At 31.4% G+C, this 57,671-nt stretch carries 52 protein-coding genes and 1 pseudogene (2 of these 53 running past the window's edge); 11 read left to right on the top strand and 42 right to left on the bottom strand.

Going from position 1 to position 57,671, the window contains the following annotated elements:
• Together CELLY_RS06930 and CELLY_RS06925 are read right to left on the bottom strand one after the other, a co-directional pair.
• Positions 1-277, bottom strand: partial view of a hypothetical protein gene (locus tag CELLY_RS06930; RefSeq protein WP_013620950.1) — the beginning only. The gene continues 356 nt to the left of window position 1, outside the view; 277 of the gene's 633 nt are visible here — the first part of the coding sequence; the start codon lies at positions 275-277; its stop codon lies off the left edge, out of view.
• Between the two features lie 4 nt (positions 278-281).
• Positions 282-620 carry a PadR family transcriptional regulator gene (locus CELLY_RS06925; protein WP_013620949.1) on the bottom strand — a complete coding sequence of 113 codons (339 nt, stop codon included), beginning with the start codon at positions 618-620 and terminating at the stop codon, positions 282-284.
• A 188-nt stretch (positions 621-808) separates the two neighbouring features.
• Here CELLY_RS06925 and CELLY_RS06920 point away from each other — a divergent pair, with 188 nt between their 5' ends.
• Positions 809-1,858, top strand: coding sequence for a ferredoxin--NADP reductase (locus tag CELLY_RS06920; protein WP_013620948.1), 1,050 nt, complete (start codon positions 809-811; stop codon positions 1,856-1,858).
• Between the two features lie 50 nt (positions 1,859-1,908).
• Here CELLY_RS06920 and CELLY_RS06915 read toward each other — a convergent pair whose 3' ends face one another.
• The 6 genes from CELLY_RS06915 to CELLY_RS06890 all read right to left on the bottom strand — a co-directional run bounded on the left by CELLY_RS06915 (position 1,909) and on the right by CELLY_RS06890 (position 10,468).
• Positions 1,909-2,691 (bottom strand): patatin-like phospholipase family protein, encoded by a 783-nt coding sequence (locus CELLY_RS06915; protein ID WP_013620947.1) that lies wholly within the window; start codon positions 2,689-2,691, stop codon positions 1,909-1,911.
• Between the two features lie 231 nt (positions 2,692-2,922).
• A complete protein-coding gene (locus CELLY_RS06910) occupies positions 2,923-3,909 on the bottom strand; it encodes a phosphotransferase (RefSeq protein WP_013620946.1) in 987 nt (328 codons plus the stop codon).
• A 4-nt stretch (positions 3,910-3,913) separates the two neighbouring features.
• The gene (locus CELLY_RS06905) at positions 3,914-4,981 is read right to left on the bottom strand and encodes a nucleoside hydrolase (protein ID WP_148228889.1); all 1,068 of its coding nucleotides are present in this window, start codon (positions 4,979-4,981) and stop codon (positions 3,914-3,916) included.
• A 10-nt stretch (positions 4,982-4,991) separates the two neighbouring features.
• A complete protein-coding gene (locus CELLY_RS06900; protein WP_013620944.1) occupies positions 4,992-6,440 on the bottom strand; it encodes a SusD/RagB family nutrient-binding outer membrane lipoprotein in 1,449 nt (482 codons plus the stop codon).
• A gap of 12 nt (positions 6,441-6,452) precedes the next feature.
• Positions 6,453-9,671, bottom strand: coding sequence for a SusC/RagA family TonB-linked outer membrane protein (locus tag CELLY_RS06895; protein ID WP_013620943.1), 3,219 nt, complete (start codon positions 9,669-9,671; stop codon positions 6,453-6,455).
• 98 nt (positions 9,672-9,769) lie between these two features.
• A complete protein-coding gene (locus CELLY_RS06890; RefSeq protein WP_013620942.1) occupies positions 9,770-10,468 on the bottom strand; it encodes a TIGR04282 family arsenosugar biosynthesis glycosyltransferase in 699 nt (232 codons plus the stop codon).
• A 322-nt stretch (positions 10,469-10,790) separates the two neighbouring features.
• On the opposite strand from CELLY_RS06890, the gene CELLY_RS06885 reads away from it, so the two are divergent.
• Complete coding sequence (locus CELLY_RS06885; RefSeq protein WP_013620941.1) at positions 10,791-11,399, top strand: TetR/AcrR family transcriptional regulator; 609 nt, start codon at positions 10,791-10,793, stop codon at positions 11,397-11,399.
• Between the two features lie 73 nt (positions 11,400-11,472).
• Here the strand turns inward: CELLY_RS06885 and CELLY_RS06880 are convergent, their stop codons facing one another.
• Genes CELLY_RS06880 through CELLY_RS06870 form a run of 3 tightly spaced genes read right to left on the bottom strand, consistent with a single transcriptional unit; the run spans position 11,473 to position 14,074 of the window.
• Complete coding sequence (locus CELLY_RS06880) at positions 11,473-12,468, bottom strand: glycosyltransferase family 9 protein (protein ID WP_013620940.1); 996 nt, start codon at positions 12,466-12,468, stop codon at positions 11,473-11,475.
• 37 nt (positions 12,469-12,505) lie between these two features.
• Complete coding sequence (locus CELLY_RS06875) at positions 12,506-13,105, bottom strand: DUF4254 domain-containing protein (protein WP_013620939.1); 600 nt, start codon at positions 13,103-13,105, stop codon at positions 12,506-12,508.
• A 30-nt stretch (positions 13,106-13,135) separates the two neighbouring features.
• Positions 13,136-14,074, bottom strand: coding sequence for a DUF6427 family protein (locus CELLY_RS06870; RefSeq protein WP_013620938.1), 939 nt, complete (start codon positions 14,072-14,074; stop codon positions 13,136-13,138).
• Positions 14,075-14,115: 41 nt separating this feature from the next.
• Between CELLY_RS06870 and CELLY_RS06865 the strand changes: the two genes are divergently transcribed.
• The gene (locus CELLY_RS06865; protein ID WP_013620937.1) at positions 14,116-14,349 is read left to right on the top strand and encodes a DUF6341 family protein; all 234 of its coding nucleotides are present in this window, start codon (positions 14,116-14,118) and stop codon (positions 14,347-14,349) included.
• Between the two features lie 115 nt (positions 14,350-14,464).
• Here CELLY_RS06865 and purD read toward each other — a convergent pair whose 3' ends face one another.
• From purD to CELLY_RS06770, 19 genes and pseudogenes are all read right to left on the bottom strand, one after another.
• Complete coding sequence (gene purD, locus CELLY_RS06860; RefSeq protein ID WP_013620936.1) at positions 14,465-15,736, bottom strand: phosphoribosylamine--glycine ligase; 1,272 nt, start codon at positions 15,734-15,736, stop codon at positions 14,465-14,467.
• 197 nt (positions 15,737-15,933) lie between these two features.
• On the bottom strand, positions 15,934-16,908 hold the full coding sequence (locus CELLY_RS06855) for a UDP-glucuronic acid decarboxylase family protein (RefSeq protein ID WP_013620935.1): 975 nt from the start codon (positions 16,906-16,908) through the stop codon (positions 15,934-15,936).
• 28 nt (positions 16,909-16,936) lie between these two features.
• A pseudogene (locus CELLY_RS06850) lies at positions 16,937-18,003 on the bottom strand (MraY family glycosyltransferase).
• 113 nt (positions 18,004-18,116) lie between these two features.
• Positions 18,117-18,812 (bottom strand): WecB/TagA/CpsF family glycosyltransferase, encoded by a 696-nt coding sequence (locus CELLY_RS06845; RefSeq protein WP_013620934.1) that lies wholly within the window; start codon positions 18,810-18,812, stop codon positions 18,117-18,119.
• A complete protein-coding gene (locus CELLY_RS06840; protein ID WP_013620933.1) occupies positions 18,805-20,025 on the bottom strand; it encodes an O-antigen ligase family protein in 1,221 nt (406 codons plus the stop codon). The genes CELLY_RS06845 and CELLY_RS06840 overlap by 8 nt, the downstream gene beginning before the upstream one ends.
• A complete protein-coding gene (locus CELLY_RS16980) occupies positions 20,025-21,377 on the bottom strand; it encodes a hypothetical protein (RefSeq protein WP_013620932.1) in 1,353 nt (450 codons plus the stop codon). The genes CELLY_RS06840 and CELLY_RS16980 overlap by 1 nt, the downstream gene beginning before the upstream one ends.
• Before the next feature lie 47 nt (positions 21,378-21,424).
• The gene (locus CELLY_RS06830; protein WP_169309920.1) at positions 21,425-22,477 is read right to left on the bottom strand and encodes a glycosyltransferase family 4 protein; all 1,053 of its coding nucleotides are present in this window, start codon (positions 22,475-22,477) and stop codon (positions 21,425-21,427) included.
• A gap of 65 nt (positions 22,478-22,542) precedes the next feature.
• The gene (locus tag CELLY_RS06825) at positions 22,543-23,775 is read right to left on the bottom strand and encodes an MATE family efflux transporter (protein ID WP_013620930.1); all 1,233 of its coding nucleotides are present in this window, start codon (positions 23,773-23,775) and stop codon (positions 22,543-22,545) included.
• A gap of 54 nt (positions 23,776-23,829) precedes the next feature.
• Positions 23,830-25,041 carry a UDP-N-acetyl-D-mannosamine dehydrogenase gene (gene wecC / locus CELLY_RS06820; protein ID WP_013620929.1) on the bottom strand — a complete coding sequence of 404 codons (1,212 nt, stop codon included), beginning with the start codon at positions 25,039-25,041 and terminating at the stop codon, positions 23,830-23,832.
• Positions 25,042-25,043: 2 nt separating this feature from the next.
• Positions 25,044-26,168, bottom strand: coding sequence for a non-hydrolyzing UDP-N-acetylglucosamine 2-epimerase (gene wecB / locus CELLY_RS06815; RefSeq protein ID WP_013620928.1), 1,125 nt, complete (start codon positions 26,166-26,168; stop codon positions 25,044-25,046).
• 44 nt (positions 26,169-26,212) lie between these two features.
• A complete protein-coding gene (locus tag CELLY_RS06810; RefSeq protein WP_042256755.1) occupies positions 26,213-27,562 on the bottom strand; it encodes a nucleotide sugar dehydrogenase in 1,350 nt (449 codons plus the stop codon).
• Positions 27,563-27,641: 79 nt separating this feature from the next.
• Positions 27,642-28,421 carry a dTDP-4-dehydrorhamnose reductase gene (gene rfbD / locus CELLY_RS06805; RefSeq protein WP_013620926.1) on the bottom strand — a complete coding sequence of 260 codons (780 nt, stop codon included), beginning with the start codon at positions 28,419-28,421 and terminating at the stop codon, positions 27,642-27,644.
• Positions 28,418-28,963 carry a dTDP-4-dehydrorhamnose 3,5-epimerase gene (rfbC, locus tag CELLY_RS06800; protein WP_042256752.1) on the bottom strand — a complete coding sequence of 182 codons (546 nt, stop codon included), beginning with the start codon at positions 28,961-28,963 and terminating at the stop codon, positions 28,418-28,420. Before rfbC ends, rfbD begins: the two co-directional genes overlap by 4 nt.
• 2 nt (positions 28,964-28,965) lie before the next feature.
• Positions 28,966-29,829 (bottom strand): glucose-1-phosphate thymidylyltransferase RfbA, encoded by an 864-nt coding sequence (gene rfbA / locus CELLY_RS06795; RefSeq protein WP_013620924.1) that lies wholly within the window; start codon positions 29,827-29,829, stop codon positions 28,966-28,968.
• Positions 29,830-29,839: 10 nt separating this feature from the next.
• Complete coding sequence (rfbB, locus tag CELLY_RS06790; protein WP_013620923.1) at positions 29,840-30,883, bottom strand: dTDP-glucose 4,6-dehydratase; 1,044 nt, start codon at positions 30,881-30,883, stop codon at positions 29,840-29,842.
• Positions 30,883-31,932, bottom strand: coding sequence for a hypothetical protein (locus CELLY_RS06785; protein ID WP_013620922.1), 1,050 nt, complete (start codon positions 31,930-31,932; stop codon positions 30,883-30,885). Before CELLY_RS06785 ends, rfbB begins: the two co-directional genes overlap by 1 nt.
• Positions 31,933-31,934: 2 nt before the next feature.
• Complete coding sequence (locus CELLY_RS06780) at positions 31,935-33,620, bottom strand: DUF6909 family protein (protein WP_013620921.1); 1,686 nt, start codon at positions 33,618-33,620, stop codon at positions 31,935-31,937.
• A gap of 57 nt (positions 33,621-33,677) precedes the next feature.
• Positions 33,678-35,174: a GH3 family acyl-acid amido synthetase gene (locus CELLY_RS06775; protein WP_013620920.1), complete on the bottom strand. Its 1,497-nt coding sequence runs from the start codon at positions 35,172-35,174 to the stop codon at positions 33,678-33,680.
• 7 nt (positions 35,175-35,181) lie between these two features.
• Positions 35,182-36,051 carry a M23 family metallopeptidase gene (locus CELLY_RS06770; RefSeq protein WP_013620919.1) on the bottom strand — a complete coding sequence of 290 codons (870 nt, stop codon included), beginning with the start codon at positions 36,049-36,051 and terminating at the stop codon, positions 35,182-35,184.
• Between the two features lie 177 nt (positions 36,052-36,228).
• Here CELLY_RS06770 and CELLY_RS06765 point away from each other — a divergent pair, with 177 nt between their 5' ends.
• From CELLY_RS06765 to CELLY_RS17320, 3 genes are all read left to right on the top strand, one after another.
• Complete coding sequence (locus CELLY_RS06765) at positions 36,229-36,420, top strand: twin-arginine translocase TatA/TatE family subunit (RefSeq protein WP_013620918.1); 192 nt, start codon at positions 36,229-36,231, stop codon at positions 36,418-36,420.
• Between the two features lie 389 nt (positions 36,421-36,809).
• Positions 36,810-38,915, top strand: a complete 2,106-nt coding sequence (locus tag CELLY_RS06760; RefSeq protein WP_013620917.1) for an OmpA family protein — start codon at positions 36,810-36,812, stop codon at positions 38,913-38,915.
• A 259-nt stretch (positions 38,916-39,174) separates the two neighbouring features.
• Positions 39,175-39,345 carry a DUF6747 family protein gene (locus CELLY_RS17320; RefSeq protein ID WP_013620916.1) on the top strand — a complete coding sequence of 57 codons (171 nt, stop codon included), beginning with the start codon at positions 39,175-39,177 and terminating at the stop codon, positions 39,343-39,345.
• Between the two features lie 135 nt (positions 39,346-39,480).
• On the opposite strand, the gene CELLY_RS06755 is transcribed toward CELLY_RS17320, so the two are convergent.
• From CELLY_RS06755 to CELLY_RS06745, 3 genes are all read right to left on the bottom strand, one after another.
• On the bottom strand, positions 39,481-40,482 hold the full coding sequence (locus CELLY_RS06755) for a DUF4837 family protein (protein WP_013620915.1): 1,002 nt from the start codon (positions 40,480-40,482) through the stop codon (positions 39,481-39,483).
• A 24-nt stretch (positions 40,483-40,506) separates the two neighbouring features.
• On the bottom strand, positions 40,507-42,123 hold the full coding sequence (locus CELLY_RS06750; protein ID WP_013620914.1) for a lytic transglycosylase domain-containing protein: 1,617 nt from the start codon (positions 42,121-42,123) through the stop codon (positions 40,507-40,509).
• Between the two features lie 115 nt (positions 42,124-42,238).
• Complete coding sequence (locus CELLY_RS06745) at positions 42,239-43,429, bottom strand: phosphoglycerate kinase (protein WP_013620913.1); 1,191 nt, start codon at positions 43,427-43,429, stop codon at positions 42,239-42,241.
• A gap of 274 nt (positions 43,430-43,703) precedes the next feature.
• Here CELLY_RS06745 and CELLY_RS06740 point away from each other — a divergent pair, with 274 nt between their 5' ends.
• From CELLY_RS06740 to CELLY_RS06730, 3 genes are all read left to right on the top strand, one after another.
• Positions 43,704-44,855 (top strand): DNA polymerase III subunit, encoded by a 1,152-nt coding sequence (locus CELLY_RS06740; protein WP_013620912.1) that lies wholly within the window; start codon positions 43,704-43,706, stop codon positions 44,853-44,855.
• A gap of 2 nt (positions 44,856-44,857) precedes the next feature.
• Positions 44,858-45,259, top strand: a complete 402-nt coding sequence (locus CELLY_RS06735; protein ID WP_013620911.1) for a hypothetical protein — start codon at positions 44,858-44,860, stop codon at positions 45,257-45,259.
• A gap of 147 nt (positions 45,260-45,406) precedes the next feature.
• Positions 45,407-46,396 carry a phosphotransferase gene (locus CELLY_RS06730; RefSeq protein ID WP_013620910.1) on the top strand — a complete coding sequence of 330 codons (990 nt, stop codon included), beginning with the start codon at positions 45,407-45,409 and terminating at the stop codon, positions 46,394-46,396.
• On the opposite strand, the gene CELLY_RS06725 is transcribed toward CELLY_RS06730, so the two are convergent.
• Both CELLY_RS06725 and CELLY_RS06720 read right to left on the bottom strand, forming a co-directional pair.
• Positions 46,386-47,630 carry an RNA polymerase sigma factor gene (locus CELLY_RS06725; protein ID WP_013620909.1) on the bottom strand — a complete coding sequence of 415 codons (1,245 nt, stop codon included), beginning with the start codon at positions 47,628-47,630 and terminating at the stop codon, positions 46,386-46,388. The two genes, CELLY_RS06730 and CELLY_RS06725, sit on opposite strands and share 11 nt — an antisense overlap.
• Before the next feature lies 1 nt (position 47,631).
• Positions 47,632-47,982, bottom strand: coding sequence for a YciI family protein (locus CELLY_RS06720; protein WP_013620908.1), 351 nt, complete (start codon positions 47,980-47,982; stop codon positions 47,632-47,634).
• Between the two features lie 324 nt (positions 47,983-48,306).
• On the opposite strand from CELLY_RS06720, the gene CELLY_RS16660 reads away from it, so the two are divergent.
• Both CELLY_RS16660 and CELLY_RS16655 read left to right on the top strand, forming a co-directional pair.
• A complete protein-coding gene (locus CELLY_RS16660) occupies positions 48,307-49,743 on the top strand; it encodes a sensor histidine kinase (protein ID WP_013620907.1) in 1,437 nt (478 codons plus the stop codon).
• Positions 49,744-49,854: 111 nt separating this feature from the next.
• Positions 49,855-51,228 carry a sensor histidine kinase gene (locus CELLY_RS16655; protein WP_013620906.1) on the top strand — a complete coding sequence of 458 codons (1,374 nt, stop codon included), beginning with the start codon at positions 49,855-49,857 and terminating at the stop codon, positions 51,226-51,228.
• A 33-nt stretch (positions 51,229-51,261) separates the two neighbouring features.
• On the opposite strand, the gene CELLY_RS16975 is transcribed toward CELLY_RS16655, so the two are convergent.
• The 7 genes from CELLY_RS16975 to ybeY form a co-directional block, all read right to left on the bottom strand.
• The gene (locus CELLY_RS16975; RefSeq protein ID WP_148228888.1) at positions 51,262-51,570 is read right to left on the bottom strand and encodes a hypothetical protein; all 309 of its coding nucleotides are present in this window, start codon (positions 51,568-51,570) and stop codon (positions 51,262-51,264) included.
• A 30-nt stretch (positions 51,571-51,600) separates the two neighbouring features.
• The gene (locus CELLY_RS06705) at positions 51,601-52,023 is read right to left on the bottom strand and encodes a hypothetical protein (protein WP_013620905.1); all 423 of its coding nucleotides are present in this window, start codon (positions 52,021-52,023) and stop codon (positions 51,601-51,603) included.
• Between the two features lie 281 nt (positions 52,024-52,304).
• The gene (locus CELLY_RS06700; RefSeq protein WP_013620904.1) at positions 52,305-52,811 is read right to left on the bottom strand and encodes an OmpH/Skp family outer membrane protein; all 507 of its coding nucleotides are present in this window, start codon (positions 52,809-52,811) and stop codon (positions 52,305-52,307) included.
• A 358-nt stretch (positions 52,812-53,169) separates the two neighbouring features.
• Positions 53,170-53,997: a class I SAM-dependent methyltransferase gene (locus tag CELLY_RS06695; protein WP_013620903.1), complete on the bottom strand. Its 828-nt coding sequence runs from the start codon at positions 53,995-53,997 to the stop codon at positions 53,170-53,172.
• 313 nt (positions 53,998-54,310) lie between these two features.
• On the bottom strand, positions 54,311-54,532 hold the full coding sequence (locus CELLY_RS06690) for a hypothetical protein (protein ID WP_013620902.1): 222 nt from the start codon (positions 54,530-54,532) through the stop codon (positions 54,311-54,313).
• A 1,060-nt stretch (positions 54,533-55,592) separates the two neighbouring features.
• A complete protein-coding gene (mnmG, locus tag CELLY_RS06685) occupies positions 55,593-57,461 on the bottom strand; it encodes a tRNA uridine-5-carboxymethylaminomethyl(34) synthesis enzyme MnmG (RefSeq protein ID WP_013620901.1) in 1,869 nt (622 codons plus the stop codon).
• 4 nt (positions 57,462-57,465) lie between these two features.
• A protein-coding gene (gene ybeY / locus CELLY_RS06680; RefSeq protein ID WP_013620900.1) for an rRNA maturation RNase YbeY crosses the window boundary here: on the bottom strand, positions 57,466-57,671 show its end. The gene runs 214 nt beyond the window's last position; the window shows 206 of its 420 coding nt (coding positions 215-420); its start codon lies beyond the right edge, outside the window — the gene reads right to left on this strand; it ends in the stop codon at positions 57,466-57,468.

Raw genomic sequence — 57,671 nt, 5'->3', positions numbered from 1 at the left:
CTATATTTAGTGGTGCTATAAACTTTTTAAAAAGCGACTTAAGTACTATTTTATCTGTAGTTTTTTTAAACTGCTTATTGTATTGTTGTAAGTCTTTTTTATGCACAACCATATACGCCTTAAAAGCGTCATAAAACGTAAGGTTCTTGCTATCCATTTCTTCTGATACGGCTGTAGCAACATGGTCTACCATTTCTGTTCTGACATCTGCAAACTTTATATCTTTCTTTTTTAGATAAGTATTTATAGTTAATATGTCTTCTTTGGTTAATTCCATATCGCTACTCTATACTCCATTTAGGGTTTACTAAATTTTGCATACTACGTATAAACTCTTCTAGCTCTGCTAATCTGTTTATTGTTTCTTTTTCTCCGGCTTCTGTTAATTTATAATATTTACGCAAGCGGTTATCTACTTTTGCAACCTCAACATCTAATAGTCCTTCTGCTTCTAGTTTATGTAAAGCAGGGTATAAAGCACCTTCCGTAATTTTAAGTTCTCCTTTGGTTAACTCTTTTACTTTTTGCGTAATCTCATACCCATACATCTTGCCTTTTTCTTCAAGCAACTTTAAAATAATAGTATTTAAACTACCCTTGTATAATTTAGAATTTCCCATTTTTTCTATTCTCTTATTTTGCTCTTAAAACAAACATCACCCATTTATATAGCAATATTTAGCACTAAAATTACTATTACGAATATATACATAATTTTCTTATGCATAAGAATTCTATGTATTAAATTTTAGTGAACTAGGTTTTTTATCAAAAGGGCAATGTGTATTTTTGTAGAAAATATTTTTTTATGAATCATTTTCATCCGTTAACGGTACAACATATAAAGGCTTTAACACCTAGTTCTGTAGCAATTACTTTTGCTATTCCTAAAGACTTAATTCAGACTTTTAAGTTTATATCTGGTCAATACATCACTATTAAAAAAGAAATTAAAGGTAAAGAATTGCGTAGAGCGTATTCTATTAGCTCTTCTCCTAAAAAAGATTGTATTACCATTGGTGTTAAAAAAGTAGATAATGGGGGTTTCTCTGACTTTGCACATTCTAAACTTAAAGAAGGTGATGTTTTAGATGTTATGGCTCCAGAAGGTAGATTTGTTTTTAAACCTACAGATGCCGTTAAAAATGTTGCTGCTTTTGCGGCTGGTAGTGGTATTACACCTATTATTAGCATTGCAAGATCTGTTTTAGACAGCAACCCAGAAAACAAATTTGTTTTAGCATACGGTAACAAATCTTTTGAAGAAACAATGTTTCATACAGATTTAGCCAAGCTTCAGCTAGAATATAACAATAGGTTTTTTGTATACTTTATTTATAGCCAAGAACAAGATGAAAACTCTATTTTTGGAAGGATAGAAAGATCTACAGTAAACTACATTACCAAAAACAAGCACAAAGATATTGCCTTTGACGATTTTTATCTTTGCGGTCCAGAGGCTATGATTAATACGGTTTCTGACACTTTAAAAGAAAATGAAGTAAGCGAAGACAAAATACATTTTGAACTTTTTACAACTACAGAAATTAAAGATGAAATGCCTGTAAAAGAGGGCGGAAAAACAGCTGTTACAGTTACTGTAGATGATGAAGATTTTACGTTTGAGATGGATAAAAGTACTATTGTATTAGATGCTGTTTTAAAAGAAAATATAGATGCACCATACTCTTGCCAAGGTGGTGTTTGCAGTAGTTGTATTGCTCGTGTAACAGAAGGCAAAGCAGAAATGGTTAAAAATCAGATTTTAACTGATGGCGAAATTGAAGACGGATTAATTTTAACGTGCCAAGCGCACGCAACAACACCTACATTAAAAGTAGATTTTGATGATGTTTAAAAACAGCTTCTAAAAAAATACCAAGTCGTTCTTTATAGAACGACTTTTTTTTATTCCTTTAATTGTGCCTCTAAAGCTCTACAGGCTGCATCATAACCAATAGTAAATGCTTTTTCTATGCCTTTACGGTCTAGCAAACCTATTTTATCTACTTCTTTAGACTCTAATAACATATTACAAGCACTAAGTTTTTTCTTTGCAGAGGCATAAATCATTAAACCGGTTACTCTACCTGTAAGTTGCAAGGAATTTTTTAGATCTTTTTTATCTAACCTTGCTACAATAGATACATTGCTCCCAACAATATAATCGCACGTATTTAGCAATGGTTCTAACGGAAAATTATTCATTATACCACCATCTGCATATAAATTACCATTAATTTCTATGGGCGAAAAAACAGGAGGTAAAGCAGCAGAAGCTAACATTGGTCTAATTAACTCTCCATCAGAAAAAAACTCTTCATTACCATCTTGAAGGTTTGTAGCTACAATATGTAATTCTTTTTTTAAGGCCGAAAAAGCATTCTCTGGAAAATACTTTGCAAACAAAGCCACATACTTTTCTGTATCTAAAAAACCAGCCTTAGCAATAGTTAAGTAGTGGTAATTAAAAAGAGGGGTTTCTTTAAAAAACTTAAGCATATCGTCTATAGAATTGCCATTGGCATACAACGCACCAACTAAAGCCCCAACACTACTCCCAGACACCGCTTTGGCCTGTATACCAAACTCGTTCATTGCCTTTATTAACCCAATGTGCGCCATACCACGCACACCTCCTCCAGAAAGCACAAGACCAATAGATTTTGATGTAGTAATTTTAGCGTTCATTTTGCCTATTTTTCTTCAAATTTACTATAAAATGCTATTACAATGTACTTCTTTTTTTAAACTGATTGGTTTGTTCCAGAATACTTACAGTCTTATTTCTTTTACATTAGTTCAATCAACCCAAAAAAAACAACAGTTATAGACATTTTTTCTTGTTTGATGATTTTATAAAAAAAATAAACCAACTAAATAGTTGGTTTATGTAATTTTGAGCAAGAAAATAAAACAGCCTTAATTCACTATTAATTCTCGTGCCTCGTTTAATAAGCTTACTCTTTTTTCTAAACTAATTTCTAATGGCAATTGCGCTAAACCAATAATTCTACGTATCAATTCTATTCCCATAAACTTGTAACACAAACTGGTGTCTAATTCTGCCAAAGATTTGTATCTATCTATAGCTTTTTCAATAATATTAGCAAATTGATTTGCCATTTTTAAATGCGCTAGCATAACACCAATTTCAAACTCAGCCTTACCAAAAAAACAAAACTCAGGATCTATAATTTTTAAGCCACCAACGGTTGCCAGCCAACTACCCGGAAAATAATCGCCATGTAATAGAATATCACCATCCTCTAAATACAAATCTCCTAGTTTTTTTACCTCAGCTATTAGTACATTATCTGCCTTTAAACGGTTCGCTTCCTTTTGTAAACCAGGTAATATATCATCTAAATTAATGCCGTTATCAACCGCATAAGGGTAATTAAAAATATGCTCATGATTAAGCGCTCTCATTTTAGTATTTGAAATTCTACTGTCTTGCGTATCTGTAGTTATGCTAGTATGCAATGTAGCTGCAAAATCTACCACAGAAAAAAGATCTTCCTCTAAAATTTTTTTTCCTAATTGGTATAAATATGTAAAATCGGACCCATTACCTAGGTCGTTCATCACCATTACATTGTTTTCTTTATCTAAACCAACCAAAGTTGGCATCATAGCTTTTAAACTAGGCACAGTTTCAGTAACCTCATAAAACTTAGCTTCTGTGAGCACACGTTCTGCTGGTGCTGCTACTTGCGGGTATTTCTCTACGTACTCACGACTCTGTTTTACAATAAACGATCTGGTTTCTGTTGTAATACGGAGTGTAAAGTTCATATTACCTTCACCTGGCTTTTCTACTGTAACAATAGACTCATTATCACCTAACCAGCCTTTACTTTTTAAATAAGTGGTTAAGTCTTCTATGTTGTTATTTAATTTAATCACGACACTATTTTTTAAATGTTTCCATTAATTTTTGATGATATCCCGGTACTACATCATAACAATAAGTTACTGGTGCTCCGTTCTCTTCTGTACACAATAAATAAGATTTATAAACCTCATTATTGTTATCTTTTACAGTATCGTCTAAATTAATCTCTAAACGCGCTTGTAAAGGCTCTGATATTATGTCTTGCGGAGCAATAATGTAATGACTCGCCATAACATCAAACGGATTAAAACCGTCTGCTCCTTGATTTTTCCACTGTTCTATCCAAGGTTGTGATGCTGTTGCCAACCATTTCATACCTGGAGTAGTATTTTTTAGTGCCTCTAGATCTTCTTGTTTTATCCAAACCTTACTAGATATTTCATACGGACAAAAAACCAAGGATACTTTGTGCTCTAATAATACACGAAAAGCCGTATTATCTAAATCAAAATTTAAATCTTTAGCCAAAACACCTTTGTTCCCTATTTTAAAATAGTCTTTAGAAGTTCTGCGGCCAGCAACTAAAACAACCTCAACAATTTGAGACTGCAACTCTGGGTACTTTAATAACAATAAACCAACATTAGTTGCGGGTCCTATTGCTAAAATGGTAAGTGGTTGCTTTTTTAATGCAGCAGCCATTGCCTCTACAGCATCATTAGTTACCACGCTATCTAAATTAATTGGGGTAGCAGCCCCTTTATAAACCTCAATTTTTTGCGCTGCAAATTCCTTACTTATATAGTTACCAATAGCAAAAGCATTGTCAACACTATTATTACCAAAAACAGTACTAAGTCCGTTAATTTTCACATTATCGGCTTGTAACAATTGTAAAACTGCATAGCCATCATCTACATCAGAATAGCCAGGTTTTCCTATGTTTTTTTTGCCAACAGCTAAGTCTGCATCTATCCAAACTTGTTTTACTCCGTTTACAATTCCGTTTGGCTTTGCTTTTTCAGCAGCTTCTTTTTTTGGTTCTTGTTTTACTTCTGTTATAACATCTTTAACTTGCTCCTTACAAGCCAAAAATACTACAAACACTAATAAAATACCAATTGGTTTAATTTTTTGTTTCATATTCATCATTCTATTTTTCCCACCAGCCCTTGCTGTTTATATTATCTCCTCCAATACGGTCTACAGCTTCTTTATAGTTTGCACTATTAGTTGCCTGTTCTGACTCTGGATACAAATACCGAACGGGATATTTATTGTTATTAAAATTATCTGGACCAGGAACCAAATTAGGTATTCCAGTTCTACGCACATTAAACCAGGCCTCATGACCAACATTAATTAAACTTAACCACTTTTGAGTTAATATTTTTTCTAAATCATTTGCAGAGCCATCTAAAGAAATTGCTGGCCTAGTAAAATAATCATCAGGGATTGGTGTATTGTAATACTCAAAACTAGCTGTAACAGCATTTTGGTAATACGTATTTGCATCTCCTGTAATATACCCTCTGGCAACAGCTTCTGCAAGTGCAAATTGTACTTCTGAATACTGCATATATTGCGCATCTATACCATCTGCTACATCTCTAAATATACTACCAAATAAAGATATGTTGTTTAAGTCTATACCATTAGCATTTATGGTGCTACTAGACTGTCCGTTTTGCAATCCGTTATATTCTGGTGTGGCAGAGTTTTTACTTGCTTCGGTTGGTTTGTAAAGCACTGCAACACGAGGGTCATCCCAAGCAGTTAAAACAGTTTCTACCGTTTTTGTCATTGTATGCTCTTGATACAAACCTAAAGCTGCGTTAAACATAGGAAACTGGTTAGGTGCCGATGCCAAATAAGGTACTACAGCATTGTCTGCATTAGACTGCATTAACTTACCAGAATCTGCCAAACTTTGCAGCGCAGTAAAGTCTGTAGTTCTTTTACTAATACGTAACAAGTAACGCACTTGTAGCGAGTTTGCAAAACGCACCCACTTATTTAAATCTCCCTGAAACATAATATCACCCTGAATTACGTTGTTTGTATTTTCTAGCGTAGTAACTGCTTTGGTAAGCACAGCTAATAGTCCAGTTTCTGGGTCTGTATAAATACTTTCTTGAGTATCATATTTAGGAGCAAAATTACCGTCTAAAGCTGCAACTGCTTCTGTATAAGGCACATCATTCCAAAGATCTGTTAACTGAGAAAACAGGTAACTCTGCATAATATCACCTACTGCTACGTAAGCATCGTTTGCCGCTGGCGAAGCTTTCATCGATTTAATATCTGAAAGCAACCTAAAAATAGCGCTCCAGTACTCACTATTAGAGCCCATTTCATAACGGTCTATACGCTCAAACTCTATACTAGCAGCAAATTGCGCCAAATAATTGGCTTGCCTAAACCCTTGTTGATATGCGCTAAGGTCTGATGACACAGAAACCACATTAGTTAATAAAAACTGTGGATCTACACTTTCTGGCGCATTAGGGTTTGTGTTTTTTTCTTCAAAATCGTTAGTACAAGCAGTAAAAATAATGCTTGCCACGGTTGTTGCTACAAATAGCTGTATGTATTTTTTCATCTTTTTTACTTCTTAAAATTCGGTTTTTAAACTCACTCCAAAGCTTCTGGTAGATGGGTATGAAAAATCTTCTACACCATAAGTTATGCTTTGCTCCTGTAGTGCATTTAGCTCTGGGTCAAAATGCGGATTCTCTGTAAACAACAACAAATTGCTACCTACCAAACCTATTTTTATTTTATTAAAACCTATGGCATCTACAATTTTAGCAGGAAAATTATAGTACACACTTACCTGCCTTAGCTTTACATAAGAAGCACTGTAAAGCGCACTAGCCTCGTTACCACGATCAAAAAATGCATTATTATATGCCTGTGCAGCAACAACTGTTGTATTTGGCGTGTATTGCGGATTATCTGCTGTACCTGTATTTACAACACCAGCACCAATAATACCAGATTCTCTACCCTCTAATGTCTCTTTTAAAACTCCAGATGTACTACCCAAAGCCTTTGTTCTAGAAACAATTGTTCCGCCTTTACGCCAATCGAACAAAAAGGTAAAATCTAATCCTTTGTATGAAAACTTGTTGTTAAAACCCATTGTAAAATCTGGATTGTAATTGCCTAGTAAACGCAGGTTTGGATCTTGAACAGGAAACCCATTAGAGTCGTGCAAAATTTGCCCATCTACCTCAACAAAACCTGTACCGTACATATCACCAACACGACCATCTTTTTTTGCAATGTAAAAAACAGAATTAGATCCACCACCGCCAGAAAATATATTTGCCGTACCAGTTACAAACTGGTCTACACCTTCTGGCAACTCCTTAACCTTACTCCTAAACGTAGAAAAGTTTACCGAACTCTGCCATTGAAAATCAGCATTTTTAATTACTGTACCACTAAGTAAAAACTCTAAACCCGTGGTTTGTACTTTACCACCATTTACGTTAAAACTACCAAAACCACTAGATTCGGATATTGGTCTAGATATAATTTGATCTACACTTGTATTTTGGTACGCTGCAGCATCTAATTGTAACCTACCATTAAAAAACCAGGCTTCTACACCTGCTTCAAACGCATTAAGACGTTCTGGTTTAAGATTTGCATTTTTTAGAACCGTCTCGTTAGTTACTCTAAAATTAGATCCGTAATTCTGATTAAATAAAAAGTTTTGCGTGTTTTGATACGGATTGGTATCATTACCAACACTTGCCGCACTAAATCTAAAATTTAAGTAAGATATTGGCTCTGGTAATTGAAAAAGGCTACTAGCCACAAAACTTAATCCGGCAGAGTAATACCCAAATGAATTGTTATTTGTTGGCAAAGTACTACTCCAGTCGTTACGGTAGGTTAGATCTAAATACAACGCATCTTTATAAGACAAATTACCTGTACCATAAACACTGTTAATTCTTTTTTCAAAAAGTCTACTATCTCCTAAAAGCGGAGTTCTAGAATTTGCTAAAGTATAAATGCCTGGCAAAGCTAGTTGTGAAGCTTCAGCGTAGCTGTACTCTATTTCTTGGTCAAAACGGTTTGCACCTACAGAAACAGTGTATTTTAAATCGTCATTTATAGCATCTTTATAAGACAGCAAGACATCTGTATTTAGTTCTCTATAGCCAATATTATCTTCCCTAAAAGAACCTTGCGGATTTGCATTTGTACTAACCGCTCTTCTAAACTCGCGCTTATCTGCATACGTATCTATACCTGCACGCACCACAACATTTAATTTATCTGTAATATCATAAACAGCAGAAACGTTACCTAAAACTCTATTTTTATTAAAACTGTTGGTGTTTTCATACACTGTTAAATATGGGTTTGTAAGCCATAAGTAATTAATATCATAATGCTGTACACCATCTTGACCAGCTTGCCAGTAATTTTTTAAAGCAGCAACATCTGCCTGTCTGCCTGTCCAGTTAAAACCATACAACGGATTCTCATAACCGTAACCAAGGTTTGGCCTGTTACCACTACGTGTATTTATATAATTTACAAAAGCGTTTACATTTAATTGTTCTGTTAATTTTTGATGTAAACTAAGCGAAATACCATCACGATCTAAATCTGTGTTTGGTACAATACCCTCGTTTCTTAAATTACTGTAAGACAATCTACTGCTACCGTTTTCACCTGATGAGTTAATTGCTATATTGTTTTGCTTAGTAACACCAGTTTCAAAAAAATTACGCACATTATTAGGGTTAGACACCCAAGGAGTAGCAGTTATAGGTGTAAAACTACCATCTGCATTTGTACGCGCAATAACATCGCCAGCACGCACCGGGTTTCCGTTAATATCTACAGAAGGACTATTAAACTGATTTACCAATAAACCTTGATCTAATCTTGGTCCGTAGCTACTTAAGCCACCATCATTAATACCTGCGCCTTTCCCGTTCTGGAAAGAGTATTGACCGTTAGAACCACCACCGTACACATTTTGGTAGTCTGGTAAGGTTAATAAGGTTTCTACCGTAAGCGAATTGCTTGTTGTAACACCAAACCCTTTTTTATTTTTACCACGTTTTGTAGTTATAACCACAACGCCATTTGCAGCTCTTGCCCCATAAAGTGCTGCAGAACCAGCTCCTTTTAATATAGAGATAGATGCAATATCATCTGGAGAAATTTCAGAACCACCGTTACCAAAATCTACTTCTTGCAAAGCACCGTTGTTTACTAAGTCGCTCGTAATTTGCTCATTACTAATTGGCACACCGTCTACCACAAATAATGGCTGATTGCTTCCGCTTAACGAATTTTCTCCACGTATAACAATTCTAGATGAAGAACCTACGCCAGAAGAACCATTTGTAATTTGTACACCGGCAACTTGGCCTGCTAAACTATTAACCACATTGGTTAATGTAACTTCTGTTAGTTTATCTGATGACACTCTGGTTACTGCAGAAACCAAAGATTGTTTTTCTCTTTCTATGCCCAAAGCGGTTACCACAATTTCATTTAATTGTTCGTCAGATGTCATTAAAGTAATACTCGCAGGAAAATTACCATTAGTAATAGTTACTTTTTTTGATGTGTACCCAATAGATGAAATCTCTATTGTAAAATTTACAGTACTTGTTTGTAGTGTAAAGTCGCCATCTATGGTTGTGGTTGTGTAATTTTCTTTGCCTATTTCTTTTACCGTAGCAAAAGGTATAGGTTGGTTATCTTGGTCTACTATTTTAGACGAATATGTATTTGATTGCGCAAATACCGTAAAGGCAAACAGCTGCAGCACAGCTATTATAGCTATTTTCATAATTAAGTGTAATAAGGTTGATAAATTATTTTATAAGCAAGTACCACCAACTGTAGTTTAATTGGTCTGTTACTCATAAAAATGCCGGTTTAAATAATTTATAACCTTGGAGGTCCTCTACGAGAAACCGAAGAAGTATAAAACAACGCAACTAAATTGTTACTTGTTTTTAAAGTGCTTTTAGATTTTATATTTGTATGAAAAAGAATAAAACTACCTAAAACCGAATTGGGATTTTCATATGCATAACAAATTACTGAAGCAGTAGTATCTAAATCTTTAAGTGTTTCTAAAACCGTAAAAGGCACATTTTTGGCAATAGCCAAAGTATGTATTTTTTTAGATAATTTAGAAGTTAACCAAGGTAAGTTTTTAAAAGCATCTTCATTAAAAATACTTTTATGAACCCCAAACAAATATATACCACCATCTTTAGACGGGCCAAAAACTACCTTTTTAGTAGCCATTGCATCTACAGCTTGTTGTATATGATTAGCTGTTAAATTTGGTGTGTCATTACCAATAGAAATTACATTGGTATACCCTTGCGCATAAAGACTTTTATAGGCATTAGCATAACGCTCTGCAAAAGTGTTTCCTTTTTGCTGAGTTTCATCTAACCAAACAACGTCTACATTACTTTTATTTGCAACCTCTAATGTGTTCTTAATTAATAGGTCAAAAAACTGTGTAGAAACCTTTTGCTTTTTAGCACCAAACAAAGGTTTCCTTTCTGCTTCTATTTTAGCGGAAAGGGAAAAAACTAATAAAACAGTTTTGTTCCTCTGTAATCTCATTGTGGTTGCTTGGTCGTTAAAAAACAGAAACCTTAATTTCTTTTATAAAAATAACACAGAATTTTCTAATTAAATATTTTTTGTAAGATAAATACTATAATTACAACACAAAATCATCAAATTTTGAGATTTATTGCCACTTTTACACAATAATAAAACAAACTAGCTAGTTTATATAGTTGTGTAAACTATATTTTATTTAATTGAATTAAGTAGTTTATCGTTTCCCTTGCCATTTACAACCTATAAAATGTGTTTTGCTATAATTAAACACAATCTTGTAACAAACTAACCAGTCTTTTTACTAGAAAAAGAAGCTATAATGGAAAAGAACTTAAAACGCATGGCTACAATGCAAAGAATGCAGTCTGTTGGCCTAGAAATATTTTATAAAAACGGATATTATGACACTAGTGTGGATGATATTTTAAAAGAGTTGTCCTTATCCAAAGGTGCCTTTTATTATCATTTTAAATCTAAAGAGGAATTTTTTATTAGTATTCTACAGAATATTATTTTCCCTAAGGTGTATAGTGAGTTAATTGCTCCTTTTGAGGGACAAGAAAACCCTGCTGTAATACTAGATAAATGTTTTGATAACGCATTAGAAACTGCAGAACATAATGTATTAGACAATGGTTTTGTACTAAGTAAGTTTATGACGGAGTTTAGTGGCAAAAACGAAACCATTGTAAAGCTCCTTAAAGAGATGTTTAAGGTCTGGGAAGTAAATCTTATTACCAATTTACAAAAAGGCAAAACAGATGGCTTTATAGACCGCCACGTAGATAGTGAAGCTGTTGCTAGCTTTTTGATGTCTTCTTATATGGGTGTACGTGTTTTAATGATAAATGGTAATGCAAAATTACTTCGTTACAAATACATTCAGCAATTGCGCAGTTATTTTAAAACTATTGCTGTTAAGCGGTAGAGATTAAATTATCGTTTTTTAAGATGTTTAAGTTTTTAAAATAGAAATTTAGAAACATTTATGCTATTCCGAATTACCCAACAACCTCTAAAACCTTTTTAACAACATCATCTGGCAGTATGGTTTCCATTGCTTTTTCATAACCCGGCGGAAATTTATTACCGTAAACAGATGTTGGTATAAGTGGGTAATTTTCTCTGTTTGCTAACAATGCATTTGTGCTTTGTTGCGCAAATGGGTAAAAACCAGCAAATGGGTGTGTAACTCCCCAAAGTGTTATGGTTGGCACGGCAAACATTGCGCTTAAGTGTGCGTTACCACTATCCATAGCCAACATAACATCTAAGTTTGAGATTAAAGACAGTTCTTCTGTAAAGCTTAGTTTTTTAACCACAGAAACACAATTGCTATAGGTTTGTTCCCATTTACCTAAAACTTCTTTTTCTTTATCTCCTCCTCCAAAAAGGATAACTGTATAAGTATTGGTGGTATTTAAACTACTTATTACTTGTTGCATAAGCTCTAAAGGGTACGTTTTACCCTCAAAAGCTGCAAATGGCGCAATTCCTATCCATTTTTTTGGTTCTTTTGGCAGTAACGCAATGGCAGTATCAGATAATTTTTCTTTTGCCAAAGCACAAGAATCATCAAGCCTAATTGTATATCCTAATTTGCTAAAAACGGAAACGTAACGTTGCTGCGTAGTTTTCAGCTGCTTAAAAACTTTGTTTTTATTTGCTGTTAACGCCTTTTTATCGGCTCTGCCTTTATCAATTTGTATAAAAGGAATACCTGATAATTTAAAAAACTGTTTTAGAATGTTAGATCGTAAAACGTTATGAATATCTGCCACAGCAGTAATATTCATTGCCTTTAACTCTTTAAATAATTTATAAAGTCCGTTTACACCTTTGTGCTTACCTTTTACGTCTGCTTGGTACACTTGTACGTTTGGCAACTGCGCAAACATTGGCGTAAAAAAGGCCCTAGTTAAGACTGTAATTTTTAAAGTAGGATTTTGTTGCAATAGTCCTTTTACAACAGGAACCGTCATTGCAACGTCTCCCATAGCAGATAAACGAATTATTAATATGTGTTCTTGATGCTTATTTTGCACGAAGCACAGGGTTTAGCTCGTCATCATTATACATTTTCATTTGCTTATACACTTTCATATACTTATTACCAGCTTCAATATCTGCAAGCAATTGGTCTATTGCAGTAGACAAATCTTTTTTCTGTTCTAATAAAACAGCAAGTTTATTGCTACATTTTTGTTTATGATCCTCAGATGCATCTGTTCTAGTTACTTCTTCTTGCATATGGTAAACTTTTAGCGCAAGGATAGATAATCTGTCTATAGCCCAAGCTGGACTTTCTGTATTTATAGTTGCATTGTCTTTTACTTGTACCGACTGGTATTTATTTAAAAAATAACTATCTATATACTCAACCAAATCTGTCCTATCTTGATTACTAGCATCTATTTTACGTTTTAAATCTAACGCATCTACAGGGTCTATGTTAGGATCTCTAATTATATCCTCATAATGCCACTGTACGGTATCTATCCAGTTTTTACGGTACAATAAATGTGCAATTTCATCCTTTGGATATGGATTATTAAAAGCTTGGTACACGTTATCTAGAACGTGGTATTTATCTATACTTTCGTTAAATATTTTAAAGGCAAAATCACTAAACATACTGGAAAATTTTAGACAAATATACCAATTTTACTTCAGTAAAACCTTAAATATAAATACCGTTATTGGAACCAAAATAGCAACAAAAAGGTTTAACTCTTTAAAACGAGGTTTACGTAAAATTTCTATATAATTGGTAAGAAACACTGCTGCAGGAAAAAAGGTAATCATTATTGGAAAATATCCTAAATTGGTTTCAAATAAAGTTATAAAAATACCTATGGTAAATGATATAGCTACAAGGCGCATACTTGCCAAACGACCAACGCCACTTTTACCAAGCTTTATACTGCTAATAACACCTACTATAATTACTACTATTAAGTACACTATGGTTGCAGAACTCTTGCTCCACTCTTTAAACATATCTGCATCTAATTTTAGTGTAAAAACATAATGGTCTAATATAAAATTTAGCCTTCCAAAAATTGCTAAAACTGCAGAAGTTATTAGTGCTACAGTAACAAAAGCTGATAAAGGTAAAAACCAGTTTCTTATGTTTTTTGGCTCGTAAATATAAATAGCTATAAATACCCAAATTAGGTACAGCAAAGCCCAGTCATAAAACAAACTGGCAATGATAATCCACATTGAAGCATCAAAAATTTTATATTTAATTTCCTTTAAAGACTTAAGACTTAAAATTTTTCTGGTAGCCAAAACAATAAAAAAACTGCAAAAAATACCATTAGTATCTATTAATGAAGCAGGAAAAAAAAGACACAATAAAACATAAAAAAGTACCGTAAAAGAGTTTGTTTGGGTAATTTTATTACGTTTTACAATAAAATTTACAAGAAATATGGTAAAAAAAAGTAATGCAACTATGCCAATGTTAGTACCTACTAAACCCAGTGTAAACAAGACGTTTTGTCCAAAAAAACGAGCTACACAATAAAACACCAACAATAAAGTAAGTACAATTATGTAATTTATAGGTTTTGTTTTGCTAAAAAAGCTTGAAATCATCTAGAGTTTTTATATTTTTGCACGGTAAATATACATATAAGATGAAAACATTTTTTAAAGCAATAGAGGATTTATTTGTTGATGTACTTTTTGCTCCTTTAGATTTTTTAAGAGCATTAGAATTAGAAAACTGGTGGGCTGCAAATACGCTTAACTGGATTTTTATGATTATTGGTGCAATAGCAATGGTATATTGGATGTTACAACTTAAAGAGCATGCTGCTAACGGCGAGGAAGACAAAAGCACTAACGCACACTCATTTATTAAGATCTAAAAATATCTTATTTTAGCTGTACCGGCTAAATTTAGATTTACTCATATACAAAAAAACCCAACTAGCTACTTATGTAGTTACTAGTTGGGTTTTTATTTGTGTTAGGTTTTAACTCTTATAAATCAAAACCTAGATCTTTTCTGTAGTTTATTTTATCAAAATGAAGCTTTTCTACGTTTTTATACGATTGTGCTAAAGCCTCTTTAAAATTAGCACCAAACGATGTTACTGCCATTACACGACCACCGTTAGTAACCACTTTATTACCATCTAACTTAGTACCTGCATGAAATACAATAGAACCATCTACGGCATCTAAGCCGGTAATTTCTTTTCCTTTTTCATACGCCTCGGGGTAACCACCAGAAACTGTCACCACTGTAGTTGCCGTACGCTCATCAATTTTAATATCAATGGCATCTAATGTTTGGTTACCAACAGCTTCAAAAACCTCAACTAAATCGTTTTGCAAACGCGGTAAAACAACTTCCGTTTCTGGATCTCCCAAACGTACATTGTATTCAATTACCTTTGGCTCATTATCAACTTTAATTAACCCAATAAAAATAAAACCTTTGTATGGTAAATTATCTTTAGCAAGTCCTTCTACCGTTGGTTTTACAATTTGGTTGTGTATTTTGCTCATAAACTCCTCACTAGCAAAAGGAACAGGAGAAATAGCACCCATACCACCTGTATTTAAACCAGTATCTCCTTCGCCAATACGTTTGTAGTCTTTTGCTGTTGGCAATACTTTAAAGTTTTTACCATCTGTAAGTACAAAAACACTTAGCTCTATACCGTCTAAAAACTCTTCTATCACAACAGTTGTACTAGCATCACCAAATTTAGAATCTACCAACATAGAAGCAAGTTCTTTTTTAGCTTCCTCTAAATCTTGTAAAATTAAAACACCTTTACCTGCTGCTAAACCATCTGCTTTTAAAACATAAGGAGCTTTTAAGGTTTCTAAAAACGCTTGTCCTTCTGCCAACGTATCTGCTGTAAAACTTTTATATGCTGCAGTAGGAATGTTATGACGCATCATAAATTCCTTGGCAAAATCTTTACTGCCTTCTAAAGTTGCAGCTGCTTTTTGAGGACCAATTACAGGAATATTTTTTAGATCGATGTCGTTTAAGAAAAAGTCATGTACACCATTAACCAAAGGGTCTTCTGGACCAACTACAACCATATGTATTTGCTCTGTAATAACAACTTCCTTTATAGCTTGAAAATCATTAACACCAATTGGTATATTTTTTGCTATTGCTGCAGTACCAGCATTACCAGGCGCTACAAATAGTTTGCTTAGCTTTTTACTTTGATTTAGTTTCCAGGCAATAGTATGTTCTCTACCACCAGATCCAAGGATAAGAATATTCATAATGTAAAAGTTTGCCCAAAAATACAGTAAGGCAAATTAATATCCTTTAAAAAAAGAAAAAAAGAAGTGAGATTATAGATTGCTACGCTGTTAGAATAAAGAATATAGACAACTGTTACAAGAAATTAGATTCAAGAACCAAAACCAAAATCTCTTTTATCTATTTTCTCTACTCTATTTTCTGTTTTCTTGACTCTCTATTTAGAAAAGTCCCTGTGTTCTTTATCTTGTAATTCTTCAGGGGATAACGACTTAAAGTAGTCAAAAACAATTTTTAGTCCTTCTTCTCTAGAGACCTTAGGCTCCCAGTCTAATAATTCTTTTGCTTTTGTAATATCTGGTTGTCTTTGCATTGGGTCATCTGTTGGTAAAGGCTTGTAAATTACCTTTTGCTCTGTACCGGTAAGTTTAATAATTTCTTCTGCAAATTCTCCTATAGTGGTTTCATGAGGATTACCAATGTTAACAGGATAGCTATAATTGCTCATTAGAAGCCTATAAATGCCTTCTACTTGATCATCTATATAGCAGAAAGACCTTGTTTGCTTTCCATCGCCAAAGACCGTTAAATCTTCTCCTCGTAAAGCCTGACCCATAAATGCTGGCACAACACGACCATCGTTTAGTCGCATTCTTGGTCCGTAAGTATTAAAAATTCTAACAATACGCGTGTCTAGTCCATGAAAACGGTGGTACGCCATTGTAATAGACTCCATAAAACGTTTGGCCTCATCATACACGCCACGTGGTCCAACCGGACTAACATTACCGTAATATTCTTCGTTTTGCGGGTGTACTAACGGATCTCCGTATACCTCAGAAGTAGAAGCAACCAAAATAGTAGCGTTTTTTTCTTTCGCTACTCCAAGCAAATTATGTGTACCTAAAGCACCGACTTTTAATGTCTCAATAGGAATTTTTAAATAATCTATAGGGCTTGCTGGTGATGCAAAATGAAGTATGTAATCTAATTTACCAGGAATATGAATAAACTTAGACACATCATGATGTTGAAACTCAAAATTTTCTAAAGGAAAAAGGTGCTCAATATTTTTTAAGTCGCCCGTAATTAAGTTATCCATTGCAATTACGTAGAAACCCTCTTTAATAAACCTGTCGCATAAATGAGATCCTAAAAACCCCGCTGCTCCAGTAATAAGTACTTTTTTCATTTATTATTCTTTATTCAAATTTTGTGGTCTATTCTTTTTTCTCTTTGGTCTTTTTTTTCTTTTTCTTAATTGAGCCTTCCTGATTTACACCAGTAATTTTATTTACTTTCTTTTTTAACACCATTCTCTGTTTTAGTGCAGAGTAATTATAGTTGTATCTAAAAAAAATATATCCTAAAATTATAACAATTGCTACCATTGCAACAACCATCCATAAGTTTTTGGCAGTGCTTCCTAACACAATAAAAAGAACTACAAATATTAAATTAAAAAAACCTATAAAAAAACTAGCTTGTTTATGAGAGAGTCCCCAAAAATCGATAAGTATATGATGAGTATGATTCCTATCGGGCGAAAAAGGTCCTTTTTTATTTGCTATTCTAATTGTAAAAACTCTAGCTGTATCAAATAAAGGAACAATTAAAATACTAATAGCTATTAATGGTGCATTTTCTAATAAAAAAGGTAATTCAGAATAAGAAGTTGGTTTCAGCGCAAGAAACTTAAGAGTTAAAATACTAATTACAAAGCCAATTATTAAAGACCCAGTGTCCCCCATAAATATTTTCCGGTCAGAAGAAATATTAAAACCAAAAAAAGCCATTAAACAGCCATTAAGAGTTATACCTATTAGAGCAAAAAATATTCTCCTGATAAATAAAATATTGTGGTGTACAATATCATTATTACAATACCAACTATTGATGCTAACCCATCAATTCCATCAATAAGATTGTAAGAGTTTATGATTGTAATCATTATAAAACCACCTATAACTAAATATAAATAGTAGGGAATCTCGCTTATATTTAAAAAACCATTAAGAGAATGTATTGTAAAACTATCATTAAATATAATAAAACAAATAGCCAATGCTTGAGCTATTAATTTAGCTCCAGGCGAAAGAACCACCAAGTCATCCTTTAAACCTACAATGAACAATATGGTTAGTCCCGGAATAATGTATATTGCCTCATTAAAATTAGCTCTATCTTTAATGAAAAATAAAGCGAATACCAATGCGCAATAAAAAGCTATACCCCCAAGTGTAGGCGTCTTACTACTATGAGAACTCCTTTGGTTTGGGTCATCCATTAAACGCTTATGCTCAACAACGCCAATTATTTTTGGTATAGTTAAGTAAGTTAATAGGAAAGACCCTATGAAGACTGATATTGCTGTTTCTAGAAAATACAAATTTTATTTAATTAAATTTTATTAAACATAACTTTAAAAAAAAATGCAACTAATTTAAATTGGCGAAAAAACCGAGATGGTTCTTTCAAAAGCCTATAAAACCACTCCAAACCCAATTTAATAAATATTTTTGGAGCTCTTTTCTTTACTCCGGCATACACGTCAAAACTCCCACCAAGTCCCATATATAATGCTTTATGTTCTTTTAAAAAAACATCCATCAAAAACTCTTGCTTTGGGCTTCCTAGTGCGACAAAAACAATATCAGGTTTTTTCTCTACTATATCTTGTAATATGCAGTCAGTATCTTCTTCTTTAAAATAACCGTCTCTATATCCACATATATTTATATTAGGATAATCTATTCGCAACATAACGATTGTTTTTTCAATTACTTCATTACTCCCTCCAATAAAATAAAATGAATCGTTTGTATAATTTCTTTCAATAATATCTAACCAAAACTCAGCCCCTGCTATCTTTACCGACTTCAATCCTTTTCTTTTCAAGGCAAGGACGGCTCCTATTCCATCAGGATATCCAATATTATTATTAATTAAATTTGTTAAATTAGAATTTTTTAAATTAAGCTTTTCAGCATTGATTGCTATTAACAATTGATTTTTATCCTTAATGAAATCTAACATTTCTTCTTTTGATAAAAACGCATGAATTTTTTTATTTAAAATAAATTTAGATTTAATCATTATTATTCTCTAATGTTTTGATGACTATTAAACTAGTTATTATAGCGAAAAACTCTACGCCCATATATCTTTCAAAGATAGATTCGGTGAAAGATATAATAAATATTGCCCCTAAAACAAACATGTAGACCCATAACTTCAGTTTATAACATCGATAAAAAAAATTGAAAAAAATTGAAAAATAAAGAACACCTCCGATAACACCAAAGGTAGTTAAATATTCAAGTAATTGATTATGAGCATTATAATTTTTATCTGCAGCAAAAAAGTGTTTATTATCTAAATATTTATCTTTTCTAAAATTAGATATATCACCTGTACCAACACCTATTATAGGATTTTCTTCAAATATTTCAAACATAAGCTTCATTCTTTCAAATCTCCAACTCTTAGTATCTTCTTTAAAAATTGAAACAAAAGAATCTATTCTATTTTTAGTATATTCATTTCTATACCCATGGTAAGTTATAAACGTAAATACTAAACTTATTAAAGCTAAATGTTTCCACAATCTTTTCTTGAAAAGAAATAACAAAGCTACGAATATAAAATATAAAATTGCTGCCCGTGATAATAATTGAAATAAAAAAATTATGTGAATACATACAAGACCGATTCTAACATTTCTGCGCTTGTAATTTCTATCATTAACTGGAAATAATAGACCTATACTAAATATTATAATTAAACTTAAATATGAGGGATGAGCTCCAACATATTTTGCCAAACCAATATATGTATATTCATTAGAAAACAAATACGTTATGCTAAAATCATATTTAGCAATAAATGACATTCCAATACAAACCCAAGATATTAAAACTAAAAGTGTGCTCCCAATAATGATGGAAAAATAACAATACTCAATATTCTTTTTATCATTAAAATCATTAGATAAAAATAAAAGCGGAATAAATAAAAAAGAAAGGGATGACTCTATTTCTTTAATACCTTTACCTAAATTTTCTGTATTCAGTAAACCTAAAACCTCAATCAAACATAAACTTACAACTAACATTGTATTAATATTCAATACTCTTTTAGGTTGAAAAAAATTTTTATCCTTAAAATATCTAATTATAAAAAGTAATACAGAAAACCCAAGAACAAAATTATTGAAACGCATAGACAAGGGCAAAGAAATTAATACCAAAAAAATTGATATTAAGTATATATTTTTTAAACGACTTGCCATTGAGTACTTTGTATACATTAGAATTCATTTTTAAAAATAACAAAAAAGCTAAATAAGAGAAAAGGAAATATTTGAAATACATTGTATTGCCCTTCTTGTAAAAAAGATATAAAAAAAGAAGAAATTAAAATTGAACTCACCACAAAAAAACCATTACTATTAAATTTTTTTATGTAAATAATATGTAAACGAGAATACAAAAGAAAACCTATTAAGCCAAAAGCATAAAAATATGTCCCAACTAAACTTTCTGCCCCTCTACTTACAGACTCCATCCAATGCTCTCCCTCTAAACGTCCCATATTACCCGCTTTATGCAATCCATTTCCGAATAAATATCTCAAACCAAAAGACTGCTCAAAAGGTATTTTTAAACCTAATACATGTATTGCCGCACTAGTTTTTAAAATTCCAGATAAATAAATCATTAAACTTAGCGTTCCAATAAAAAATAAATAAGCTGTATTCTGCATTTTCTTTTTAAAAAGAAAATAATAAACTCCAATTAATACTATAAAAATAATAGCACCTTTAGACCAGGTAAGGACTAATAAAACCAATAGTATTGGTAAAAGAAATAATTTAATAGTAATCTTTCTTATTATAAAAAGTATGAACATTATGAAGCATACATACCAATAACCAGCACGTACTGGATCGTTTACTAAAGGAGTATATCTAAGAATAAAATCATAATTACCAAATCCTGTAACGTAAATTTTAGGAAAACCATTTACGAAAAGAATATTTTCATTTGAACCTCTAAAATTAGAAACAGCTGTAGCTTGATATTTTAATAAATAAAAGTTTGTTGAAAGATCAATTAAGGAAATCAATATTGACGCTATTAAAATAAAAAAAATAAGATAGAAAAAATCGAAAGTTAATTGATCATAATAAACTTTCAAGTCTTTTTTTCTATAATTAATTAAACAAGACAGTAGGAGAAAAAACATAAAAAAACCTCCAAAAACATTGAATGAAAATAGTATGGACTTTATAATATTTGAATAATATAGAAGAAAAAAAACAACCACATAACAACCAAATAGTTTAAGGGTATTTATCAATTTAAAGCGGCTAAAAATCGTTATTAACAAAACAATAATTAGGTAAAACAAAATACCCGCTTGATAAATATGTAACTTTCCAAGGCCATAAAGGGAGACGCTTAAATTGGAAATTACAAACTGGTTATTTAAAATTGCAACCAACGCAATAATAGAGACCCTTAAGGCCAACTTTTTATTATAGTTTAGTAATACAAGAATAATTATTAATGGCGAAAAAGGTATAATTATTGTTAATATATACACTGCTATATAAACTAAACTAACAAATAAAAAATGAAAAATGTTTTTATTATGCATTAACAATTATATAAGCTATTCGTGTTCCCTTTGTTTATAATACCTACTTAAAGTTTGCAAAACACCTCTATTTCCCTTGCGACTGTTTTATGAATTGCTATATTCTCCATAGATTTTCTGGCTCTAATAGTAATATTTTTATACTTCTCCATACTTTCAGTATTATCTATTATGTTTTTAGCGATAGCCTCCAAATTGTTACCAATAATGCCATTATCCAAATGCGTAATAAATTCTGGAATAGCCGTATTTAAACTACTAACTGTAAGTAAACCAGTTGCCATAGCTTCACACATTGTAACACCTTGAGCATCCATACGGGTTGGACAAAGAAAAACACCATATTTAGAAAAAAAAGAATTTAAGTCATTTCTATCAATAAAGCTACTATTTATCTTAATCCTGTCTTCTAATTTAAGAGCTTTTATTTGCTCCAAATATTGTTTCTTATAAAATCCTTTTCCATAGATATCTAAAGTATAGTTATTTGGAAGGAAACTCATTATTTTTATAGCAATATCCACTGCATATTTCTTACTAGATAGCGGCCTCAAAGTAAGCATCTTATACCTATTTTCATATGTTTCTTGATATGAAAACAAGTCAACATCTATTCCATTAGGGATAATCTTAAAATAAGGAATAGCAACTCCTAAATTAACTTCCATATCTTCCTTCATCCAAATAGAAGGGTAAATAAATTTTATATTTTCTCTTTTCAAAGCAGTTTTGACAAAAACCTTCATTTTAGGTATAACTAAAAAATCTTTTTTTAACCAAATTAAGAAATCCTTAATTCTGTATCTAAACTCAAAAATTCTAGAACCATATTTTTGCACCTCACTACCGTGCACATAAAAAACAGCAGGTATATGTTTATCTAAAATATGCTTATAAATAATCCACCCATTTTTTTTAGAAAAAGGATATATATTTAGTAAATGCAAATATAATTTATCTTTATTAGTAAGGTGCTTGATAATATCCTTAGAAGGTAGACAATTAACTGTTATACCTTCATAAACATATGTATGAGCTATAGTTGATGGTACATATACAACTATTTCTACTCCTTGTTTTAACATTTCTAAACAGCGCATATGCACAAACATATGGTTGTAGGGGTTATTTTTACTTGGGTATCTAGAGGAAATATAGGTTACCGTCATTTTTTTAAAATTAATTTTATCTTTTTTTCTGCAATAAACGATGTGCCAATTAATACAATTGCATATGATATTGTATTAATAACTAAAGCTCCAATAAGGCCATATTTAGGCAAAAGTAAAAACATTAATAGTATGCTAAATAATGCAGAAACCAACATCACTAAAAATCTTTGTTTCTGTTTATTAACAACGACTAAAAACATTTCATAATTCACAAAAAAAAACCTTATTAAAATAATAGCAAGAATAAACAAATAGGCAATATTAAAACTAGAATTTGAATCTAAATTCAAAAAATTAAATATAAAGGGTTTAAATAAATAAAAAAATGCAGTTAATAAAAACCCAAAAACGATAGTATATTTTTGGGTTTTTCTGAAATTGGATATCAAAATAAGCCCTTTATAGATTTTAAACTGACTCAATACCACTTGAGATAATGCAACTGTAATCATAAAAGCTGGAGCTACAATAACATACAAAGCTCTATAATAACCATAAACAATGTCATCAAGTAAATAAAACAATATCAGCATTCCAGATTGGGTATATATGGCTGTAACTATTTCTTGCAAGCCAAAATATCTCCTCTCATTAAATATTATTATTATTTTTTTCAAAGATGGAGCCCTAACTCCTTCAAAAGTATAAGAATTACTCTTTGCTAGATAGGTAAATCCAATAATTGTAACTATCATATTTATACCTATCAACAAACTTAGTATTAGGCTTATCATTTGTTCTCCTCTCGGAAAAAAAATTAAATAAGCAATAAATAGTAATAATAAGCCTGCAAAAACAAGATAAGCAGTAAGCTCCTTTTTAAAATCTCCTAAACTTTTAAAATAGGAAAATAATAAAAAATTGATGGCTAAAAAAAGACTTAAAAACAAACTAAACCCAATATAATTCCACCCTTTTACATCTTCTACAAAAGAAAAAGTTAAAATGTAAAAAATTAAAAATGTAATAAAGATTAAAACAACAACAAATAGACTATCTAATAATATTTCTATTTTTTTTGATTCATTGTTAGTATCTGAAATTAAAAAAACAGAACTTCCAAAAGGAAAGACTGCTAACATAATATTAGATGCGGAATAAACAAAAGAGAATGTAGCAAAATCGTCCACGCCAAGAACAACAATTAACGTCAAACTAAGAAACCATCTAGTACCAAATTGTAATCCTTGAGAGAGGTTATTGAATAAAAAATTTTTTAGTAACATAATTGGTTTAATTATAAGAGTTAGAGCTCAACTTTATCATTTAAAAAAACCATATTACCCTATATTGCAAAAATCTAATACAATTTTATCTGAAGATATTTTCAATGTTTTAAACTCATCGTGTGCTACTAAAAATGCAATAATATCTGCTTTGTTTACAGCTTCATTGTAATCTGTTAGTTTAAAAATTTTGTGTTCTGTAATATTAGGCTCTACAATATAATATTCCTCATCGTTAGCACCTTGTAGCACCTTTTGTGCAATGTATTTAGCTGGTGACTCTCTTAAATCATCAATATTAGGCTTAAATGCCAATCCCATTAAAGCAATACTTGGCTTACGGCCGTGCTTTATTTGAAATTCTAATTTGGCTGTTTGTACTTTTTCTGCACACCAAAACGATTTATAATTATTTATTTCTCTAGCTGTACCTATTATTTTAGATTCCATTGGATAATCTGAAACAATAAAATAAGGGTCCACAGCTATACAGTGACCTCCAACCCCACAACCAGGTTGTAATATATTAACTCTAGGGTGTTTGTTGGCAAGTTCTATAAGTTCCCAAACATTAATATCTGCTTTGTCGCATATAAGTGATAACTCATTAGCAAATGCTATTTGTACGTCCCTAGAAGAGTTTTCTACTAGTTTACACATTTCAGCTGTACGTGCATTGGTTTTATGCAAGTCACCTTTTATAAATTGCTTGTAAAACGCAATAGCTTTTTCTGTTGATTTTTCATCAACACCCCCAATAACACGATCATTATGTACCAGTTCGTACATTACGTTTCCTGGTAGTACACGCTCTGGACAATAAGCTATATTCAACTTTCCTTTTAATTCTGGTCTTTCAGTATAAATGATTTTCATCATCTTCTCTGTAGTACCAATAGGAGAAGTAGATTCTATAATGTATAAATCATCTTCTTTTAGCAACGACAGTATGGCTCTTGTTGCAGACTCAACGAAAGAAATGTCTGGCTCATTTTTAGCTTTAAATGGGGTAGGAACAACTATTAAATAGGTATTAGCTTCTACAGGTGTTGTCGCAGCTTTTAAATAGCCTTCTTTTACGGCATTAGCAACTGCTATATCTAATTCTGGTTCTACAATATGTATTTTCCCTTGATTGATAGTTTCTACTACATCTGGATTAATATCTACTCCGTGAACGTAAGTTTTATTTTGTGCTATTAAAGCTGCTGTTGGCAAGCCTATATAACCTAAACCAATCATTACAACACTTGGACTTTTACTCATAATTATAACTTTGAAATAAATTCGATTATTTTTTGACAAGAAGTTCCATCTCCATATGGATTATGCAATTTACTCATCACAGAATATGCTTCTTTGTCATGAAGCAGTTTATTCGCTTCTGTAACTATTTTGTCTTTATCAGTTCCTACTAAAAAAACAGTCCCTGCCTCTACAGCTTCAGGTCTTTCTGTAGTATCTCTCATAACAAGAACTGGCTTCCCTAAACTTGGAGCTTCTTCTTGTACACCTCCACTATCAGTTATAATTAAATAAGATTGACTCATTAACCATACAAAAGCAGGATAAGATGAGGGTGCTATTAATTTTATATTATTTACATTATCTAAAAGATCATAAACAGGCTTCTGTACATTAGGGTTTAAATGTACTGGGTAAATAATTTGTACATCTTGGTTTTCTAAAGCAATTTCCTTTAAAGCACTACAAATGTTAATAAAACCTTGTCCGTGATTTTCTCTTCTATGTCCTGTAACTAAAACTAATTTTTTAGAGGTATCTACAATTGTTTTCAATTGCTCTATTTCTTCATCTGAATACGTATCTGAAGTGACTTTATTAGAGCTAAACTGAAGGGCATCTATGACGGTATTCCCTGTTACTAATATATTCTCTTGCTTTACATTTTCATTCAATAAATTTTGTTGAGAAGTTGTTGTTGGAGAAAAATGATAATCAGCAACTGAACCAGCGATACTCCTATTTACTTCTTCAGGAAATGGAGACCTTTTATTAAATGTTCTTAAACCTGCTTCTACGTGGCAAACTTTTGCACCTGAATAGAAACCAGCTATGCTCGAAGCCATTGTAGTAGTAGTATCACCGTGTACATATACAAAATCCGGCTGAAACTCCTCTAAAATAGGCTTTAAACCAGTAATAATATCTGCCGTTAAAGAGTATAAATTCTGATTAGGCTTCATTAAGTCTAGATCATAATCCGGAGTAATCTCAAAAAAGGATAAAACCTGGTCTAACATCTCCCTATGTTGTGCCGTTATACAAACTTTGGTTTCAAAAGTATCAGAATGTTTCAAAAATTCTTTTACCAATGGAGCCATTTTAATAGCTTCTGGTCTAGTTCCAAATATGATTAGATTTCTTTTCATTTATTTTTTATTTATTCTTTTTAGGTATTCTAGTAAGAATTTAACTAAACACCTCCCTCACCAATTCTGTAATACACAAAACCTATTTCTTGAAGTTTATTTTTATTTAACACCCCTCTACCGTCAAAAACAAAGGCTGGTTTGTGCATATTATCATAAATACGTTGCCAATCATACCCATTAAACTCCTCCCATTCTGTTAAAATAGCAATAGCATGCGAGTCTTTACAAGCCTCATATGCATTACTACTAACTTTTAACCTATTATTCACCTCATCGGTTTCAATAGAACCTAATGCATTAATATCTGTATAAATTTGAGATTCTTTTACTTTAGGGTCCCAAACAGATATCTTTGCCTGTTCTGACAGTAATTCTTCTGCTACATATATGGCAGGAGACTCTCTAGTGTCGTTTGTATCTTTTTTAAATGCCCAACCCAAAAATGCAATTTTTTTGTCTGAAACTGTATTATATAGTGTTTTAACAATATTATGTGCAAATCTTCTTTTCTGGTGATCATTAAGAATAATTACCTGCTCCCAATAATCCGCTACTTCATTTAAACCATAGGATTTGGCTATATAAACTAAGTTTAATATATCTTTTTGAAAACATGAGCCACCAAAACCAACTGACGACTTTAAAAATTTTGGACCAATACGACTATCCATTCCTATTGCCTTTGCGACTTCATCTACATCTGCTCCTGTAATTTCACATAGCTCACTCATTGCATTTATAGAAGACACTCTTTGCGCTAAAAAGGCGTTTGCTGTTAGTTTAGATAATTCTGAAGACCATAAGTTGGTTGTTAAAATTTTATCTTTAGGCACCCAGTGAGCATAAACATCTACCAAAGCCTGTACTGCTTGTTTTCCCTTTTCAGTTTCTTGCTGTCCGCCTATTAACACTCTATCTGGATTGGTTAAATCTGAAACAGCCGTACCTTCTGCTAAAAACTCCGGATTAGATAGTATTTCAAAATTAACGTCGTTACCCGTATGGTCTAATATATTTTTAATTGCTTGTGCCGTTCTAACAGGTAAAGTCGACTTTTCAACCACAATTTTATCGGACGTAGCTACGCGTGCTATTTGCCTTGCACAGAGCTCAATATATTTTAAGTCTGCAGCCATGCCTTTGCCCTTACCATAGGTTTTTGTTGGCGTGTTTACAGAAATGAAAATCATATCTGCCTCATCAATAGCTTTATCAATGTCTGTGTCAAAAAATAAATTTCTTCCTCTAGCCTCAGCGACTACATTGGACAAACCAGGCTCATAAATAGGAATATTAGACACATCAGCATCATTCCATTGATCTATTCGTTTCTGATTTAAATCGACAACCGTAATTTCTATTTCAGGACATTTTTGAGCTATAATAGACATTGTTGGTCCACCAACGTATCCTGCCCCAATGCAACAAATTTTCTTTATCACTTTATATATTTTATTGTATCAATCAAAATTAATCACACAAAAGTGTACTATTCTTAGGCCTTTTAGCAAAACTACGATAATTATTAGCCCTTACAAGCTTTGTAGTCTTATCTAGCTCATTTTTTTTTAATATTTCTTTAGTAAAATCAAACCACGTCATAGGTATTCCGTCTGTAAAGTGTTTAATTCCAAAATCCTTATTATCAGAAATAATTATATCTATAATATACTTAGCTAAGTTGTTTGCATCTGTTGGGCAACCAATTTCTGTATCTATTACGGACAGATTTTCTCCCTTTATAGCCTTGTTTAAAATAGTTTTATAAAAATTATGCCCAAATTCTGAATACAACCAGGACGTTCTTATAATAAAATATTCTTCTAGTATTTCTTTAATATACTTTTCCCCCATTAGTTTAGATTTTCCGTACTCATTAATAGGGTTTGTACTATCTGATATTGTATAAGGGGAGCCTTTTTCTCCGTCAAAAACATAATCAGTAGATATATGCACTAGAGTTACACTATGTTTTCTACATTCTTCTGCTATGTTTTTTACTCCCTGACCATTGACCAAATAAGCTTTATTGGGAGTTTTTTCTGCCAGCTCTACATTTGTATATGCCGCACAGTTAATACAATAGTCAAATTTATATTCCTGAAAAAAAAACCTTAACCTTTCTTCATTAGTTATGTCTAACTCATCTGAATTACAAAATGTAAATTCCAAATTAGAATAAGCATTCTTTAACACTTGTATACACTGACCTAATTGACCATTTGCTCCAGTTACTAAAATTTTAATCATACCAAAATCTCTTTCAATGTTGGTAAAATCAAGTCTTTTTCTGAAACCTTAATTTCCTCGGGACTAACTTTCCAATCAATATTTAAAGTTACATCGTTGTATATTATACCACCTTCAGATTCTTTATTATAATAGTTATCACACTTATATAGAACTTCAGCAGTATCACTAAGAACAGAAAACCCATGAGCAAAACCTCTTGGCACAAATAATTGTTTTTTATTTTCTGAAGACAATTCAACTGAAAAATATTCTCCGTAAGTTTTAGAATGAGGTCTTAAATCTACCGCCACATCTAAAATAACGCCATTTAAAACACGTATTAACTTTGCCTGTGCATTATTTCCTTTTTGATAATGTAACGCTCTTATAACCCCCCTTGTAGAGAATGATTGATTATCTTGAACAAAATTAACTTCTTGATCAACAATATCATTAAACCGATTGGTATTGTAGCTTTCAAAAAAATACCCTCTATCATCATTAAATAGTGTAGGTTCTAAAACCAAACAGCCTTGTAACTTAGTTTTTATAACCTTCATCATCATCTATTCAATATTCCTAAAAGATTTTTTCCATAACCACTTTTCATTAATGGTTCTGCCAAAGCTGTAAATTGATCTTTAGTAATGAATTTCATTTCATACGCAGCTGCCTCAATAGCTCCAATGGTTAAACCTTGACGCTCTTCTAAAACCTCTACAAACTGTGATGCCTGCATTAAGGACTGAAAAGTACCTGTATCTAACCAAGCCGTACCACGATCTAATATACTTACACTTAATTTACCTTTTTCTAAATACGCTTTGTTTACGTCTGTAATTTCTAACTCGCCACGCTTACTTGGCTTTATGTTCTTAGCAATTTCCACAACAGTATTGTCATAAAAATAAATACCAGGAACCGCATAATTAGATTTAGGCTCCAACGGTTTTTCTTCTATACTAATGGCCTTACCCTCTTCATTAAACTCAACCACTCCATAGCGTTCTGGATCATATACTCTGTATGCATATATTATTCCGCCATCAGGATCATTATTAGATTGTAATAATTTTGCTAAACCAGATCCGTAAAAAATATTATCACCTAAAACAAGTGCTACCTTATCATCACCTATAAATTCTTCACCAATAATAAAAGCCTCCGCTAATCCATTAGGATTTTCCTGAACAGCATATTGAAAACTGCAGCCATATTTAGCGCCATCACCCAACAAATCTTTAAATAAAGGTAAATCTTTAGGTGTAGATATAATTAAAATCTCTTGTATACCCGCATACATTAATGTTGAAAGCGGATAATAAATCATTGGCTTATCATAAATAGGCATTAACTGCTTGCTTACACTTAATGTAAGTGGATGCAGCCTTGATCCAGAGCCTCCAGCAAGTATAATACCCTTCATAACTCTTTATTTAATTATATTGTTTTTTATAATACTCTTGATAGTTACCAGATGTAACACTTTCTAGCCATTCTTCGTTTTGCAAATACCAATCAATTGTTTTTTCTAAGCCCTCTTTAAAAGTTACAGATGGCTCCCAACCTAATTCTTTATTAATTTTTGACGCGTCTATCGCATACCGTAAATCGTGCCCAGGTCTATCTTTAACATAAGTAATTAGTTTTTCACTATCACCTAAAGGCCTGTTTAGTTTAGCATCCATTAAACTACACAACAACTTTACCAAATCTATATTTTTCCACTCGTTAAATCCGCCTATGTTATACGTCTCTGCGTTTTTACCCTTATGAAAAACCAAATCTATAGCTCTGGCATGATCTATTACATATAGCCAATCTCTAGTGTAATTACCATCTCCATAAACAGGTAATGCCTTTTTATGAATTATGTTATTGATAAATAACGGAATTAACTTTTCAGGAAAATGATTTGGCCCATAATTGTTAGAGCAATTGGTAATTACATAAGGTAACTTATACGTTTCTCCGTATGCTCTTACAAAATGGTCTGAACTTGCTTTAGAAGCTGAGTAGGGCGAATTAGGATCGTACGCCCTAGTTTCTGTAAATAAACCAGATTCTCCCAAAGCTCCGTACACTTCATCAGTACTAATATGATAAAATCGTTTACTTTCCAAGTCATTTTTCCAAAAATCACTGGCTGCATTAAGTAAATTTACTGTTCCAATCACATTTGTTTTCACAAAAGCCATAGGATCGGTAATAGACCTGTCTACATGTGATTCCGCTGCTAAATGAATAACTCCATCAAAATTATATTTTTTGAATATATCTTGAATAAAATTCTCATCTGTAATATCACCCTTTAAAAAGGTATAATTAGAAGAATCTTCTATATCTGATAAATTCTCTAAATTACCAGCATACGTTAAGGCATCTACGTTATAAATATGATATTTTGGATATGACTTAACAAACCTCCTAACTACATGAGATCCAATAAAACCCGCCCCTCCTGTAATTAGTATATGCATTATTTTTTTGAGTAACCTTTTAATATTTTATTAAGCTCTAACAATAATAATAATACAAGCAATACAGATACTAAAAGTATAGGTAGCATAAACTTATACTGATTTGTAATCCCTCCTAATTTTGCCCCTCTGGTAGGGAAATCTGAAATTACATTAAGAATAGTTGCTTTATTGGCCTTTTCTAGATTTAAAGCTACAATTTTTTGCTTCAATTCGTCTCGCTCCTTTAAAAGCTCAATCTCTTTATTTGTTCCATTGCCATTATCAGCCAAACTAATATTAGTACCCCCTACTTCTTTAGAGGCTTCTTTAACCATTACATCTTTATACAGTTCTTGAAGCGAAATAATTTCATTTAATTGCTGATTGTATATTTCCTCTTGAAAATTGATGTTCTTATCATTTGTAGCCTTCTGTTCTTTAAAGTACGTATTGCTAGAAATAGACTTTACAATAGCAGGTTGTGCTTTTTTAGCAACTGTACTGTTTGTACTTATCAGGTTTATTTTATGGAAACGAGCATCAAATGTATTAAAGTTTTCTAGGTAAGCTTCAAAATCCAAATTCTTAACGGTTGTAGAATCTAATTCTCTTATAAACTTATCAAACAATAAAACTTTTTGATTTTCATCTGAATAGGATTCTATCTCTAACTTTTTAATGCTAGCCGCTTCACTTGACGTAATTTTTAACGCATTAGCAAGTGAAATTGAATCTTGTGCTTTAGCAAGTTCATTGTAAAAACTAACATTATTATACAGCTGTTGTACACTATTAAAGTTTGGCTCTACTACCATACTTGAAATATATTTTTGATCGTTTTTAATATCCAAAAATATACCTACACCTATACCAACTACTCCTGCTATTACAAACTTTATAAAGTGCTTTTGAATAAATAATAAAAACATCATTATAACGTGGAAAACACCTTTAAATATGCTTGCTATAAAAGCAACTAGTTTTTTAAAAGCATTTCCTATTAACTGAAATAACTGACCTAAATCTATTTCCTCTGAAGATTGTTGTGGCTGTTGGTTGTTACTCATTTTTACAAATTAAATAATTGTTCTAAAATTTTGTTGGTTATTAAGTATGTTGGTTTTACACCTGTTGTTCCTAAACCACCAGATGCCAATGTACTTCCTGTTTCTAAAGGATTGTCTGAAGCATAATACGCATATCTTACTTTAACATCCTCTTTAATACTTTTTCGTATTTTAGATGCAGCCTGAATTGCTTTTTGGTAATGAACTCCTTCCATTTCTAAACCTATAACTCCCCAAGTAGAATCTTTAAAAAACTGCAGAATATTTTTATTCTGTAAAGACGTTCCCAATACGGTTACCATTGTCCCTTCTAAAACCTTAAGACCGTGACCTTCAAAATCGGCTGCAGAAAGTTCGTTTTTAAAAGGATAGTTATCTGCTGTTCCTTCAAAAATATGAGCGGTAGCAATCATAATATCACCTTTACCACCTTCTAATATTCCGGCTTTACCCATAATAGAAACAGATTCAATGTTTAAAAACTCTTTTGTAGTTCCTTTTTGATACGGTTTTAAAAGCTCATCTATAGTTTCATAAGCTTGCTCTCCAAAGGCATAATCCATTACGAAAATAACAGGTTTTTCATCGTCTTTTAATCCTTCTGGAAGATCAAAACAACACGCTTTATCTCCAAACTTAGCCGAATCAAAAATCTGAACATCAATATTTGTTCCAGAGGTATCATTCAGAGAAATCATTCCGTTTTTCTTGGCATAGGCTGTTACTTTTGCCCTTAGTTTATCATTTTTAGACTTACTTAAATCCTCGTAAATTTCTAAGCTATCTTTTGAGTTTGGATACTCTTTAGCCAATGCTTTTTTAGCAAACAAAGAGTTCATTACACTATGCATATTTGCACTAATTATGTGTATTGGTCTATGCAGTATACCGTTTTGTTCTAAAGTCTCTTTTATGGTTAACGCCCAAAGATCTCCGTGAATATGGTGACCTAAACGCTCACGTAAAACAGGACTAAATGTAATTATCCTTTTATCGCCTAATGTTTCTTCTTCTATAGCAAGTTTTCCCATCCAGTAAATGGTACGTAAAAACTTTTCTGGGTTTTCTTTGGTTGCAAATACCTGGTGCATTGCTTTAACCTCTACAAAAGATCTACCCAAAATATTAGCAGTGTAACTTAGCGCAACCTCTAATTCTGCCTGTGATAACTCATCAGACTCTAACGCAGTTTCTAACTTAGTCCAATCTCTTATTGTTTTTTTTGTATCTTCAATTAATACACGTTTGCATATTTTTTCAGACTCAATAAACAAAAAAGTTAAGTGTGTAAGAATATCGTAAATATCAGATCTACCTCTGGTAATTACAATATTCATTTGGTCTTCATCTATACGGTAACAATCTCTTCTTCTTTTTGCAGGTATTATGGCTTTAAAGTGAGATTCTCCATAACCTTCATCTGAAGTTAAGTTAATGTATCTACATTGTTCAATTCCCTCTGGAAGACGCTCTAGAACGTATGTTAAACCGTTTAATTCTGATTTTTCTTCTCCTACCGACCCGTAAATTTCTGGCCTTAATTGCAACAATGCATTGCGTAGTGTTTCTCCCGAAACACCCATTGGCTTGTAAAAACCTCTATTAAACAGGTGCCTCATAGTTATATACAAACGCTCTATGGCATTTGTAGACTCCTGTGCTCTGGTTGTATTTATTATCTTATTCATATTTCTTCTTCGTTGCAAATCTACATAAATTAACACTATATTGTTAAGGTAGACACGTTAGTTTACAGTAAATTCTTTCAATCCTTCAGCCAGTTTTCTATCATTAGACAAACGTTGTACTTTATTTTGACCTCCAAATTTGCCAATATTTACCATATAATTTTTAAAACCGTTTTTTTCAACTTTAGTAACTTTTAAAGTTTGGAGTACTTTACCATCAATTAAATCAAAGTAATAACTATTTTGTTTTTGTAAAGACTCATCTATTGTTTTAACAAACAATTCCATATCCTTTGGCTCATTTTCAAACTCTATAAACCACTCGTGATAAGGCAACTCATTATTTGTTACCGTTTGTGGCGCTACAGTAAACTCATTTATTCTAGCATCGGTTGCTTTAATAGCCATTTGCATTGCCTCTTCTACTTCTTTAGCAATAACGTGCTCTCCAAAAGCTGATATAAAATGTTTTATTCTTCCTGAAACAATTACCTTATAAGGATTTTTAGAAATAAACTGAATGGTATCTCCTAAATTATAACCCCATAAACCAGCGTTTGTAGAAATTATCATTACATAATTTACTCCTATTTCTATATCTTTTAGAGTGATGCGTTCTGCATCATCTTCATAAAAATTATCAGCATTTATAAATTCATAAAATATACCCGAATTTAAAAGCAATAGCATTCCGTTTTCTTGTTGAGAATTCTGATATGCAAAAAAGCCTTCACTAGCCGGAAAAAGTTCTATACTATCTACCTTACGACCAATTAAATTTTCAAATTTTGCACGGTAGGGTTCATAATTTACGCCACCATAAATAAACAATTGAAAGTTATTAAATAAATCTCCAACTTTCTTTCCTGTGGTTGTTTGCAGTTTTTCAAAATACATTTGCACCCAAGATGGTATACCAGCAATTACGCTCATATTTTCATCTTTAGTCTCTTCAACAATCTTATTTACCTTAGTTTCCCAATCTTCTATACAATTGGTCTCCCAGCTAGGCAATCTGTTACGCTGTAAATACTTTGGCACATAGTGCGCAGAAATACCTGATAAACGACCAAGTTTTACGCCATTCTTCTCTTGCAAAATAGGACTTCCCTGTAAAAATATCATTCTACCAGTTACAAAATCTGCTTCGCCAGTTTCATTAATATAATTTAAAATGGCATCTCTAGAAGCTTGAATTTGGTATTTAATAGACTCTTTGGTTATGGGTATATATTTTGCTCCTGATGTAGTACCAGATGTTTTTGCAAAATAAGCTGGTTTGCCTGGCCAAAGTACATTAGATTTACCTTCTACAACCTCATCTACATAATTTTTTAATGCCTCATAATCTCTTACAGGTACATTTTTAACAAAGTCACTATGTGTTTTTATAGCATTAAAACTATGGTCTTTACCAAACTTAGTATTAGCTGCTTTTTGTATTAATTGTTTAAATACTTTTTCTTGAGTCTCTATGGGTTTAGAGATCCATTTGGCATTTTTAGCCGCTATATTTTTAGCAAAAATTTTTGCTGCAAAAGATTTTAAAGACATAATTTACTTATTTAAAATCTATATAATTTGTAGGGTTTACAGAGGTACCGTTACTCCACAGCTCAAAATGCAAATGTGGACCTGTTGTTATTTCTCCTGTATTACCAATAGTTGCAATAACCTCACCTGCTTTTACAATTTCTCCTTGTGCTTTATGTAAAGCGCTATTGTGTTTGTAAACAGACAAAAGATTGTCTTTATGCTCTACAATTATTACGTATCCTGTTTCTGTGGTCCAATCTGCAAATATTACGGTGCCCTGCGCAACAGATTTTATAGGACTGTCTTTTGGAGCAACAACATCTACTGCAAAGTGTTTTTTATCTTTATCATAGTCCTGTGAAATTGTACCACTAACAGGAGAAAACAAAACTAAAGAAGATTCTGTTTTTGTGTTTCCAAATAAATTGTATTTGTCTTCTAATGCAACTTGAGCTCTTAAATTTAGATCTTCCTTAATTGGACTAAGATCTACAGTATTAGGATCTATTTTAACCTGTTCAAAAAGCGAATCCCTATTCATTTTATTGTTGGCAACGTCTCCGCTTAAAACCATACGTATATTAGATAAATACTTATTGGTATAATTTAAAACATTTACTAAAGAGTCTGTCTTATATGTTAATTCTGTAGCCTGTTTTTTTAATTTGGTAGAAGAGTATCCAGGTATGTATTCTCTTAAAGGCGTAAATGCAATTAAAACCGTGGTTAGAGCAATTAACACAAAAGTAGAAATCCACCCCAAAACAAAAACATTAAGTCTACTAAGCTTAAAGGAAATTTTTTCTTCAAAAGTATCTTCATTAAGAATAACCAAACGATACTTATTTAAAAGCTTGCGTTTAATCTCCTTTCTTTTTTTCCTGTCTTTTGCCATAACAAACAAATATAAACTTTAGAATTTTATTACACTAACAAAAATGGGGTTCAAAGTACCAAAATTAAGTTAAATAGGTATAAAACATTCACTACAAGTACAAAAAGTAATTCTATTTCTAATATTAACATTGTTGTAGTTACTTTTTATTATCTTTGTTTTTCAAAATTAATTATTATGATTTCATCAAATATTATGTTAGCCATACCAGGTGGTGCATCTATAGCACTTATAGTTGTTGCAGTTTTATTACTTTTTGGAGGTAAAAAAATACCTGAATTAATGCGTGGTTTAGGAAGCGGTATTAAAGAGTTTAAAGATGCCTCTAAAGACGATGACTCTAATGACAAGCTAGAAGAGAAAAAGTAAATTACAATATATCTTATTTTACAAACCCTGCACGAAAGTGCGGGGTTTTTTGTTTTTAAAATATAGATTTTACCAAAAAATAAAATTCTCTTACCACATTCTTTAGCATTTTTAAATACATATATACCTCATTTACAACAATTAAAGTTAAAAAAATACAAAGTAACGCTATCTTTGTTTTTAATTAAAAGTTGCTTTGTACAGCTTTAATAATTTCAAAAAACAATCCCTTTTAACCTTAAGTGCTATTAATTATTAACACACTTATACACGAAACTTTAAATAAAGTCGTTAGTTATAAACTGAGACAACTTTAAAAAAAATACTTTTAAAGCTCAACTGTTTCTCAAAAACTTAAACTAAACCCTAGATTTTTTTAACAACTTGTAATGAAAAAACTAATACCTACTTGTTTATTCTTGCTCTCTTTAAGTGTCTTTTCTCAAAAAGAACAAGAAAAGACCACTATTAACAATCCTCAGACTAAAAAAGGATATACTATAGCAAATTTAAAGCCTGCAAATAGCAACTCTTATTTTAGTGATGAAACAACAAACAACAACTCAAATACTAGTAAAAATAAAGTTACAGTTAAGGAAAGTAAGCTAATAAAAAAGGCTTATGAGTATTTTGATATGCTTTGGTATGCTGAAGCAGCAAAATTATTTGAGCAGGCTTTAGAAGAAAATAAAGAAAACTACACAAAAGATATATTGCAAAAGGCTGGAGACTCTCATTATTATAATACAAATATGGAGAGAGCTTATCATTGGTACCAAATATTATATGATACATACAAGGATGATTTAACTCCAGATCAAATTTTTAAATATTCCCACGCTCTTAAAGGAAATGGAAAATACGGGAAAGCAAAACGTTTTATGCGTATGTACAATCGTATGAAAAAAGATGAGCCAACAGGGGTTGAATTAAATACCGAAGATAATGCCCGTAATGAGCAAGTTTTAGATCAAATTCTAAATAAAAAACCTAATTATGAAGTTAAAAACTTAGCTGTAAATACAGAGAATTCAGATTTCTCTCCAATGTTTTATAGTAATGATAAAATAGTTTTTGCTTCTGCAAAAGATTCTTCTTTTTTTAATACCAGAAGATATAAATGGAATAACCAACCGTATTTAGATTTATATGTTGCTAAAATAAATCAGCAATCAGACGATTTAAAAGACGCTATAAAATTCTCTAAAAAAGTAAATACCAAGTATCATGAGGCATCTGTTACTTTTTCTCCAGATAACAAAACAATGTATTTTACCAGAAATAACTATGGCAAAAAATTAAAAAGAGATAAAAACGGCATTAACAACTTAAAGTTATACATGTCTAAAAAAATAAATGGAGAATGGTCAGAGGCTGTAGAACTACCTTTTAATAGTGATGAATACTCAACTGGTCACCCTGCTTTAAGCCCAGACGGCAAACAGCTATATTTTGTGTCTGATATGCCAGGTAGTATTGGTGAAACAGACATTTTTGTAGTAGATGTATTAGAAGATGGCTTATTTTCTACTCCCAAAAACCTAGGTCCAGAAATTAATACAGAACAAAAGGAAATGTTTCCTTTTTTAAACAACAAAAAACTATACTTTTCATCTAACGGACATATAGGTTTAGGTGGTTTAGATGTATATGAAGTTGCCTATGATGAAGAAGGTTTTAAAGATGTTGTTAATGTTGGACAACCAATTAACAGTAATAAGGACGATTTCTCGTATATAATTAATGAGGAAACACAAAAAGGATACTTTGCATCTAATAGAAAAGGTGGTAAAGGTGATGATGATATTTATTCATTTAAAAACTTAATAGTAGAAGAAGTAAATGAAAATGCAATTGCTGGTGTAGTCACAGAAATTGTAACTGGAGATCTAATGCCAAATGCGCTTGTTACTTTATTAGATGAAAACAACATAAAACTAAAAGAAATAGTTACCGAAGAAGATGGCAGCTTTGTTTTTGAAGATTTAGACAGTAACACTAAATACAAATTACAGGCTAATAAAGAAACTTTTTTCGATGAAGAGCTAAACACTGCAACTAAAGAAAACCAAGTAGTAAATGTAGATATTGCAATGAGAAAGTTGCATGATATGATTGCTATTGAAAACGGAATTAAAAAGCTTAAAACAGAAAAAATATTCTTTGATTTTGATAAGTCGTACATAAGACAAGATGCAAGTGTAGAATTAGACAAACTTGTTGATGTTATGACAGAATATCCTAATATGAAAATTAAAATTGAATCCCATACAGATGTAAGAGGTAATAATGCGTATAACAAATACCTATCAGACAAGAGAGCTAAGTCTACAAGAAAATACATTATATCTAAAGGTATAGACGAAAACAGAATAATTAGTGCTATTGGTTATGGAGAAGAACAGTTAATTAACGGTTGTGAAGATGGTGTAAATTGTTCTAGAGAAAAACACCAAGAAAACAGACGATCAGAATTTATAATAGTAGAAATGTAAAAACAGAAAATATACATATTTAAAAAGCTTCTAGGTAAAACTAGAAGCTTTTTTTGTTTACATATGTTACAAGTCTTAGACTATCATAAAGACTTTACTTACAAAAAAAATACAAGCTAACTATCTGATAATGTAGTTCATCGGATAAATATTTTAATTGTTGGAATAGAACCTTTTTACATAACGGTTTAACTAAAATTGTTGCTTTATACCGAGCCCTAATACGATATTTACAACTTAATTAATTAAATGCACGCTCATGAAAGGAATTTTACTTTGTAAAGAAATCTATTTAAATGGATTTAAAAACCTTGGGCACTTTATTTTAAAAAACTATTTCAAGATGTTTTCTTGGTTTTGTTTTACATTAATCGTTATTGCAGCTTATGCTTTAATGTATAGAGTGCTAACCGGGTTCGCTTTTGTTTAAATAGGCAAAAAGGTTTAAACAAAAAGACACAAATTAAAAAACTAACCAATTGCATTTAATAGTGCAATACTATGTGAAAATTAAAGGCTCCAATTTTATTGGAGCCTTTTTAGTTTTATAATGTATAGCTAATACTTAATTAGAAGCCTTCTTAGGCAAAAACTTTAAAGTTTTAATAATAGCTTCCAGCTCAAACATAAAGTCTCTTTTAACAGCTGCAGGGGCAAACGTAAAGCCTTCTACAACTAACTTGCGGTTGTTTTCTTTATCATTTATAATATATGACACATATGGGCCAGCCATAGAATAATTATAAATCTCCCAACGCCCTCTAATTTCAGCCGCTTTTTTACCGCCTATTTCTGCAGGAAAAACAGATGGTGCAAATGCCTTTTCTGTGTCCATATACGTACCCTCGTTAGGTCCTGGAATATACTTTTTACCTATAGAGTCTCTTTTACTAACAATTTCACTAATAAAAGTAGCATTATTACTAAAAGAATCCCACGGTAAAGCATACACAATTAAGTTCATTGTACCGTTTTTAATATCCCTATCTAACCATATAAAATTATCCTCTACTTTACCAATAGAATATACAGATGGTATATCCATTGTTACACCAAACATATCTTCTATACTAGTATCTTGTAACAATGAGCGTTTAAAGTTACCCTGTGTTATTTGCAAATCTGTTTTATTAAATTCTGATATAATATGATCTGCGTTTTTATTGATAGTTTCTATAAGCTCATTTTCTGTAGGAGCAACAATAACTGCTACGTTCTGAGGTCTAGAATAGGTGTTTTTATTAATGTATGATGAGCTTGTTGTATCCTTTTTTTGTACCACTAAAATAGACCTAGATTTACGTACAGCTCCAGTAAATACAGTTTCTGGTAAATGACGCAAGGTAAAAATTGGTTCATTCCAAGCAATTCCTACTACAGATTTGGCAAATTGATCTCTAACATTATCTCCTACCTTGCCTTCCCATAGTTCATTACTCATTACTACTGTAAGCGAGTTTACTTGTCCTATTGATGCTGGTGTAAAATCTTGTTTGGTACTAGCACCATCTTTACATGAAGTTACTGCCAAGCAAGTAACAAAAACTAAGATTAAAATTTTTCTCATCTGATTAAAAAATTGGTTTAACGGTTATATTTTCTTGGTAGAGCAATCGCACAACATAATTTTTGTGCCCAGCTTTAAGTTTTTACCACTAATACCGTTCCAATCTTTTAAATTTTGAACAGAAATTCCAGAATATTTTTGTGCAATGGTCCAAAGTGAGTCTCCAGATTGTACTGTATGCGTTTTTGCACCAGGCGGAATAGGCTTTTGTTTTGGTTCTGGTTTTGCTGCTGCAATGGCTTTAGAATTTCTAGAAAAAATAGTTAAACGCTGCCCTACTCTTAAATTATTGCTTCGCAAACCATTCCATCTTTTAATTTCACTAACTCTAACTCCAAATTTTTCTGCAATTTTACCTAAATAATCACCGCTTCTAACTCTGTATCTAGATTGTGATTCTGCCTTAACCAACTTTGGTAATGGCTTTTCTACCTTTTTTAATTCTTCTTCTGCTAAAACATAAATATCATCTTCATTAGACACAAATTTACCCATAACACTAGTTGGCAAACGTAGAGCGTGGTTTCTATCTTCTTGAAAAGGAATTATATTTAGTTTGTATGATGGGTTTAAAATTTCTAACTCTTCAACACTTACACTTGTAAATCTCGAAATTTGATCAAAAGTTAGCATACTTTTTACATGAACTGTATCCGTTTCAAAATAAGGTCTGTCTACAACTTCACCATATATGCCGTGCTCTTTTGCATATTCAAAAATATACATTGTAGCCAAAAACGCTGGTACATAACCTGCTGTTTCTCTTGGTAAATGATTTCTAATATTCCAGTAATTCGTATATCCGCCAGAACGTCTAATAGCTTTATTTACATTACCAGGACCAGAGTTGTAGGCAGCAAGTGCCAAGTCCCAATCGTTATAAATACTATATAAGCGTGTTAAATATTCACAAGCTGCTTTGGTAGATTTTATTGGATCACTACGTTCATCTACATAGCTATTAACCTCTAGGTTTTGCTCCTTACCTGTACCGTACATAAATTGCCACAAGCCTGTAGCTCCTACTCTAGATTTTGCTCTAGGGTTTAAGGCAGACTCTACAATAGCTAAATATTTCATCTCTAACGGCATATTAAAATTATCTAGCTCCTGCTCAAACATAGGAAAGTAAAACTGACTAATAGTTAGCATACGTTCCATTAAGCCTCTGTTACGAGATAGGTACGATTTTATAACGCGTTCTAAAGACTCATTATACTCTACATTAAAAGGTGTTTTAGCATTTAAGCGAGCTAGCCTAGCTTTTAACGTATCTGTTGGCAAATCAATAAAACTGACTGGTATATTTTCTATACGTTCAGTAGCAATTTTATTGTAAATAGTATCAAATAAAGAAGCACTTTCTTTTATTTGTTTTAGCCAAGCTTTATCATAATTAGCCGCATTTTTATAGTCTGATAATTGATACTTAGTTGCTGAAGAATCTTCAGAAGTAAGCGCAATAATAGGTTGCACTTTTTGTGGTGCATCTGCTTGCTTTTTTACAATGGTATCTATAGTGTCATTCTTTACAACACTTAAAATTTCTGTACTTACAGATGTGGTAACAATGCTATCTTTTTCTTGTGCAAAAATAGCGGTACCAGAAAACAGTAGTACTCCTAAAAAAATACGTTTCATTTAAAATTCTCTTTTGGTTAGTTTAGTTGATTGCTTGGTAAAGTCGTGTTTTTTTATTTAAAAATAAAATTTTTAACGCTTTTTAAAGCAATCAACAATTGTGCCTAACCTTATATTATGCGGTAATTGCAGCAATACCTGGTAAAGATTTACCCTCTAAGCTCTCTAACATAGCACCACCACCAGTAGATACATAGCTTACTTTGTCTTGAAAACCAAATTGCTTAACTGCAGCAACAGAGTCTCCTCCTCCTACTAATGAAAAAGCTCCTTTTTGGGTAGCTTCTGCTATATAATTTCCTATTTCTATAGTTCCTTTGGCATAACTTTCCATTTCAAAAACACCAATAGGGCCGTTCCATAAAATAGTTTTAGATTTTAAAATTACATCTTTAAAAATCTCTAAAGTTTTTGGCCCTGCATCTAAACCTTGCCATCCTTCTTCAATTTTATCTACATCTGTAATTTTTGTGTTTGCTGTATTGCTAAACTCATCTGCAGCAATAACATCTATAGGAATGTGTACCTCAACTCCTTTTTCTTTTGCTTGTTTTAAAATATCTAGAGCAAGTTCCATTTTATCATCTTCGCAGATAGAATCTCCTACTTGTCCGCCTTTTGCTTTAATAAAAGTATACGTCATACCTCCACCAATAATTAAGTGGTCTACTTTATCTAAAATGTTTTCAATAATTGTAATTTTAGAAGATACTTTTGCTCCACCTAAAATTGCTGTAACAGGTTTTTCCCCTGTTTGCATTACCTTGTCTATAGCTTCAATTTCTTTAGCTAATAAAGCGCCAAAACACCTGTTCTCTGGAAAAAACTTAGCAACTACAGTTGTAGATGCGTGTGCTCTGTGGGCAGTACCAAAAGCGTCATTAATATAAACATCTCCCAATTTAGATAACTGCTCTGCAAAGTCATCTCCTCCTTTTTCTTCTTCTGCGTTAAAACGTAAATTCTCTATTAATAACACTTGTCCGTTTTCTAAATTAGCAGCAGCTTTTTCTGCTTCTTCACCAACAGAAGTAGATACAAAATTTACTTGTACACCTAACACATCAGAAACAGTACTGCAAATGTGCTCCAAAGATAAATCTGGTACAACTTGCCCTTTTGGTCTTCCTAAGTGACTCATTAAAACAACACTACCACCATCTTCTAGCACTTTTATAATTGTTGGCTTAGCAGCTTCAATACGGTTGGTATCTGTTACATTAAAATTTTCATCCATAGGAACATTAAAATCTACACGTATTAATGCTCTCTTATTTTCAAAATTAAAATCGTTTATTGTTTTCATAATGTGTGCTTGTTAAATTTAGCTTAGTTAGACTTACAAACTCCAAATGTAAAGATTTAAGTATAGCCTATAAAACCATTAACAGTATTTTTAGCTTTGCCCAGTGTAAAGACTATATCATTATCATAAAAACTAATTTTGGTATATATTTTTATGTATTTTACATTTATTTTCAATGCTATTTTAAAAAGTAAAAAATAAGCAAAGTTATTTGCTAATATTTTTAAGCATTAGCATTATTTTTAATTTGCTTCATTTGCATATCTTTGACGGTATGCAGTTTCAAGATATTTTAGGACTTTCTCACATAAAAAAACACTTATGTTTAAGTGCAGATGCTGGCCGTATACCACACGCACAACTTTTTGTAGGTAATGAGGGTTGCGGTACATTGCCAATGGCTATTGCGTATGCACAGTATTTGTTGTGTAAAAATATAAACGGAGAAAACTCTGGTGGCATTGAGGCTTGTAATTTAAAGTGTGCTAACTTATCTCATCCCGATTTGCATTTTGCTTTTCCGGTAACAAATTCAGACAAAGTAAAAAGTCACGCTGTTAGTAACCATTATATGCAAGATTGGAGACAATTTGTAAACGAACAGCCATATGGTAATTTGTTTGATTGGTATAGACTTATTGGTATTGAAAAAAAACAAGGCCAAATTGGTGTAGATGAAGCACAGGATATTGTTAAAAAACTTACTTTAAAATCTTATGAAGGTGGTTACAAAGTAATGATTATGTGGATGGCTGATAAAATGAACATAGCCGCTGCCAATAAACTGCTAAAACTTATTGAAGAGCCACCTGAAAAAACCATATTTATTTTAATTGCAGAAGACGAAGAGCAAATTATACAAACCATACGTTCTAGGTGTCAAATTTTGCACTTTCCGCCCCTAGCAGAAAATGCAATAACTGAAGCACTAATAAAAAAAGGATTAGACCAGCAAACCGCTTTTAAAATTGCACACGAAGCAAACGGAAATTTTAACAAAGCGCTAGATCTAATGAATAACGACTCTGAAGATTTGGTGTTTGAAAAATGGTTTGTACAATGGGTGCGTACTGCTTTTAGAGCAAAAGGAAACAAAGCTGCAATACAAGATTTAATTTTGTGGAGTAATGAAATTGCCAAAACAGGCAGAGAAACACAAAAGAAATTTTTAACGTACTGTATGGCTATAATGCGCCAAGCTATGTTGGTTAATTACAATACCAATGAGCTCGCTTTTATGGAAATGCATGTAGAAGGATTTAAACTAGAAAAATTTGCTCCTTTTATTCATGAAAACAATATTGTAGATATTATTACAGAGCTAGAGCAAGCAATGTACCATATAGAACGTAATGGTAATGCCAAATTAATTTTAACCGATTTATCAATAAAACTAACTAGATTTTTACACAAAAAAGCAAGCTAAAAATGACTAACGTACACGAAAATATCACTGAAATTTTATTATTAATCTTTCTAATTATTACTTTTTTACAAAGTGGTTTTGACAAGGTTGCCGACTGGAAAGGAAATTTATCATGGCTAACGGGTCATTTTAGTGAAACACCTTTAAAAAATGTAGTTCCGTTGCTATTAGGCATCATTTTAGTTATTGAAGTATTGGCGGGAGCACTTTGCGGTGTTGGTGTTATACAATTTATTTTAGATGGTGAAAGTACTATGGCTATTTACGGTACAATTTTATCATGTATAACACTATTGTTTTTATTGTTTGGCCAACGTGTTGCCAAAGATTATGAAGGTGCTAAAACCATAGTTATTTACTTTATGCCAGCTGTATTTTTATTATATATTTTAGCTAGTAACTAATATACAAAAGCAATTTAAAATTTTAATGCTATTACTTTTAATGGTAATAGCATTTTGTTTTTTATATTATGAAATAACAAAGTACCATTACCTAACTTTAATTTCGGTTACAGTATACATTGTAAACGGAAGATTATTCCTTAGAAGATGACAAGTTTTCCTGTAACTGCCTCTACCCTTTCTGCAACTGCTTTATGCAAGCTGGTTAAAGAAAAATACCAATTAACCGAAGATTTTAAGTGTTTACTATACAGAACAGGTATTAACCACACCTACTTTATAAAAAATAAACATAACACTTATGTACTACGCGTATATTGTTACAATTGGAGAACAAAGCAAGAGATTTTAGAAGAGTTAAAACTTTTAGAGCTGTTAAAGGATAACCAGCATAGTGTTTCTTATGCATTAACAGATAAAAACAAAAATTTTATACAGCAAATACAAGCACCAGAAGGTATACGTTATGCTGTACTTTTTTCTTTTGCTGAAGGAGGAAAAGTTAGGTTTTTAGACCACCAAACAACGTTTGCTATTGGTGCGCTAATGGGAGAAATACACAACACCACTGTAAATAAAACAATAGCGCGTGTTAACTATACCACAGAAACACTAACTACCAAACCCTACAGCTTTACACTTAAATATTTTGATGCCAAATTACCTGAAATGGAATACATTAGGGAAGTAGGTAAAAAGGTTGAAATAGCCTTTAAAAATAAAAAAATACCAGAAGGTATTATTCATTTAGATATTTGGTATGATAATATGGCCATAACAGACAATAGAAAAATTACAATTTTTGATTTTGATTTTTGTGGTAATGGTTACTTGGTACTAGATGTAGCCTATTTTTGCGCACAACTTTTTCATATAGAAACAGATAAAGAAGCCTATAAACTAAAGATAAAAGAGTTTTTAAAGGGATACCAAACAAAGACTAAATTAAGTAAAACAGAGATAGACTTAATACCTATTGCTGCAACAGCAGTATGGTTGTTTTATTTAGGTGTACAATCACAAAGGTTTGACTGGTCTAACATATTTTTAACGGAAAACTATTTAAAAATGTATTTGGAAAGATTAAAAAACTGGATGAATTTTTGTGAAGAAAACCCCAATACTTTTACACTGTAAGTAGTGCGTCTCTTTTTTTAATTAAATAGGTTTTCTCTGCAAAATTTGGCACACTTTCTATAGCTGTGTTTAAGTAACTTATAGCTTTATCAATATTCCCAACACAGTGGTAATATTTTGCTTTGACACCATAAAACAAATAAGAGCGTTGCTCTAGCGCATTTGGCTCTAACTTTTGTAAAATTAAATATGCATTTTGCGGTTCATTTAACTGTATAAACACCACTGCTATTGATAAAGAAACAATAGTATTTTCTTGGTGCTGTTCTAATTGTTTGTAAAGTTCCAAAATTTGTTTCCAGTTGGTAGCTTCAAAAGTAGGTGCTTTTATATGTTCTGTAACAATAGCAGCTTCAATATGATAAGTAGAAAAATCTGGGTATTCATTAGCTTTTTCTAAAGCATTGACACCTAAATTAATTAGTGGCAAATACCATTTACTGCGGTCTTGATTTTTTAAATCTATACTATTAAAATTTTCATCAACCTTGGCTCCTAATCTAGATGAGTTTAAACACAATAATGAAAATAAAGCATAACTAGCACCACACCTAAACTGTTCTTTTCTTAATATTAATTTAGTTAATCTAAGCGCCTCTCCACAAAGTTCTTTACGCACAAGTAATTTGTTGTGGTTAGAGTGAAAACCTTCGTTAAAAATAAGATAAACTACCTCTAACACATTATGCAACCTACTTTGTAATTGCTTTTTAGCAGGCAGCTCAAAGTTCAGTTTTCTTTTAAGTATAGTTTGTTTAGCTCTGGTTAATCTTTTTTTTACAGTTTCAGGTTTTAAAAGTAATGCAGTTGCTATTTCTGATGAGCTAAAACCACCAATAGTTTTTAAAGCAAAAGCTATCTGGTCTTTAGGGTCTAATTTGGGGTGGCAGGCAGTAAAAATCATACGTAGTTCACTATCCTGTATTTCTTCTTTTTCAAATAAATTATTAAATGCAATAGCAGAAGCGCTGTAATTTAGTTTTTCAATTCGGCTTTTATCTGCATCTAATTTTCGTAACAAATCAATAACCCTATTTTTAGCAGCAGTAGTAAACCACGCTTCTGCATTGTCTGGAACTTTTTTACGCCACTGCACCGTTGCTTTTGCAAAAGTATCTTGCACAGCATCTTCAATAAGTTCAATATGTTTTAATCCAAATATTCGAATTAAAATAGAAACCATCTTTCCATACTGGTGTCTAAAAAGATGGTCTATAAGTTGCTGATTTTGCATTTTACATTTCGTCAAAAACTAAAACTTCTCTAACTTCTACAGTATTGCCAAGATCATAATCCGGAAAGTCTTGTGCAATTTTACAAGCATGATCTAAATCTTTGGCTTTTACCATATAATAACCGCCAACAATTTCTTTAAGTTCTGCTGCTGTTAGGTCTGTAACAGTTCTGTTAGGTCCAGATATTTGCCTAACTTCTGGGTGTAATGCTTCTCCGTGTTTAACAACACCTTCTTTTTGCATTTTTTGGTTCCAAGCAAACCATTTCCCCATTCGTTCTTGCATTTGCTCAGGAGAAAGTCCCAGGTCTGTGTACTCTTTACCAATAAAAATAAGCATAAAATCTTTCATTCTTTTTGTTTTAAAATTAACAATTAATTCATTATCAACTCTATAACGAAACAGAAAAAAATTTGGGGACAACTTTTAACTAACTTTTTTAATTTAGAGTATACAGCTATCAATATAAAAATTATTAATAGACAAAAACTTACAAACGCTTATACTTAAAGCTACTTAAATGTAAATAATCTGTCAAAATATAGTTACAAATAGTAAAAAAACAATCGTTGAATTACATAATTTTACCGTTTAACGAAAACACAATAAAAAAGAAAATACAAACAACAACAGAGACGTTAGTATAGGTACAAGTTAAATTCCCCAAACATAAGTATGCAAAAATTGTGGTTCAGGTACCGTAAATGGTATATAAATTATATTGAGTTTGAAATTACAAACACCAATAAAGGTTTAGAATATTTTAGAGATAAATTATTTATTTCTATTCTATTATTGGTAAACTTTTTTGGTGTATTAGCATATATACCTAGTGTAATTGTTGCCTATATAAATTTTGAAATGAAATTGGTATTGATAAATACCTTGGCTGTTTCTGTACTTTTATTTGTGGTATTTAATAGGTCACTTAGTTTAAATCTGAAAAAACATATCTTTTCTGGCAATTTATTAATACTATCTACGCTATTATTTATTAATAACGGACTTAGCGGTAATGGTGCATTAATATTATTAATGACTACATCTGCAGTAACATTGTACAGTGGTAAAAAAGCCGGCTTTTTTGCATTTGGTTATGCAGTTTTAATGTATGCTTGTGTATTAATTTTTACCAAATTGGGGTATTACAACTTTGTACACACAACGGGTTATAATTTTACAGAATATGTTATAATTAGCTTAAACAACCTATTATTTAATTTAATATTGGTTTTTTCTATTTCATTTTTAATTACCCAATTACACAAAGCCTTACTTAATGAAAACAAGTTACAGAAAGAACTAATTGTTAAACACAACAATGCTGTTGCTGCAAGAAATAAAGCAGAACAATCTGAACAATTAAAATCTGCTTTTTTAGCTAATATTAGTCACGAAATTGGCACACCTATGTACAGTATTTTAGGAACTACAGATTTATTAAAAGATTACAATACTGAAGATAACGGTTATCAAAAATCTTTACAATTAATTGAAGAAAACGGCAACAAACTATTAGATATTATTGCAGATATTGTAAATATCTCTAAGGTAGAATCTGGCTTAATGCCAATAACTCCTACTGCATTTAATGTTAAAACTTGTGTAGAAGAAATATACACTAAATTAAAAACTGAAGTTGTCGAAAAAGATATAGATTTTACGTTAACCAATTTAATTAGCACAAACGAATCTTTAATTTATACCGATAAAGAAAAAGTAGAAGCCGTATTAAACCACTTGGTTAAAAATGCTATAAAATATACCGAAAAAGGAAGCATAAATATAAAATGCCATTTACCGGAAGAAGGTATTGTTGCTTTTGAAGTAAAAGATACCGGAATTGGTATACCTAAAGACAAATTTAGATCTATTTTTAAGGCGTTTTACCAAGTAGATACAGATCAAAAAAACGCTTTGCACGGTTCTGGTGTTGGACTAGCCATATCCAAAGCATATACAGAAATGCTTGGCGGCAAGTTAAGTTTAAAAAACAACCAAGACTCTGGCTCTACATTTGGATTCACAATTTGCACACATTGGCAGTGTCCAGAAAAAAAGAAAAACTTAAAGCCTGCACATAACCAAAAAATAAAAAAAGTTCTTTTATAGCTAAAATTTACTGTTTAACGAATAACACCATTGACCACAGCAGAATACTAATAAAATTCTTACTTTTAATAAGTTACACTTATAAAATAAATAGTATAAACTGCCTAAAAAATGGTGCATAAATGGTGGAAATCTTACACAAATTGGTTTGTAAAATACAGTAATTTTAAAGCAGTAAACAATAAAAAAGGCTTAGAATATTTTAGAGATAAGCTATTTATATCCATACTGTTACTTACTTTTTTTATAGGTGGTATTGCTTATTTTCCTAGTGGATATGTTGCAATAACCAGGGGTGAACTTTTTGTTCTGTACATAGATACCCTTGCAATTTTAGCTTTAGTTGCCATTGTTTTTATCAATAAAATTGGTTTTAACACTAAAAAAACAATTTTCTCATACACCTTATTTATTCTCTCTTTTGGACTTTTACTTCATTTAGGTTTTAAAGGAAACGGTAGCATACTTTTATACACAACAACATCACTAATAACACTATATAAAGGAAGAAAAGAAGGCTTAAACTGGGTAATAGTAACAGTTGTGCTGTATTTAATACTATTAGCTGGTTATTATTTTAACTTATTTTATTTTCCTTTTTATGATGATTACGATTTTGATGTACTTGCAGTTGTAACAGTAAACAATGTACTGTTTAATTTTATACTAGTATTTTCTATTTCGTTTTTAATTAAGCAGTTACATAATGCATTAGTAAAAGAAAGTAAATTACAAAAGGAGCTTGTAATAAAGCACAATAAGGCCGTGCTTGCAAGACAAAAAGCAGAAAGCTCAGATAAATTAAAATCGGCTTTTTTAGCCAATATTAGCCACGAAATTGGTACTCCAATGTATGGTATTTTAGGTAGCGCAGACTTTTTAAAAGAGTTGCACAAAAACAACAAAGAATCTCAAGAATATTTACAGTTAATAGAAGAAAACGGAAATAAGCTTTTAGGTATTATTGAAGACATTGTAAACATATCTAAAGTAGAGAGTGGTTTAATGACCTTAAACAACTCTACATTTAACATTAACTCTGTTATAAATAACACTTTTAATAGCGTAACGACTATGGCAAAAGAAAAAGGCATACAAATTATTAATAACAACTTAATTAGCAGTAATGAGGCATTGGTGCATACAGATAAAGAAAAGCTAACCACAGTGCTTAAACACCTAATAAACAATGCCATTAAGTATACAGAGCAAGGGACTATAACTTTAAAATGTTATTATAAAAACTTTAATACTATAGAGTTCTCTATAAAAGATACTGGCATAGGTGTGCCAAAAGATAAAATTGCAGCAATTTTTAAAGCTTTTTACCAGGTAGATACAGACCAAAAAAATGCCTTACACGGTGCAGGTATTGGTTTAGCAATTGCCAAGGCGTATACAGAAATGCTAGGTGGAAAAATGAGTTTAGAAAATAACCAAGAAAACGGAGCCACATTTAAGTTTACTATAAATGCACAAGTATAAAATTTAAGATGCTTATTGTAATAAAAATACCAATTAGTATTTAACAAAATAATACCCAAACATAAGTACTAAAATAGGCAATACTCCAAAAACAAACACACAGCTAAGTGCTGTCCAGAACTGGTAATTACGCTTCTCCTTTTTTATAGCACTTATCACAAGAAAAATAATAGCAAGCAGTAACATTAAAGTTGATAAAATACCTAAATACAAAAGTCGGTCTAAACTATAGGTGTTAAATACACTGCTGTAACTTATTTCATTATAAAAGGTAATTATATTTATGATAATCACCCAGACAGAGAAATGAAATGCCCATTTTTTAAAACTAATTCTCTTCATACAGCATTAAATTTATCTAAAATAAAATGATCAACTAACAGCAAAAGGGTTTTTTTCTGCAGGTAAGTCTAAGTTTGCCAATACGTTATCTAAATTTTTAAGCGATTCCTCCTCTACTTGTTTTATATGTACAACCAACTCTTTATCAGCTGTTTTTAAAATATATTGCTCTTTAGTTTTTCTAATGTAGGTAATATCTTTTAATGCAATTTTCTTACCAAAAACTGTTGCTTCCTTTAGTATTCCGTTTTCTAAAACCATACAATAATTGGTAGATTTTAATATACTTTTTAGAAACCAATTAATAGCAATAACCAGTAAAATAAAGCCAATCCACTTTATAGATTCACTTTTAATAGTAAGATATACCGACTTGTATAATGCATAAACAACAAACAAGAATGAGAATAGAATATTGGTACGTACCTTTTTTTTAGTGTATCTGATTTTCATAAAGTCAGCTTTAAATTTATTATTAAAAATTAGAAGAGAAGATTACCTCTCAAATATATAACTTATCGCACTAAAAAATTACGGAAATACGTAATACGCCAAAAATACTTGGTATTTACAGTGTTCTAATACCTCTATTTTTGATTTTAAAGTCATTTAAGAGCGTTTTATTCTTTTTATATACAATTTATTTAATGCAGGTGTACTACTAATTATAAAAGCCTTAAAACAAAAAAGCCTCAGCATTATGCTGAGGCTTTTTGTATATGTAAACAACAAGATTACTTCTTGTAGTTATCGTTTAAGATTTTAGTAATCTCATCTGTAAGGTCATCTGCTTCTGTACCGTATAAAACGCTACCACCGTCTCCACCACCAAAGATGTATGAGAAACCGTTTGTTTTACCGTAAGCTTTAATTTCTTTTTTAACTTTAGAAACTAAACTATCCATTTCTGTTTGACTGCTAACTTGTAGTTGTTTTTCTTCTTGCTGCAATTGCTGACCAATAAATTGGCTTTTTTGCTGTAGCATACCGTACTCTTCTTGAGCTTTAGCCTGAGCCATTTTTTGTGCCTTAGCCTGAAAAGCTTGTGCTTCCATTTGAAAAGCTTGTTGTACGCTATCTCTCTTTTTACCAAAAGCTTCTATCTTAGTTTTAAACTTAGCTTCTAAGTCTACTTTCTCTTGGTAGTCGTTCATAAGTTTTACGTTATCTACGTAACCCATTTTACTTTGTTGGCATCCTACTAAACCGATGAATGCAAGTGCAAAAATTATTTTTTTCATTTCTAGGTTTTTAATGTAAACTCCCGAACCGACGGAAAGTTATTTAAGTTGAGCAAAAATAGAAAAGTTTTTGAATCTTAAAGAAAAACAATCTTTAGTTTTAAAATTGGTTAAAATTAAATTTCTGACTTTTTTTAAAAAATAAAAGAAAACACGAGTATTAGCATAAACTATTAAGGGAAATAATTAATATAATTAAAAACTATTATAGTTATAACTTATGCTGTATAATCAAATAAATAAATCAAATCTATTAAAAAATGGTTTTTATTGTTATTTCTAATGCATAAAAACAAAAAAAAGGACTTAGTACTTGTGACAGGTGCTAAACCCTTCTTAAAACGCATTAAAATGCGTTTTAGCTCTTTTTAAGGATATAAATTACAGAAGAATGTTCATTGGTTCTCATTGCAGATAAATTAGAACGCAAACCTCTGTAAAAAGCGGTAAACATATTTTGTTTTCCTGTTTTGTATTTTTCAGATAATAATGAAACATAAAAAGCATCAAACAACATTGGCTTGGTTTTTATAAGTTTCATATTGTGCTTTGCAAAAATCTTTTTTATAGCTGTTTTAGAAAAATGCCATAAATGTCTTGGCACATCAAATGCTGCCCAATACTCTTTGTAATATTTTGCATCGTAACTTTTAAAATTTGGAACCGCAATTATTAACGTACCATTTTCTGTTAATTTAGATTTTAGCATTTTTATTTGCTCATCTAAATTTGGCAAATGTTCTAAAACGTGCCAAAGTGTAATTACGCTGTATTTTTTTTCTGGTAGTGTTTCTAAACTACTAAATAAATCTAAACCTTTTTCTGTAGCTTTTTTTCTGGCCGCTTCATTTGGTTCCACTCCAGCACAAGTCCATTTATTATTTTGCGCAGTAATTAAAAAATCTCCTGTACCTGCACCCACATCCAAAACAGATTTTTCTCCTTTGGTGTAATATGTAATTAACTGAATCTTTTTTTGCAAACTGTAATTTTTTACAGCTTGGTACATTTTATCTACAACAGTTTCTTTTGCGTCTGTATGAGAAATGTAATCTTCACTCTCATAATAAACATCTAAATTTTCTGGTTGTGGTTCTGTAACCAACATATCCAATTCCTCATCATAGTTTAATGTAAAATTTTCTTGTGTTACAGAATGGTCTTTAGTTTTTAAATAAAAGTTCATTGTAATTGTGCGTAGCTAAATATTCTTTCTTTAAAGCACGAAGATAGTTTAAAACTAAAGGACGTGAAAGTGAATTTTTATCCAAGCAATCTTTTCCGTCATCGTCTGTAACGCTTATGGCAATATAATAATTACCTTCTACACGTAACTGAGGCTCTTCATTAAAAAAATCAGAAGGATTGTCACTAGAACCAATAGCTCTATTTGCAACAACTCCTAAAGTAGGAGAAAGTATATCTATACTCTTGTCTTTTTTTTCTACTTCATAAAAAGAAAAATAATAAGGAACATCGTTTATGAAAAAAGGAACGCTTTAAAAAACATCAATATTATATAATTGATATTTTACATCTACATAATTATAAAATTCACTTTCGTCTTTTGGATCTTCAAAAATAAAAACGTGATGCTTGGTTAATCCTCTCTTAAAAGTTTTGCCTTTAGTAATTTTATAATCTTGAATATTGGGAGCAACCCGCAACGGAATACAAGATTGAACAAAAACTAAAATAACCACAAGAAATACATTTTTCATTTTTTTTATTTTTTGAATTGAATGCCTTTTATCAAAAACAAAAATTGAACCAAGAGTTAGAAGTTAGAAGTTAGAAGTTAGAAGAAAATATTTTTTTGAAAATACAAATCCAAAATAACTTAAAAAACAAAGAAGGAATAAAACTAAATTTTGAACACTACACTATTCTAATTTCTTTAAAAAAATAGTTTCACCTATTTACTTTTTTGGGTTGATAAAAAAAACTAAAGCAAGAAAAAATTAGTCAACTGAAAAATTTAAATCTAAAAAAATTTACAAGCCAAAATGAAACAAGTAAATTTTAAAAAAGAAAAAAACATTAAAGAAATTGAAAATTGAAAACCATAAAAGAGAATGAAAATTAAAAAATAGATTCATTTTAAAAACTACAAAAAAAGAAAACAGAAAAAACAAAAAACTAACAAAAGGGTGAAGTTTTAAAATCTAAAAAAACTAAAAATAAAAGTGAAAATTGAATTCTAAAAAAGAGAAAAAATTGATGCAAAAAAATGAAGAAGACGACACAAAAATAATACGTGAAATTTGAACAAAAATTCAATTAAAAAAATAAAATAAATATGAAGAGAAAATAAAAAATCTGAATACAAAAAATAAAAGTTGCTGATAAAAAAATAGAAACAAAAATCTGAAATCAATTCTAAAAAGGAAGGTATAAAAATCAATATCAGAAAAAATAAAAAAGATGAAATTTGAAGTAAGGATTCTAAAACAATTTAGGTTCGAAAAAATTGAAATTGAAAATTGAAAAACTAAAAATTCAGAACACTTAAATTTTACAATTGATCTAAAAAAGAATAAAATATTTTCTAATTAACCCACAGCAAAAAAGTAAAATTAGATACTGAAAAAATCTAAAATAAGAGCATTAAAAAAACTTAAAGAGAATTAAAATTAACTCAAAACAAACACACAATAAACAACACTAACCTACCGTTATAAAAACCATAGAAAAGACAAACAAAAACATCTTTGTTAAAACAAAAAAACCCAATTGTTCCACGTGGAACAATTGGGTAAATCGTCTATATAATAAATTAAATTAGCGACCCATAAATACAAGTAGTACACTTATATCACTTGGCGAAACCCCACTAATTCTAGAGGCTTGCGAGATAGTCACTGGTCTAATTGCCTCTAATTTTTCACGAGCTTCGTAAGACAAACTCTTTAATTGTCGATAGTCAAAACCTTCAGGAATTTTAATATTTTCTAAACGCTGAAGCTTATCTGCATTGTTCTTTTCCTTGGCAATATAACCTGCATATTTAACCTGAATTTCGGTCTGCTCCATTACCTCTCTATCTATATTTTCAGCTTCAATAAATTCTGAAACAGACTTTAATTTACGCATATGATCCATAGTGACATTTGGCCTAGAAAAGCTCTTAAACATTTTGTGAGATTGTTTAACTGGAGTAGAATTTACAGACTCTAAAATAGGATTTATGTCCTCTGGAACAACACTTGTTTCTCTGAAAAAGTTCACAAAAGCATCAGATTTTTGAAGCTTTTCTTCCATCCTTTTTAGTCTAGAATCTGATGCTAAACCAATTTTATGACCCAATGGAGTAAGCCTAATATCGGCATTATCTTGTCTTAATAATGTTCTATATTCTGCTCTAGAAGTAAACATTCTGTATGGTTCTTCTGTTCCTTTTGTAATTAAATCATCTATTAAAACACCTATATAAGCCTCATCTCTATTTAGTATTAATGGCTCATTTTCTTTCACTTTTTGGTGTGCATTTATACCAGCCATTAGCCCCTGACTTGCGGCTTCTTCATACCCTGTTGTACCATTAATTTGACCAGCAAAATACAGGTTATTTACAAGCTTAGTTTCTAGTGTATGCTTTAATTGTGTAGGCGGAAAATAATCGTATTCTATAGCATAACCAGGTCTAAAAAACTTCACATTTTCAAACCCAACAACAGAGCGTAAAGCTTTAAATTGTACGTCCTCGGGTAGCGAAGTTGAGAAGCCATTTACATACACTTCTACCGTATCCCAACCCTCAGGTTCTACAAATAATTGGTGCTTATCTTTGTCTGCAAATCTATTAATTTTATCCTCAATAGAAGGGCAATAACGTGGCCCTAAACTCTTAATTCTACCGTTAAACATAGGCGATCTATCAAACCCTTCGCGCAATAAATCGTGTACTAAAGTACTAGTATGAGTCATAAAACAATCGCGTTGATGCGCTAAAGATTTAGTGTCTGTATAGCTAAATTTCTCTGGAATAACATCTCCTGGTTGCACTATCATTTTAGAATAATCTAATGATCTACCGTCCACTCTAGGTGGTGTTCCGGTCTTCATTCTACCACTTTCAAACCCTAAATCTACTAGTTGTTCTGTGATGCCTGTTGCTGATTTTTCACCTGCTCTACCACCTCCTAATTGACGTTCACCTATGTGAATTAAACCATTTAAAAAGGTACCATTTGTTAGTACAACAGACTTAGATCTGATCTCAATACCTAAGGAAGTTGTTACTCCGCATACCTTATCTCCTTCTATAATTAGGCCAGAAACCATCTCCTGATAGAAGTCACAATTGGGTGTTCTTTCTAATGCCAAACGCCATTCTTCAGCAAAACGCATACGGTCGTTTTGCGTTCTAGGACTCCACATTGCCGGTCCTTTTGACTTGTTTAACATCTTAAATTGTATAGCAGATTTATCAGAAATAATACCACTATAACCACCTAAAGCGTCAATTTCACGTACAATTTGTCCCTTTGCAATTCCTCCCATTGCAGGATTGCAAGACATTTGCCCTATGGTTTGAAGGTTCATTGTAACCAACAAAGTTTTAGAACCTAAATTTGCGGCGGCAGCGGCTGCTTCCGCGCCTGCGTGGCCACCTCCTACTACAATAACATCGTATTCTTTATCAAACATAATCTTAATGTTCCACGTGGAACAATTTAATTTTTTCTTCTTCTTTACTCCTCATTAATGCCGCTTCTTCAGTAGATTTATCCTTGTATCCGGCAAGATGTAGTAAGCCGTGAGCCATAACTCTAAGCATTTCTACATCAAAATCTACCTTAAAATCTACTGCATTTTCTTTAACTCGTTCTACAGAAATGTAGATGTCAGAGCTAATAA

Source organism: Cellulophaga lytica DSM 7489, from assembly GCF_000190595.1.
Lineage (GTDB): Bacteria > Bacteroidota > Bacteroidia > Flavobacteriales > Flavobacteriaceae > Cellulophaga > Cellulophaga lytica.
This window is presented reverse-complemented; position numbering and strand designations above follow the sequence as displayed.

What these genes read in the sequence shown, in the direction of transcription:
- CELLY_RS06925 (WP_013620949.1), bottom strand. Translation starts at nt 620, where the DNA reads ATGGGAAATTCTAAATTATACAAGGGTAGTTTAAATACTATTATTTTA.
- CELLY_RS06920 (WP_013620948.1), top strand. Translation starts at nt 809, where the DNA reads ATGAATCATTTTCATCCGTTAACGGTACAACATATAAAGGCTTTAACA.
- CELLY_RS06915 (WP_013620947.1), bottom strand. Translation starts at nt 2,691, where the DNA reads ATGAACGCTAAAATTACTACATCAAAATCTATTGGTCTTGTGCTTTCT.
- CELLY_RS06905 (WP_148228889.1), bottom strand. Translation starts at nt 4,981, where the DNA reads ATGAAACAAAAAATTAAACCAATTGGTATTTTATTAGTGTTTGTAGTA.
- CELLY_RS06900 (WP_013620944.1), bottom strand. Translation starts at nt 6,440, where the DNA reads ATGAAAAAATACATACAGCTATTTGTAGCAACAACCGTGGCAAGCATT.
- CELLY_RS06895 (WP_013620943.1), bottom strand. Translation starts at nt 9,671, where the DNA reads ATGAAAATAGCTATAATAGCTGTGCTGCAGCTGTTTGCCTTTACGGTA.
- CELLY_RS06890 (WP_013620942.1), bottom strand. Translation starts at nt 10,468, where the DNA reads ATGAGATTACAGAGGAACAAAACTGTTTTATTAGTTTTTTCCCTTTCC.
- CELLY_RS06885 (WP_013620941.1), top strand. Translation starts at nt 10,791, where the DNA reads ATGGAAAAGAACTTAAAACGCATGGCTACAATGCAAAGAATGCAGTCT.
- CELLY_RS06880 (WP_013620940.1), bottom strand. Translation starts at nt 12,468, where the DNA reads ATGGGAGACGTTGCAATGACGGTTCCTGTTGTAAAAGGACTATTGCAA.
- CELLY_RS06875 (WP_013620939.1), bottom strand. Translation starts at nt 13,105, where the DNA reads ATGTTTAGTGATTTTGCCTTTAAAATATTTAACGAAAGTATAGATAAA.
- CELLY_RS06870 (WP_013620938.1), bottom strand. Translation starts at nt 14,074, where the DNA reads ATGATTTCAAGCTTTTTTAGCAAAACAAAACCTATAAATTACATAATT.
- CELLY_RS06865 (WP_013620937.1), top strand. Translation starts at nt 14,116, where the DNA reads ATGAAAACATTTTTTAAAGCAATAGAGGATTTATTTGTTGATGTACTT.
- purD (WP_013620936.1), bottom strand. Translation starts at nt 15,736, where the DNA reads ATGAATATTCTTATCCTTGGATCTGGTGGTAGAGAACATACTATTGCC.
- CELLY_RS06855 (WP_013620935.1), bottom strand. Translation starts at nt 16,908, where the DNA reads ATGAAAAAAGTACTTATTACTGGAGCAGCGGGGTTTTTAGGATCTCAT.
- CELLY_RS06845 (WP_013620934.1), bottom strand. Translation starts at nt 18,812, where the DNA reads ATGATTAAATCTAAATTTATTTTAAATAAAAAAATTCATGCGTTTTTA.
- CELLY_RS06840 (WP_013620933.1), bottom strand. Translation starts at nt 20,025, where the DNA reads ATGTATACAAAGTACTCAATGGCAAGTCGTTTAAAAAATATATACTTA.
- CELLY_RS16980 (WP_013620932.1), bottom strand. Translation starts at nt 21,377, where the DNA reads ATGCATAATAAAAACATTTTTCATTTTTTATTTGTTAGTTTAGTTTAT.
- CELLY_RS06830 (WP_169309920.1), bottom strand. Translation starts at nt 22,477, where the DNA reads ATGCGCTGTTTAGAAATGTTAAAACAAGGAGTAGAAATAGTTGTATAT.
- CELLY_RS06825 (WP_013620930.1), bottom strand. Translation starts at nt 23,775, where the DNA reads ATGTTACTAAAAAATTTTTTATTCAATAACCTCTCTCAAGGATTACAA.
- wecC (WP_013620929.1), bottom strand. Translation starts at nt 25,041, where the DNA reads ATGAGTAAAAGTCCAAGTGTTGTAATGATTGGTTTAGGTTATATAGGC.
- wecB (WP_013620928.1), bottom strand. Translation starts at nt 26,168, where the DNA reads ATGAAAAGAAATCTAATCATATTTGGAACTAGACCAGAAGCTATTAAA.
- CELLY_RS06810 (WP_042256755.1), bottom strand. Translation starts at nt 27,562, where the DNA reads ATGTCTATTATAGCTCAAAAATGTCCTGAAATAGAAATTACGGTTGTC.
- rfbD (WP_013620926.1), bottom strand. Translation starts at nt 28,421, where the DNA reads ATGATTAAAATTTTAGTAACTGGAGCAAATGGTCAATTAGGTCAGTGT.
- rfbC (WP_042256752.1), bottom strand. Translation starts at nt 28,963, where the DNA reads ATGAAGGTTATAAAAACTAAGTTACAAGGCTGTTTGGTTTTAGAACCT.
- rfbA (WP_013620924.1), bottom strand. Translation starts at nt 29,829, where the DNA reads ATGAAGGGTATTATACTTGCTGGAGGCTCTGGATCAAGGCTGCATCCA.
- rfbB (WP_013620923.1), bottom strand. Translation starts at nt 30,883, where the DNA reads ATGCATATACTAATTACAGGAGGGGCGGGTTTTATTGGATCTCATGTA.
- CELLY_RS06785 (WP_013620922.1), bottom strand. Translation starts at nt 31,932, where the DNA reads ATGAGTAACAACCAACAGCCACAACAATCTTCAGAGGAAATAGATTTA.
- CELLY_RS06780 (WP_013620921.1), bottom strand. Translation starts at nt 33,620, where the DNA reads ATGAATAAGATAATAAATACAACCAGAGCACAGGAGTCTACAAATGCC.
- CELLY_RS06775 (WP_013620920.1), bottom strand. Translation starts at nt 35,174, where the DNA reads ATGTCTTTAAAATCTTTTGCAGCAAAAATTTTTGCTAAAAATATAGCG.
- CELLY_RS06770 (WP_013620919.1), bottom strand. Translation starts at nt 36,051, where the DNA reads ATGGCAAAAGACAGGAAAAAAAGAAAGGAGATTAAACGCAAGCTTTTA.
- CELLY_RS06765 (WP_013620918.1), top strand. Translation starts at nt 36,229, where the DNA reads ATGATTTCATCAAATATTATGTTAGCCATACCAGGTGGTGCATCTATA.
- CELLY_RS06760 (WP_013620917.1), top strand. Translation starts at nt 36,810, where the DNA reads ATGAAAAAACTAATACCTACTTGTTTATTCTTGCTCTCTTTAAGTGTC.
- CELLY_RS17320 (WP_013620916.1), top strand. Translation starts at nt 39,175, where the DNA reads ATGAAAGGAATTTTACTTTGTAAAGAAATCTATTTAAATGGATTTAAA.
- CELLY_RS06755 (WP_013620915.1), bottom strand. Translation starts at nt 40,482, where the DNA reads ATGAGAAAAATTTTAATCTTAGTTTTTGTTACTTGCTTGGCAGTAACT.
- CELLY_RS06750 (WP_013620914.1), bottom strand. Translation starts at nt 42,123, where the DNA reads ATGAAACGTATTTTTTTAGGAGTACTACTGTTTTCTGGTACCGCTATT.
- CELLY_RS06745 (WP_013620913.1), bottom strand. Translation starts at nt 43,429, where the DNA reads ATGAAAACAATAAACGATTTTAATTTTGAAAATAAGAGAGCATTAATA.
- CELLY_RS06740 (WP_013620912.1), top strand. Translation starts at nt 43,704, where the DNA reads ATGCAGTTTCAAGATATTTTAGGACTTTCTCACATAAAAAAACACTTA.
- CELLY_RS06735 (WP_013620911.1), top strand. Translation starts at nt 44,858, where the DNA reads ATGACTAACGTACACGAAAATATCACTGAAATTTTATTATTAATCTTT.
- CELLY_RS06730 (WP_013620910.1), top strand. Translation starts at nt 45,407, where the DNA reads ATGACAAGTTTTCCTGTAACTGCCTCTACCCTTTCTGCAACTGCTTTA.
- CELLY_RS06725 (WP_013620909.1), bottom strand. Translation starts at nt 47,630, where the DNA reads ATGCAAAATCAGCAACTTATAGACCATCTTTTTAGACACCAGTATGGA.
- CELLY_RS06720 (WP_013620908.1), bottom strand. Translation starts at nt 47,982, where the DNA reads ATGAAAGATTTTATGCTTATTTTTATTGGTAAAGAGTACACAGACCTG.
- CELLY_RS16660 (WP_013620907.1), top strand. Translation starts at nt 48,307, where the DNA reads ATGCAAAAATTGTGGTTCAGGTACCGTAAATGGTATATAAATTATATT.
- CELLY_RS16655 (WP_013620906.1), top strand. Translation starts at nt 49,855, where the DNA reads ATGGTGCATAAATGGTGGAAATCTTACACAAATTGGTTTGTAAAATAC.
- CELLY_RS16975 (WP_148228888.1), bottom strand. Translation starts at nt 51,570, where the DNA reads ATGAAGAGAATTAGTTTTAAAAAATGGGCATTTCATTTCTCTGTCTGG.
- CELLY_RS06705 (WP_013620905.1), bottom strand. Translation starts at nt 52,023, where the DNA reads ATGAAAATCAGATACACTAAAAAAAAGGTACGTACCAATATTCTATTC.
- CELLY_RS06700 (WP_013620904.1), bottom strand. Translation starts at nt 52,811, where the DNA reads ATGAAAAAAATAATTTTTGCACTTGCATTCATCGGTTTAGTAGGATGC.
- CELLY_RS06695 (WP_013620903.1), bottom strand. Translation starts at nt 53,997, where the DNA reads ATGAACTTTTATTTAAAAACTAAAGACCATTCTGTAACACAAGAAAAT.
- CELLY_RS06690 (WP_013620902.1), bottom strand. Translation starts at nt 54,532, where the DNA reads ATGAAAAATGTATTTCTTGTGGTTATTTTAGTTTTTGTTCAATCTTGT.
- mnmG (WP_013620901.1), bottom strand. Translation starts at nt 57,461, where the DNA reads ATGTTTGATAAAGAATACGATGTTATTGTAGTAGGAGGTGGCCACGCA.